Origin of the sequence: Bradyrhizobium sp. 21, assembly GCF_023073335.1 — a bacterium.
GTDB lineage: Bacteria > Pseudomonadota > Alphaproteobacteria > Rhizobiales > Xanthobacteraceae > Bradyrhizobium.
Window position 1 is genome coordinate 161955 of record NZ_JADPJG010000026.1, and the last position, 54980, is coordinate 216934.

A 54980-nucleotide genomic window follows, 5' to 3' on the forward strand; every position below is an offset into this window, starting at 1 on the left:
CTTCGCAGGGCGGGCAACCGTGAGCGAAAGACTTCGCGCACACGACCGGTGTGATCGGCGTACGGCAAAATCGTGTGGTCCTGGCGCCCGGGGTCTGTGCGCCAAGTCTTGTGGTGATGTGTGCTGTCCAACCGGACCGCGCGCATCAGTCATCGGCAAGGCGACGGGGGCAATAGTGCATCGCTCCCCGGGGAGAGCGCGACATAAGTCGTCAAACCGCTGCGCAGGGAAAGGCCGGATGTTTTGGCTTCACCTGTATGCCGCTGTGCAGATTTTCGTACCACAACTTCGCACAGTGGACCGTGGGTGCCAGCCGGCACCCGGCCTTCCCTGCGCCCTCTTTCATTCGAGGGTGACGCGACGAAGCAAAGCTCGGGCGAATTGCGCCGCGAGAATGCGAAGGTGTGTCCGCGGGGTCGTAGGATGGGTAGAGCACTTGCGAAACCCATCATGCTTCCGCGCAAACAAAAGCGTGATGGGTTTCGCTCCCGCTCTACCCATCCTACGAACTGCCGCTGAAATTTCGATCTCGTGCCGGGACGCTGCGCATTTGCACAACCGTCATAGTCTCTAATGTCCACTAACCAATGCCCGACTTAAAACCGTCACAATGACCCAATGGAACCCGCGCCCGCGCGCTCTTTACACGGCATTAAGCGCGGCTGCATTGGATGCGGCGGGAAAGTGCGTTGGGGACTGCCATGAGTGCCGTGAAGAAAGTGCCGGGAAAACCGGCCACCGAAATGTTTGACGACATCCCGGTGCTTCAGCGCAAATGGCGAGCCGCGTTGAAGCCGGGCGACCGGCTGCCGCGCTATGAGGACGTGATGCTTGGCAGCCTTGGACGGCTCGCCGACCACATCGCGCTGCTGAAGAACGATGGTGCGCTCGAGCTGTCGCGCAGCGGGCGTTACGTGCAGAAATGGCTCGGCGAGGAGCGCTGGGACATTCCCGTCTCCGAGCTCTCGCCCGATTGCGCCACGGCACTGTCGGAAGCGGTGGCGAGCGCGCTCCAGACCGGACGGCCGCACCAGGCGAGCGCGCATTGCGTGCGCGACGGCATGGTCAGGACCTACGATGTGCTGGCGCTGCCGACAGCCTCGCGCTGGGGCGCCACGCTGGTCGGCGCCTATATCAACGAACGCGGCGCGCAATACAATCTCCTGGACGCGATCTTCGCTTCGACCGACGACGCTGTGGTCTCGCTGGCGACGCTGCGCGACGCCGGTGGCAAGCCGTTCGATCTCCAGATCGTGCACCACAACAAGAGTGCGGGGCTGCTGCTGAAGGCGGAAGGCGCGGGCCTGTTGTGGCGCCGGATCGGCGAGGGAGACACGCTGCTGGCCTCGCTTGAGGTCATGGAATTCCTGCTCAAGGCCGTCGCCGGCGGTCGCGGCGAGCAGCTCGAGATCGAGAGCGACGGTCGGCATCTCCGGCTCAGCGCCACCGCGTTTGCCGATGTGGTCTCGCTGACGATCTCGGACGTCACCGTGTTGAAGCGGCGCGACGCCTCGTTCCGCCTGCTGTTCGACAACAACCCGATGCCGATGTGGGTGTTCGACGCCGAGACCAGGCAGTTTCTCAGCGTCAACGATGCCGCGGTCCAGCATTACGGCTACAGCCGCGCCACCTTCCTGCGCATGACGCTGCACGAGATCTGGCCGCAGGACGAGTGGGACAGCCATGCCGAGGCGCTCGAACGCGTTGGCGACACCTATCACTCCTCGCGCAACTGGCGGCATCTGCGCGCCGACGGCAGCGAGATCGAGGTGCTCACCTTCGGCCGCCGCGTCGCCTTCGACGACCGCGACGGCTATCTGGTCGCAGTTGTCGACATCACCGAGCGGCGCAAGGCCGAGGCGCGGATCGCCCACATGGCGCACCATGACGGGCTCACCGATCTGCCAAATCGCGAATATTTCCAGGAGCGCCTGAAGCAGGCGCTCGACCAGGCCGCTGGAAAACGGGTCGGCGTGCTCTACATCGATCTCGACCTGTTCAAGAACATCAACGATTCCTTCGGCCATCCGGCGGGCGACCGCCTGCTGAAGCAAGTTGCCGAACGTCTGACCATTGCGGTCCGCGGCGCCAATCTCGCGGCCCGGCTCGGCGGCGACGAGTTCGCGGTGATCCTGGCAGCCGACGTCTCGCCCAACGAGGCCAGCGCCTGCGCGAGCTTGCTGATCGACATGCTGAAGGCGCCCTATGAGATCGATGGGCAGGAGATGGTGATCGGCGCCAGCATCGGCATCGCGCTGTCGCCGGGCGACGGCACGACGTCGGAAGAGTTGATGCGCAACGCCGACATGGCGCTGTACCGGGCAAAGTCCGACGGTGGCGGCGTGCATCGTTTCTTCGAGCGCGAGATGGATCTGCAGGCGCAGAAGCGCCGCGGCATGGAGCTGGATCTGCGCCGCGCGTTCGCCAATGGCGAGTTCGAGCTGCACTACCAGCCGCTGGTGTCGATTGCCTCCGACCGCATCACCGGCTTCGAATCGCTGCTGCGCTGGCATCACCCCGACAAGGGCATGATCTCGCCGGCGGAATTCATTCCGGTCGCCGAGGACATCGGCCTGATCACCCAGCTCGGCGAGTGGGTGCTGCGCGAGGCCTGCGCCGAAGCCGTGAAATGGCCTGTCGACGTCAAGGTCGCGGTCAATCTGTCGCCGGCGCAATTCCGAAGCCGCAATCTGGTTCAGGTCGTGATCTCGGCGCTGGCGCAGTCCGGCCTGTCGCCGAAGCGGCTCGAGCTCGAGATCACCGAGTCGATTTTCCTGGCCGAGACCGACGCCAACCTCGCCATTCTGCATCAATTGCGCGAGCTCGGCGTCAGCATCTCGATGGATGATTTCGGCACCGGCTATTCCAGCCTCAGCTACTTGCGCAGCTTTCCCTTCGACAAGATCAAGATCGACCGCTCCTTCGTCAAGGATCTGGCGCTGCGGCCCGATTGCGACGCGATCGTGCGCGCGATCTCCGGCCTCGGCCGCAGTCTCAACATCACCACGACCGCAGAAGGCGTCGAAACGGAGGATCAGCTCGATTGGCTGCGCGCCGAAGGCTGCAATGAGGTGCAGGGCTTTCTGTTCAGCGCGGCGCGGCCCGCCGCCGAGATCGCAAAGCTGCTCGCCGATTTCGGCCAGCGCGCCTCACGGGCGGCGTAGCTCGGGCGGATAGCAGTCGTAGACCAGCGCTTTGAAGGCGGGGGTGATGCGGCTGCGCTCGTTCTGGGTCTGCTGCATCAGCAGGTAGACCATGTCGAGCTTGGGATCGACGCCGAAATAGGTGCCGCTGCCACTGTCCCATTTCAACTCGCCGAGCGAGCCCGGCGGCGGTGGTTTCGCGTTGCCGGGATCGGTGCGCACACCAATGCCGTAGCCATAGCCGAAGCCGTCGCCGGGGAAATAGAAGTAATCGCGCCCCACACCCGAGCCGGGGCCGACGTGGTCGGTCGTCATCGCCCTGAAGGCCGCCGGGCTCAGATAGCGCTTGCCCTCGAACTCGCCACCGTTGAGGAGCATCTGCGAAAAGCGCTGATAGTCGGTGATGGTCGAGAGCAGCCCGCCGCCGCCGGATTCCCATTCGGGATGGGCGAGACGGTCGCGCTCGCCGGCGAGCAGGACCGGGTCGTTCGGCAGCGGCCGCGCCATCCGCGCACGCTCTTCCGGGGTCTTCAGCACGAATTTCGTGCTGCTCATGCCGAGCGGATCGAGAATGCGTTGCTTGAGGAATTCGTACAGCGTCTGTCCCGAGATGATCTCGATCACGGCGCCGAGCACGTCGGTGGAATGGCCGTAGCGCCACAATGTCCCGGGCTGACGCGTCAGCGGCAACTCGGCGATGCGGTCGGCGAATTGTCTGTTGTTGAACGGGCCGTCGAAAATATTGGCGGCCGAGTAAACCTCCATCACCCATGGGGCGCCGATATAATCGTAGCTGATGCCCGAGGTGTGCCGCAGCAGATCCTCGATGTTGACGGGGCGGACCGGCGGCTCGAGCTCGACCGTCGTTGGGCCGCCGGGCTTGGTGGTCTCGATGCCCACCTTGGTGCCGGCAAAGAGCGGGATGTATTTCGAAACGGGGTCGGTGAGCGCGAGCTTGCCCTCGTCGATCAGCATCATCGCGCTAAGGCACGTGACCGGCTTGGTCATCGAGTGGATGGCGAAGATCGTATCGGGCGCCATCGCGAGGCCCGTCCTGGTGTCGCGCGCGCCAAACGTCTTCAGATAGACCGGTTGGCCGTGCTGCTGAATCAGGACCACGGCGCCCGGCAGCCGGCCGCTCGTCACCTCGTCGGTGAAATACGCGGTGATGCGATCGAGCCCACCCGGCGACGGGGCAGGGATGTCGGCGGCGCGGCTTCGCGCGATCGTGCCGGCCAGCAGCGCGGCTCCGACCAGAAATTCACGGCGCTTCATCCGGGCTTCCTCCCTGGCCGGGAACAAAGCCGCAAGACGTCCGAGGCGTCAACAAGACTTCGATTAAAATCGCGTCACGATGTCAGACAGCACCGGTCGCGGGCGGTCCTCGCTGGGTCTGGTCGGCGTGCCGATATGGACGAAGCCGGCCAGCTTCTCGTCCGGCTTGAGGCCGAGGCCATCGAGCACGTCGCGATCGAACGAGAACCAGCCGGTCAGCCAGCAGGCGCCGTAACCGAGCGCGGTCGCGGCCGTGACGATGTTCATGACGCTGGCGCCCGCCGACAATTCCTGCTCGAAGGCCGGCACCTTGGGGTGCGGCTTGGTGAAGCTGACGATGCCGATCACCAGCGGCGCATCGGTGAGACGCTTGCGCTCGGTCTCGACATCGGCCGCCGGAGCGCCCGGGTTCTTGCGGGCAAACACCTTCGCGATCACCTCGCCGGCGCGCTGACGCGCTTCGCCTTCGAAGATGATGAAGCGCCAGGGCGCAAGCTTGCCATGGTCGGGCACGCGCGCGCCGATGGTGAGGATGGTCTCGAGCTCGGCCGGGGAGGGGCCAGGGCCGGACATCTCGCGCGGCTTGACCGAGCGGCGGGTCTTCAGGAGTTCGATGGCGTCGGGCACGGGGAATTCCTTGTGAGCTATTGTCCTGTCGGAGATAGGGCTGGCCGAAGGTGATTGAAAGGGATTTTAGAGGGATTATGAGGACCGGTCCTGCGCCTGTCGGAAAGTTTGGTCCCAGGTTGGGACTATGTTAAGATGGCTTGAATGAGGATCATAGCGCTGAGCACTGTCAAAGCGTTTCTCAATCGGGGCGGCGATGTTTCCGATGCCCGTGAGCCCTTGATGGCCTGGTTCCGGCAGGTGAAGCGGGCTGATTGGGCGAGGCCCGCTGATGTCAAAAGAGACGTCCGCAGCGCCAGCATCCTCAGGGACGGTCGTGTCGTCTTCAATGTCGCCGGCAACAAATATCGCGTCGTGGTCTGGATCAACTATCCATACCGTGTGGTCTATATTCGCTTTGTCGGGACGCATCGGCAATACGACGTGATCGATGCGCAAACCGTTTAGAAGGTCGATGATGGAAATCGCGCCAATCAAGTCCAACCGTGACTATCGCCGCGTTCTCAAGGAGATCGAGACATTGATGAGCGCACGGCGTAACTCGCCTGAGGGCGATCGGCTAGACGTGCTCGTGACGCTGGTGGAGGCGTGGGAACGGAAGCACTACCGGCTGGATCTTCCGGACCCGGTCGAGGCGATCAAATATCATATGGAGCAGAGCGGCTTGCAGCCGAAGGACTTGATTCCCTTTATCGGCAGCCGCAACCGGGTTCACGAAGTGCTCAACGGTCGGCGCGAACTGACGCTGAGCATGATCAGACGGCTGCATGAGGGACTCGGCATTCCCGCCGAATCCCTCATCAAAATCGGGGCGGATAAGGCCGCCTGAACGTCCGTCAGACCGCATCACGAGCCCGCCGGACATCCGGCGGAGTCGCTTCATCGACGAGGGCGGCGAGCGCCTCCACCGTCGTCATCACCTTCTGGCCGTCGCTGCCGAGGCGGCGGACGGAGACCGACTGCGTCTCGGCCTCCTTCTTGCCGCATACGAGCAGCGCGGGGATCTTGGCCAGCGAATGCTCGCGGACCTTGTAGTTGATCTTCTCGTTGCGCAGGTCGATCTCGGCCCGGAGCCCCGCGCGCCGGACCTGCTCCAGCACCTGCTTGGCATATTCGTCGGCCTCCGACGTGATGGTGGTGACCACCACCTGCACCGGCGACAGCCAGAGCGGGAAGTTGCCGGCATAGTGCTCGATCAGGATGCCGATGAAACGCTCCATCGACCCGCAGATCGCGCGATGCACCATCACCGGCGGCTTCTTGCCGCTGTCATGGTCGATGTAGAACGCGCCGAACCGTTCCGGCAGGTTGAAGTCGACCTGCGTGGTGCCGCACTGCCAGTCGCGGCCGATGGCATCGCGCAGCACATATTCGAATTTCGGCCCGTAGAAGGCGCCTTCGCCGGGATTGATCTCGGTCTTGATGTGACTGTTCTGAGCCTGGATCTGGCTCAGCACAGTGGCCATCACGCGCTCGGCGTGATCCCACATCGCATCGGTGCCGACGCGTTTCTCCGGCCGGGTCGACAGCTTCACGGTGAGATCGCCGGTGAAGCCGAAATCGGCATAGGTCGACAGGATCAGCTCGTTGATCTTCAGGCATTCGTCGGCGAGCTGGTCCTCCATGCAGAAGATGTGCGCGTCGTCCTGGGTAAAGCCGCGCACGCGCATCAGGCCGTGCATGGCGCCTGATGGCTCGTAGCGATGCACCACGCCGAACTCGGCGAGGCGCAGCGGCAGGTCGCGGTAGCTCTTCAGGCCATGCTTGAAGATCTGCACGTGACCGGGGCAGTTCATCGGCTTGAGCGCAAACCAGCGCTTGTCCTCGGCTTCGTCGCCGGCCGACTGCGCCGCGAACATGTTCTCGCGATACCAGCCCCAATGTCCGGAGGTTTCCCACAGCGACTTGTCGAGGATCTGCGGCGCGTTGACCTCGCTGTAATCGCCGCTCAGGCGTCGCCGCATATAGGCGATGAGCTGCTGGAAGATGGTCCAGCCCTTGGCGTGCCAGAACACGACGCCCGGACCTTCCTCCTGGAAGTGGAAGAGGTCGAGCTCGCGCCCGAGCTTGCGATGATCGCGCTTTTCGGCTTCCTCGATCTGCTTGAGATAAGCATCGAGGTCCTCCTGCTTGGCGAAGGCCGTGCCGTAGATGCGGGTCAGCATCGGGTTGTTGCTGTCGCCGCGCCAATAGGCGCCGGCCACCTTCATCAGCTTGAAGGCATTGCCGACCTTGCCGGTCGAGGTCATGTGCGGGCCGCGGCAGAGATCGAACCAGTCACCCTGGTAGTAGATCTTGATCGGCTCGTTGCCGGGAATGGCGTCGACCAGCTCGACCTTGAACGCCTCGCCCTTGTCGCGGAACACCTGCTTGGTCTTCTCGCGGTCCCAGACTTCCTTCGTGAAAGGCTTGTCGCGCGCGATGAGCTCGCGCATCTTCTTCTCGATCGCGGCAAAGTCTTCCGGGGTGAACGGCTCATTGCGGAAGAAATCGTAGTAGAAGCCGTTCTCGATCACGGGACCGATGGTGACCTGGGTGCCCGGCCACAGCGATTGCACGGCTTCGGCCAGCACGTGGGCGCAGTCGTGGCGGATCAGCTCGAGCGCGCGCGGATCGTCGCGGTTGATCAGCTCGAGCTTGGCATCGGCTTCGATGGGGTCGTCGAGGTCGGCGACCACGCCGTCCAGCGCCATCGCGACCGTGCGCTTGGCCAGCGACGGCGAGATGCCCTTGGCGATCTCGAGGCCGGTGATGCTCTTGGGGTATTCGCGCCGGGCGCCGTCAGGAAAGGTGAGGGTGATTTTTTCCGGAGTGGTCGCAGGCTTCAGATTGCTGAGGCTGTATTGGAAGCCGGATTCGGACTTGCGGTCGTCGGTCATTGCTTTTCTCCTGAGGCTCACTCCTGCGAACGAGCGCAGGTAAGCGGGAACGAGCGATATATCAGGCGATTCGGCCTGCGCAATCGGGCATTTCCAAGAAAGTGGCGCGCAAAAGCCGCGACGCGGCACGAACTATTCCGGGCAACGCCCTTTAACTCGTGGCAAGTGGGCTCTACATGCGCTTGCATGGAAAATGCACGCGCAGGCCGTTTCGCGCCAACCGCCTTGATGCTCGGCAATCTCGTCACCGGCTGCTCGGTGCTGGCCCCGGCGGGCATGCTGCCGGAATTGGCGACGGGGCTCGACGTCAGCATTCACGCGGCCGCGCTCCTGATCACCTTCGGCGCCATCACCCTGTGCATCGGCTCGCCGCTGACGGCCTGGCTGACCAGCAGTATCGAGCGCCGCACGCTGCTGACCACCACGCTGGCGGTGCTCGCTCTTGGCGATCTCGCCTCGGCCTTTGCGCCCGGCTATGCGAGCCTCCTCTTCATCCGTCTGGTGATGCTCGCGGTCGGCGCGCTCTACACGCCTCAGGCCGCCGGCACGGCGGCGCTGATCGTGCCGGCCGAGCGACGCGGCAGCACGATCGCCTATATCTTTCTCGGCTGGTCGCTCGCTGCGGCCGTCGGCCTGCCGCTGATCACCTTCATCGCCAGCCGCTATGGCTGGCGCGCGGCCTATGGCGCCATCGGCGTGCTCGGCTGTGTCAGCTTCCTGTTGTTGCTGATGCGGCTGCCGACGGGCTTGAAAGGCACGCAGGTGGACCTGAAGACCTGGAGCGCGGTTGGCCGCAGCAGGGCTATCCTGCTGCTGCTCGCGATCACGATGCTGCAAATGTCCGGGCAGTTCATGGTGTTCACCTTCATGGGCCCGCTGCTGAAGAAGCTGACCGGCGCAGGTCCCGATGCGATCGGCATGGTGTTCGCTCTCTATGGCGTCTGCGGCTTCCTCGGCGTTGTCATCGCAACCCGCATCGTCGACACCTCGGGACCGTATCGCACCTCGCTGCTGTTCACCTGTCTGCTGCTGGCAGGGATGACGGGCTGGGCGCTCGGCGCCGGCACCCTCGTGTTGATGGCGGGTGCCGTCGCGATCTGGGGACTGGGCTTTGCCTCGACCAATTCGATGCAGCAGGTGCGGCTGGTCGCGGCCGCGCCACAACTTGCATCGGCGACCGTCGCCCTCAACACCTCCGTCCTCTATATCGGCCAGGCGGTCGGCTCCGCGATCGGCGGATTGCTGTTTGCCCGAGAGCTCCTGCATACGCTCGGCTTCGTCGCGGTCGGTTTCGTCGTGCTGGCGCTGATCCTGGTGGTCCTGACCCGGCCCCGGCCGGCAACTGCCGTCCCGGCCTGAGAGGAAGCGTTTTCCTGAGCGCAAGGCGCTTGGCAAACCGCGCGCCGGAGCGCTAGAAGGCGAGGCATGGGGACCAAAGAGAGTTGACTGAGATGAGGATGATTCTGGCGGTTGTCGCGGTGCTCTATTCAGCCTCCGCGTTTGCACAAGCCGACAAGCCACCACCGATGGTCGGGGACAAGCCGTTGGTGCAGGTCAAGCCCAAGGGGACCAAGGAGGGGACTAAAGCCGGTACCAAAGAGGCAGCGGCCAAGCCGGCCGCGGCGCCGAAAGGCAAGCCACAATCGATCGCGGCGCGGCTCCAGGCCTGCCTCGACCTCGATGACGGCACCAAGGACCGGCTCAATTGCTACGACGCCGTGATCGCGCCGACGCCGAAGCCGAAGCCGGCGAAGGCCAAGGGCTACGCCGATTGCCGTTTCTTCAAGGAAGAGGACGAGCGGCTGGCCTGCTTCAACGGCTTCGCCGAGAGCATTCCGAAGCTGCCCAAGAGCTGAGATCGCGACCTAAGCTCTAAAAGCCGGACGGGCTAGTCGCTGATCCGGCTCAGCACGGCCCGGAAGGCAACGCCTGGCACTTGCAGCGCGGTGCCTTCGAATTCCGCCGTGTCGCCGTCCTCACGGCCGGCGAGCGTCAGCGTGATCGGTCGAGGCAGGCAGCGCAGCCAAATGCCGGCCAACGCAATATCGGACCTTAGCGGCTTGATGCGGATGAAGCGGTGGCCGCCACGCGCGTCAGCGCGAGCGATGGCGTCGCTGACATCTTCACCAGCACGTCCTTGAGCGGGTCCCGCGTCCAGGCGCGGGTCACGTAGTCGCGATGGGTGATGCCGTCGCCCGTCTCGACGAACACCACGCTGCCGGGACGCAAGGGGCCGTCCATGTCTTCGGAGACGCTGATGCCCTTCTGCCGCAGCATGCTCATCAGCTCGCGGTCGCGTCGGGCGGTGTAGTGGGTGTAGGAGCTCACGAAGAAGCCGGAGCGGTGGCTTTCGATCCAGGACGCGAACTTGTCCATTTCGCCATAGACGGCGTCGAGCAGGACGACGCCGCGGACGCGGTCGCTGATGCCGCCGACCTCGAGGCTCCAGGCCGTCGGCAGGAAGCCGCCGCTATAGCCGACGATCACGATCGGCATGTTGGCGAAGGCGCGCGCGCTGTTGGGATCACCGGTGAGGCGGGCCAGATGGTTGGCCGATTCTTCCATGAAGCGCTTGAGGCCGCCCGCCTGCCAGAATTTTCCGGCGCTGGAATCGGCGGCGTCGACCGCCATCTGCGGTGCCAGCAGGATGGCGTTGGCGCCGGAATCGGTGACCTGCTGCGGCACCAGCTGCCGGTCGCGCACGTCGCGCTCGAGTGTGGCGCCATTGCCGTGGAAGAACACCACGATCACGCCTGGCTTGCGCAGGTCGAAATGCTCCGGCACGTGCATCAGCACGCGGTTGTCGTTGTACGTCTCGTCCTGCCAGAACACGCGCCCGGAATAGCTGCGGTGGCCGCGGCGGTCGCCCTTGGAGATATTGAGGAACGGCGCGTCGGAGGCGGGATTGTTACCGAAATAGGGGAAGGCTGACGACTTCATGCTGACGAGCGTCGTCATGTCTTCGCGCGGCGGACGCTGGTAGGGAGCCTGCGGGGCAAGCGAGGCGACCTTGTAGGGCGCCTGCTCAGGCTGTTGCTGCCCGGCGCGCTTGGGGGAGAAGTCCGACATCTGCCGTTGCAGGAAACCCTCGCTCGCGGACGGGAAGCGCTCCCCGAACTGCGGGGCAGGGAAGCGATCCTCGAACGTGTCGCCGCTTGTGACTTGCCGATTGGTCTTGGCGACGGTCTGATTGACCACCTGCACGTTGGCCTGTGAGTTCGCGGCGAGCGCCGCCGGATCGGGCGCCTTGCCGCATTGAACCAGCGTGAGCAACAGCGGCACCAAAGCCGAGATCAGGGCGAGACGGAGCGCACGACCGCGCAGACCGGACGTCGTCCGATCGGCACGAATGTCAGCTCTCAGTTTCGGAACGGCCCCGACCATCCACCCATGACCCCAAGTCATGACCACAAGCTCATCGGCAATCATTAAGGCAATTGAGCCGACGGGCATTTAGGTGACGTTAAGCGTCCGGAGAAACTTCCCCACATCCGGAACGCTTGAAAAGACCATGCAATCGTGTCGTGATTGTGGGGGAGGGAAGCGGGATTTCCCGGTGCTGACGCAGGTTTATTGCCCAGCACCGTGCATTAAAGGTGCCAAGCTACCTATTCCGCCCGCCTCATTTAACCCTTGTTAACCCTGCTTGAATTGACTGGACCAATCTGCACGATGCTTCCCACGAGGCGTGACGCCTGAGGTTAAGGACCCCGATGACGGCATCAGATGCGGGAACCGCGCCCTGGACTGGCCGGCTGATCGGCGGCGGGTCCGGGGTCTCCGTTCTGGTCGCGACCGCCATCGTCGTTGCCGACATGATCGGGGTCGGTGTCTTCACCAGCCTTGGCTTCCAGGTCAAGGACATCCCGTCCGGCTTCTCCATCCTCTTGCTGTGGACCATCGGCGGCATCGTCGCGCTGTGCGGGGTGTTCTCCTATAGCGAGTTAGGGGCGATGTTTCCGCGCTCCAGCGGCGAGTACAATTTCCTCAGTCGTGCCTATCATCCCGCCTTCGGCTTTCTCGCCGGCTGGGTGTCGGCGACGGTTGGTTTTGCAGCACCCGTCGCGCTCGCCGCGATGGCCTTCGGCGAATACGCCAAATCGGTCGTCCCCGATCTGCCTCCGATCCCGCTTGCCATCGCCGTGGTGTGGCTGGTCTCGCTCGTGCAACTGACCGGCGTCAGGCACTCCTCGACCTTCCAGTTGATCTCGACCATCCTGAAGGTCGTGCTGATCGTCGCCTTTCTGGTCGCCGGCTTCATCGTCGGCATGCCGCAAAAGGTCGCCTTCACGCCGCAGGCGGCCGATCTCGCGCATATCGTCAGCGCCCCCTTCGCGATCGGGCTGGTGTTCGTGATGTACTCGTTTTCGGGCTGGAATGCCGCGACCTACATCATCGGCGAGATGAACACGCCGCAGCAGAGCCTGCCGCGCGCGCTGCTTACGGGCACGCTGATCGTGCTGGTGCTGTACGTCGCGCTGAACGCGGTGTTTCTCTACTCGACCCCGGTCAGCGCGCTCGCCGGCCAGCTCGACGTCGCCAGCGTCGCCGGCAGCGCCATCTTCGGCAAGCTTGGCGGCCGGATCGTCGGCGCGATGATCTGCGTCGGCCTGATCTCCTCGATCAGCGCCATGATGTGGATCGGTCCGCGCGTGATGATGACGATGGGGGAGGACATTCCGGCCCTGCGCGTGTTCTCGCGCAAGTCGACGAGCGGCGCGCCGGCCTACGCCATCCTGTTTCAGCTCGCGGTCGCCAATCTGCTGCTGTTCACTCGCAGTTTCGAGGCGGTGCTCGACTTCATCCAGTTTGCGCTCTTGTTCTGCTCGTTCTTCACGGTCGCCGGCGTCATCAAGCTGCGCATCACCGATCCCGATCTGCCGCGGCCCTATCGCGCCTGGGGATACCCGTTCACGCCGCTCGTTTTCCTGCTCGTGACCGCGTTCATGATGTATTATTTGTTGACCGAGCGGCCCGTGCAGTCGCTGTCGGGGATGCTCGTCATGCTCTCGGGCCTGTTGATTTATGCTGTTTTCCGCAGGCGGCCGGTCGCCGCTGGCAATTCATCACATCGCGAATAGACATGTTTCGACCCATGAGAATTGCGGCCGTCGCTCTTGCCCTGCTGGCTGCGGCCATCTCGGCGGCGCGTGCCGCCGACGTCACTTTCGACGATACCGCGCGCTTCCTTGCGGGCATGCAGCCTTCGGCGGATTCGCCGCTGACGCCGCTGACAAAGGACCCCGGCTGGCAGCGCCACGCAAAATTCTTCGACGGCGCCTTCGCCCAGCTCGAGCAGCGGCAGCTTTCGAAGATCCGCAGTTGGGCCGACGTCAATCTGGCGGCGCCCAGGCCGACCATGTTCTATTTGTTCAGCGGCCCCGACTTCCTCTACGCCAATGCCTTTTATTCCAAGGCCAGCACCTACGTGCTCGGCGCGCTGGAGCCGGTCGGCGCCGTACCCGACCTGACACGGCTGCCGCGCGGTTCGGTCGGCGCCGCGCTCTACAATGTCGAGCGATCGCTCGGTTCGATCCTGAGTTTTTCCTTCTTCATCACCAAGCAAATGAAGGTCGACCTGCACACCAACCAGGTCAACGGCACCTTGCCGATCCTCTACGTCTTCCTCGTCCGCTCCGGCAAGATCATCCGCAATGTCGAGATGGTCGCACTCGACGACAAGGGCGGAATACATGTCGGCAACGACAATCCGGGACCGAACGCGACGCGTGGCACCCGCATCACCTTCGCCGGCAGCGACGGCGAAGCGCGCACGCTGTATTATTTCTCGACCGATCTCTCCAATTCAGGTGCGCGCGCGGCCGGATTCCTGAAGTTCTGCGAGACGCTCGGCCCCGGCAACAGCTTGATCAAGAGTGCGTCCTATCTCTTGCACTCCGGCAACTTCACCGTCGCGCGCGACTGGTTGCTCGCCAACAGCGCGACCATCGTTCAGGACGATTCCGGCATTCCGCTTGCGAACTACAATGCGCGGCAATGGCGGTTCTTCCCGTTCGGCCGCTATCTCGGGCCGATCGGTGAATTCCCCGGCCGCTATCAGGAGCGCTACGCCGCTCTGTTCACGCGCGCCCAGCCGATCGATTTCGGTGTCGGCTATCGCTGGCGGATGCACGAGTCGAACGTGCTGCTGTCGGTGAAGGTGCCGGGGACCGAGACGGCGCCGGTTGCGGAGACCACGTCGTCGGCCGAGCCGCCGCCAAAACCGCCGCGTCCGAAGCGGCCACGTCCGCCTGACCCGCCACCGCCCGGACGCTTTTTCTGGTCCCGCTAGGCCAAGGACTGAAGTCCGGCGTCACACCGGGCTCTGGGCCACAACCACCAGCACCTCGGCCTTCTGCCGGCCGAGGCTCCTGACCTCATGCGGGGTCTCACCTGAAAAATAAAGGCAGTCGCCCTTGCCAAGCGTCAGCTCCTCGCCGTCGAGCTTGATCGCGATCTTGCCGTTGATGACGAACAGCAACTCCTCGCCCGCGTGCGAGGCGCGCGTCGCCGCCTTGTGCGGCGGGCTCAGGAGGAAGGGCTCCATCATCTTGCGGGTGCGGCCGGTTGCCAGCGGCACCACGCCAAAGGTGTCCTGAAACAGCGGGACATTGCCGCCTTCGCGGCGAAACAGCGTGTAGCGCGGCGCGGGCTCGGCGTTCGGATCGAAGAAGTTCGCAACATTGACCTCGAGGGCCGCGGCCATCCGCAGCAGGGCGGCGAGCGAGGGGATCTTGAGGTTGCGCTCAACCAGCGAGATGTAGCCGCGCGTGAGGTCGCTCTGCCTGGCGAGTTGGTCCAGCGTCAGGCCCTTGGCAATCCGCGCCTGACGGATATTGGCTCCGACCGCGGTCGCTTTGCTGACGTCAAGCACGCATGAGTCTCCCGAACTGCTGATGCCCCTTGTGCAACAGATGCAGCCCGACTGCCAGTCCGGCGGGCGCGGGGTCCGTTCCGGCCGCTCTCAAATGTATTCTAAAGGAAAACTAGTGCGCAAAAATTTCGAGCAGAGCCGCAGATATTGTAAGCAGATGTGCTGGTATATCGATTAAAATAGCGGAAATATAGGGCATTTACAGCGTAATGCCGCGATCGGGGGCATTTGCCGCGTTCCGCGGCGTTGATTTCTGTTGGTAAACATGATCGATTTTTACCGTCGCGGCTGCCGATGGGCGCCACGGCCGGAACCAACTGCTTTTCCCAGGCGCCGGTACCTTTTGGAGAGATCGATGACCGTAGCGGACGACGTAGCCCTGAACGTAACGCCGGATGAAACGGCGAGCTTGCGACGGATCGTGTGGTCCAGTGTGATCGGCACCGCGGTCGAATGGTATGACTTCCTCATCTACGGCACGGCGACCGCGCTGGTGTTTAACAAGGTCTTCTTCGCCGCCGGCAATCCCACGCTCGCCACGATCGCCGCGTTCGGCACCTATGCAGTCGGATTTCTGGCGCGGCCGCTCGGCGCTGCGATCTTCGGTCATTACGGCGATCGGGTCGGCCGCAAGGCAATGCTTGCAATCACGATCATGGTGATGGGCATCGGCACCTTCCTGATCGGCCTGCTTCCGACCTACCAGCAGATCGGCATCGCCGCGCCTCTGCTGCTGATCGGCCTGCGCTTCCTCCAGGGCATCGGCCTCGGTGGCGAATGGGGCGGCGCGGTGCTGATGGTGGTGGAGAACTGTCCGACCCACCGCCGCGGCCTGCTCGGCAGCATGGTGCAGGTCGGCAATCCCATCGGCAATCTCGCCGCGATCGGCATGTTTGCGCTGGTGGCGAGCCTGCCGGAAAGCGACTTCATGGCCTATGGCTGGCGCATTCCCTTCCTGCTCTCCGTCCTCCTCGTCGGTGTCGGCCTCTACATCCGTCTCAACATGGAGGAGACCGCGGCCTTCCGTCAGGTCCAGGCCAAGAAGGACGTTGCGAAGCTGCCGCTGGTCGAGATCTTCAGACACCACCGCAGGCCGTTCTTCACCGCGGTCGGGCTCAAGATCTCCGAGATCGCCTATGCCAGCATCGGCGGGGTGTTCGTGATGTCCTACGCCACGGCCAATCTCGGCCTTTCGCGCACCGTGGTGCTGAACGGTGCCTTCGCCGCCTCGCTGGTTGCGCTGGTCGCCATTCCCTTGTTCGGCTGGCTGTCCGACATCGTCGGCCGCAAGCCGATGTTCTACGCGAGCTGCCTGTTCTCGGCGCTGTTTGCCTTCCCGCTGTTCTGGCTGCTCGACAGCCGCGATCCCACCATCGTCATCTGCACCATCGTGGTCGCGATCACCTTCGGCCAGATGGTGATGTTCGGCATCGGCGCGCCCTGGTACTCCGAGCTGTTCTCCGCACGGCTGCGCTATAGCGGTGCCTCGCTCGGGTTTCAGGTCGGTGCGGCGATCAGCGGCGGGTTGACGCCGCTGATCGCGGCGTCTCTGATGGCCTGGAGCGGCGGTGCCACCTGGCCGGTCTCGCTGCTGCTGATCGCCTGCGCTGCCGTCACCGCGACCGCGACCAGTTTCGCGCCGGAGATGGCGAACAAGGAACTGACCTGATGCCGCGGCGCGCCGCTGCTGGCGGCGCGCCCTCGCTTCTCAAGGGGAATTGTCATGCTCGATATCACCAGCGCCCACTCGGCGCAGAATGCAACGCAGCCCGGCTGGACCGGCGTGGTCCGGTTCCTTCATTTTACTCCGCGCGCGTTCCTGCCGATGCGCGGAGTGGAATCGCTGTCTCTCGTCGCCGGTCGGGGGATCGAAGGCGATCGCTACATGATCGGCAGCGAACAAGGCTTCTACTCGCACAAGCCGGAAGAGGGCCGTCAGGTCACTCTGTTCGAGCTCGAGACGCTGGTCGCGTTGAAGCGCGATGCCGGTATCGCGCTCGGCCCGGAAGAACACAGGCGCAACGTGACGGTCGAGGGCGTGCCGTTGAACCATTTGGTTGGCCGCCAATTCTGGCTGGGCGAGACTTTGCTGGAAGCCACCCGGCTGTCGGTGCCGTGCCGGCATATCGAGGAGATCACCGGCAAGGCGATCTTCGATCCCTTGATCAACCGCTCGGGCCTCAACTGCAAGATCCTGCAAGGCGGGGTGGTGAGGGTTGGCGACACGGTGCGGAACGCGGCATGAAGGCGCGCCCGATTACGACAGTCAGGACGATTGTCGCCGGCGTCGAAGAGGCTGGCGCGGGAACCAAGCTCTTTACGCTGGTCGATCCTGATCATTGGGCGCTGCCCCCGTTTCGGCCCGGCGCGCACATCGATCTGCACCTGCCGAACGGACTCGTCCGGACCTATTCCCTGTGCAACGAGCCCGCCGACAACGCGCGCTACGTCATCGCGGTCAAGCGCGAGGCGGAGGGGCGCGGCGGCTCGCGCGCACTTCACGATGATATCGAAATTGGCGACGTCATCGGCGTCTCGCTGCCGCGTGGCGGACTGGCGTCCGGCGCGGATATCGTGCGCTACGTATTCGTCGCGGGTGGCATCGGTGTGACGCCGTTCCTGTCGATGGCGCGGCATCTCGTGCAGACGAGCGATGCCGACTTTTTGCTGCATCTGATCGTGCGCGAGGAGGTGCCGTTAGCTGTGCGTCTCGCGCCGCTGATCGACGCTGGCCGTGTCGTCGTGCATCGCACGTCTCGCACGGGGCGTCCGGATCTCGCGTCACTGGTGGGGGAGGCCGGCGCGCAGACGATGGTTGCTTGCTGCGGGCCGGAGACCATGATCGGCGATTTCGAGCGGCTGACCGCCGCGTGGCCCGCAGCCAACGTCCACATCGAGCGCTTCGTCGCGCCACAGCCGGTCATCGATCCCGACGCTAAGCCGTTTACGCTGTTGCTAGCGCGCACGGGGACCGAAATCCAGGTCCGCGCCGGCCAGACCATGCTGGCCGCCTTGCAGGAAGGGGGTATCGAGATCGCGACCTCGTGCTGCGGCGGCATCTGCGGCGCCTGCAAGGTCGGCTGGATCGAGGGCAAGCCCGCCCACCGCGACCGGATTCTGTCGCCCTACGAACGCGAGCGTTATCTCATGGTTTGCGTCGCCGGATCCGACGCCGATCGGCTGGTGCTGGACCTCTAAACCGCGGTCTACCAGTGCACGCTCTGGCTCGGCACGATGAACGCTGTCGTGCTTGCAGGCGTGGCCAAGCTGGTCGCGAGATACCAGCCGGAGCCTACCACGAGCGCCAGCAGTGCGAGCATCGCGAGCACATCGATGGTTCTGGGGTCGTGGTGCCCCCTACGACTGAGAGTTGCCGGCCCAAGCCTGAAGTGAAAATGAGGGCTGATTTTCCAGCGCATTGTTGTTTCCTCCCGCGGGGAGCATCACATCAACGCGAAGGGAAAGTTCCGGTTCCGCTCAAGGCAGCGGTGCGCAAAGCACTGCAGCAATTTCAGGGCGCATTGACGCCGCGCCAGCGACCGTAGCGCCAGGGCAGATACCAGCGCGCGCGTCCTGGCGCGCTGAGGGGCACGTTGTCGATGCCCGCGGTGCCGAACGGGTTGCAGCGGAGCAGGCGTGCGAGCGTCATCCAGCCGCCGGCCCACAGTCCGAATCGTTCGATCGCCTCGTCGCCATAGAGCGAGCAGGTCGGCAGGTGCCGGCAATTGTAACCGACCAGCGGCGAGAGCGTGTGGCGGTAGAGCCAGATCAGGGCGCGACCGAATCTGCGCGGGAGCCGGAGCGTGCCCGCGACGGGATTGGAACAGTGCTCGCAGACTGAATGCTTCATAGGCGCTTTGCTGCGATCGTGGGCGAGGTTTTGCGCGGTTCCGGCGCAGGGAACTGTAAGCTGTTGTTTGCGCGCCATATTTTGCGTGCTTTTTGGGAGCAGTGCAGCAAGTACCTATGGACGATCTGTATTCCCCCGGATACCATTTTTGTGGCGTTCATGTGAGACTCATTGGAACGTCGGAACGTGGCTTGCCTGAATCGGCTTTGGCTTAATGGCTTGGGGCTTGGGGAAGGGACCAGTTTGAAATTTGTGAAGTCGCTCAATCTTCGCGGTTGGTTGCTGGTGGGAACCGCCGCGTGTGGAGTCGTGCTGGCTGGCGCCGTCGCGACTCTCGGGTCCTCGGCCCGAGCCGGCGCGGCCCTCGAAGAGCGCAAGCTGCCGATGAAGTTCGGCTGGGTCGCCTGCGAGCCCAACTGCCGCGGCTGGGTCAGCGCCATCGGCATCATCACCGCCGACACGCCCAAGGATTTCGAAGAGTTTTCCCGCGGGCGCCAGCTCGGCGGCGCCACCGTGGTGCTTGATTCCAGCGGCGGTTCCGTCAACGACGCGATCACGCTCGGCAGGCGCTTCCGCAATCTCGGACTTTTGACCACGGTCGGCATCAGCGTTCAGAACCGCGGCGGGCAGTTGGCCCGTCCGGCGGTCGCGCCGGAGGCCTATTGCGAATCCATGTGCGCGTTCCTGCTGCTGGCGGGCAAGAAGCGCTACGTGCCTGAAGCGGCCCACGTCCGCGTCCACCAGATCTGGATGGGCGATCGTGCCGACGATGCCAAGGCGGCGAGCTACAGCGCGCAGGACCTGATGATCGTGGAGCGCGACATCGGCCGGCTCGCCAAATACACCTTCGACATGGGCGGTGCCGGCGATCTGCTGTCGCTCGCGCTCAGCGTCCCGCCGTGGGAGGATTTGCACGAGCTGGATGCAGGCGAGCTCAAGCTCACCAATCTCGTGACGACCGATCTCGTGGCCGACGTGCTGCCGCATGTCGACATTTCCGCGCCTGATATGGCGGAGCTTAGACCGAAGACGCAGGCGAGGTTCGGCGCGGAACCGGAGCAGCCGGCCAAGTCGACCAAGACGGCGGAAGCCCTGGTGCCTACGGGCGGCGTGGCGACGCCAGGCACGGCGGCGCAGAAGTAGCCTGGAATTTCTGACCTCATTTTCGGGCCGCCGCCACTGCGTCCGGACCATTGGCCCAGCGACGTGCCCGGAATCAGCCTTGCGCCGTAGCCGGCTGCTTCGCTTTCGCCTCGATCTGACCGATGGCATCGACCACGGCATCGAAGGTCAGGAGCGTCGAGGCGTGGCGCGCCTTGTACTCACGGACCGGCTCGAGGAACTTGATCTCTTCCCATTTGCCTTCAGGAGGCGAGCCGTTCTCCTTCAGCATCTTGCGAACGGTTTCGCGTAACTCACGGAGTTCGCTCGCAGTCGAGCCGACCACGTGACTTGCCATGATGGATGAAGAGGCCTGTCCCAGCGCGCAGGCCTTCACGTCGTGGGCGAAGTCGGTGACCTTGTCGCCCTCCATCTTGAGGTCGATCTTCACCGTCGAGCCGCACAATTTGGAGTGGGCCGTCGCGGTGGCATCGGCGTCCGACAACCGCCCGAGGCGCGGAATATTCCCGGCCAGCTCGATGATCCGCTTGTTGTAGATGTCGTTCAGCATGTGATGGAGTCCAACACTTCCGCACCCGATCGGCCTTGGCGGGTGCCGTCCAGGGTCCTATATAGGGTTGGAACTGGTGGAAAAACAGTCCAGCGGTGCGGCGGCGGTGATCTCGAACCGTGCAGCCGGCGTTATTACGCAGGGGCCTTTTTCGCCAAACTGTTCTCTTCAGGCGCCCGGCGGCATGCCGCCCCGTCTGCCGGTGACACTCCGGCCACAAGGCCGTCGAACGGAGTAGACATGGACGCTGCAATCACATCCATCCGCCCCAACAAGCCTTCCGACCGCCAGCCCGAGAGCCGCCCGGCGGAGCTTGACCCTGCCGAATTCCTCGCCGCTGCCGTCCGCGCCGACCAGCCGCGCCCCGCGCGCGCCGAGGCGGAAGCCGCGGTGAAGACGCTGCTCGCCTATATCGGCGAGAACACCAACCGCGAGGGCCTGCTGGACACGCCGCGCCGCGTGGTCGAGGCCTTCGACGAGCTCTATCAGGGCTATCACCAGTGCCCGGCCGAGGTGCTCGACCGCACCTTCGGCGAGACCGCCGGTTATGACGATTTCGTGCTGGTGCGCGACATCGAGTTCACCTCGCAGTGCGAGCATCACATGATGCCGTTCTACGGCAAGGCGCACATCGCCTACACGCCGGTGGAACGTGTGGTCGGCCTGTCCAAGCTCGCCCGCCTGACCGATATCTTCGCCCGCAGGCTCCAGACCCAGGAGCATCTGACGGCGCAGATCGCGGCGGCGATCGACGAGGTCCTGAAGCCGCGCGGCGTTGCCGTGCTGATCGAGGCCGAGCATACCTGCATGTCGGTGCGCGGCGTCGCCAAGCATGGCGCCTCCACCTTCACCAGCCGCTTCACCGGCATGTTCCGCGACAATCCGGCGGAGCAGGCCCGCTTCCTGTCCCTGGTGCGAGGTCTGCGCTGATCTCGCGAAGGTTTATTGTTTGAGCATGACCTTTTCGGAAAACCGCTGCACACTTTTCCGGGTCATGCCCTAAGCGAGGACGCTGTGTCCACTCATTCCCACGACATCGAGGAAGGGCTGAGCTTTCGGCCCAGATTTGACGCGGCCGGGCTCGTGACTTGCGTCGCGACCGACGTCGCCACCGGCGACGTTCTGATGGTCGCCCACATGAACGACGAGGCGCTGCGCAAGACCATCGCGACCGGCGAGGCTTGGTACTTCAGCCGCTCGCGCAATGCCTTGTGGCGAAAAGGTGAGACCTCGGGTCAGACCCAGAGCGTGGTCGAGATGCGCACCGATTGCGACCAGGACGCGGTGTGGCTTCGCGTCGAGCAGATCGGGGCTGCCTGCCATACCGGCCGCAGATCGTGCTTCTACCGCAAGGTCGAACCCGAAGGCGGCATTGCGAGGCTCGTCTTCGTCGATGCCGGGCGGCTGTTCGATCCGAACGAGGTTTACAAGAAATAGCCCTCAGTGATTCCGGGTTCGCAGCTTCGGTGCGCCCCCAGAATGACGGTGATCGTCGAATTAACCCCGCATTAACCATACCTGTCTCACGGTGAGACGACAGGGCGTCCGAATTGCCGGCGCCGCTCAATGCCGCGCGGGGCGGGCACTTCATCATGTCGGTCGACAATTCCAGTGGCTCGCAGACGGCGGTTCTCGATCCGTCGAGGACGCGCGTCGCCGGTGCGATCAAGCAGGCCTCGAACGTCGCGGGCGTCAGCTTCCAATACATGCTGACCACCGCCAAGATGGAATCGGATTTCGATCCGACGGCCGGCGCCTCCACATCGTCGGCGCACGGGCTCTACCAGTTCATCGACCAGACCTGGCTCGGCACGGTGAAAGAGGCGGGCACCCAGCTCGGCTATGGCAATTATTCCGACGCCATCACCAAATCCTCGTCGGGCAGCTACACCGTCGATGATCCCGCGATGAAGCGGTCGATCATGAAACTGCGCGACGATCCGGAGGCCGCCTCCAGCATGGCGGCCGCGCTGACCCAATCGAACAGCTTCAAGCTCACGGGCCTGCTCGGCCGCAGGCCGAGCGACAGCGAACTCTACATGGCGCATTTCATGGGGGTCGGCGGTGCCGCCAAGCTGATCGCCAATGCCGAGGACAATCCGCAAGCGGTCGGCGCGCGGTTGTTTCCCAACGCGGCCTCCGCCAATCGCTCGATCTTCTACGCCAAGGACGGCCGCGCCCGCAGCGTCTCCGAGGTCTATTCGGTGCTGGACGCGCGCTACGCCAGTGCGGCGAATTCGAAAGTCACCCGCAGCGCGATAGCGATGTACGGCGGCACGCCGTCGACCACGCAGGTTGCGAGCGCCAACGGCGTGCAGCCGACCGCGCCCGTGATCGACAACGCCGCCTATCTCCAGACCTTTCCGAACACGCGCGCGGTCACGCAGGTCGGCGCGACAGCGCCAACGACGGTTGCGGACAATGCGCCGGGCACGCCGGTGTTTCGCTCGATCTATCAGCCCGGCGATGCCACCCAGCCGGTCTCGACCACCGTGCAGAAATTGTGGGGCAACAATGCCTCGCTGACATCGGTCGCCTCGGCGACGCCGGATGTGCGGCCGCCGCAACCGCTCGATCTCTTCAGCGATCGAAGCGGCACGTTCTCGAGCTAATACTCACTCCCGAGTCCCGGCCACGGCGCAGCGCATGAGCGATGCGCCGCAGAGCTGTCGCGTCAGGCTAGTGCCTTTGTTCCCTTAATAAATCATCAATAAAACCAGCCAGTTATGGTGAACGCTTTGTTAAGCGTCGTGGTTTATTTTGTGTTGAAGGTGACAAGCCGTCACCGCTTCGTCTTCGTTGCGTAAGCCGGAAGCACCATGATCGTTCGGCAGTTCATCAATTGGATCAGGACGGCCCCCGCCGGCGAGCGGGCCGAGGCAACGCGGGCGCTGGCCCGGGCCTGGCTGATCTCGGATCTTTCCCATGACGACCGGGTCGCCGCCGAAGGCGCGCTGCTGATGCTGCTCGACGATCCCTCACCGCTGGTGCGGCAGGCGATGGCCGAGGCGTTCGCACGCAGCATCGAGGCGCCGGCCGCAATCGTGCGGGCGCTGTCGGCGGACCAGCCGACCGTCGCGCTGCCCGTGCTCGAACATTCTCCGCTGCTGATCGACGCCGATCTCGTCGACATCGTCGCGACCGGCAACGACGAGGTGCAGTGCGCCGTCGCCCGCCGCATCGCGCTGCCGGTATCGGTCTGCGCCGCCATTGCCGAAGTCGGCTGCGCGGCGGCTGCGCTCGAGCTGATCGAAAATTCTCATGCCGAGCTTGCGCCGTTCTCCTGGGATCGCATCGTCGAGCGTCACGGCCATCTCGCCGCGATCCGCGAGGCAATGCTGGTGCTGGAGGATCTGCCCTCCGCCACGCGCGCCGCGCTGGTGGCAAAGCTCTCCGAGACGCTGGCGCAATTCGTCGTGGCCCGGAACTGGCTGAGCGCCGACCGCGCCGAGCGCATCGCGACCGAGGCGCGTGACCGCTCCACCATGAACATCGCGGCTCGCTCGCGCGGCGAGGACATGCAGGGTCTCGTCCGGCACCTGCGCATCACCGGCCAGCTCACCGCGGGTCTCATTCTGCGCGCGCTGCTGTCGAGCAATCTCGACCTGTTCGACGCGGCGCTGGCTGAACTTGCCGACCTGCCGCTGGCGCGCGTGTCCGCGCTGCTGCACGATCGCGGCGGCAATAGCCTGCACGCGCTGCTCCGCCGCGCCGGGCTTCCCGAGGCGACGTTTGCTGCCTTCCAGGTCGCGCTCGATGCCTGCCACGAGCAAGGCTTCGTCGACAGTGACGGCAGCGCGGCGCGGCTGCGGCGCCGCATGGTCGAGCGCGTGCTCACCCATTGCGAGACCGACCGTGGCGCGACCGAACCGCTGATGGTCCTGCTGCGCCGCTTCGCCACCGAATCCGCGCGCGAAGAGGCAAGGCTGTTCTGTGACGAGCTGATCGCCGACGATGCGGTTGATCCGGTCTACGACGACCTGATCGCGGCGTAGCGAGATGCCGTAGGGTGGGCAAAGGCGCTCCGAGCCGTGCCCACCATCGTGCCGCGATCAGAATTGGTGGGCACGCTCCGCTTTGCCCACCCTACCATTCTGATCGTGACGATGGGCCGGGCTCGAAGCCACAAACTCCGCAATGACGAGAGAACTACCCCGCCGGCACGACGCTCGGCGCCAGGATCACCTCGAGATGCTCGGGGCGGTCGCGGTTGACCTGGGCGAGATAGTCGTCGGCGACCTTGCGCAGTCGCCGGCTGAGCTCGGCGGAAACGCTGATGCTGTCGAGCTTCGTGTTCTCGTGCACGATGGCGAGAATGGCGTTGATGTGGTGCGTGAACAGCTCGGCCGGCACCTTTTCGAGATCGGGCGCGTGCTCGATGACGCGACACAGGCTTTCGGCGACTCCCCCCGCCGCCGGATAACCGAAGGTCGCGGCATCGCCCTTGATGTCGTGCGCGGCGCGAAACAGCTCGTCGCTTCTGTCCTTGGTGAAGCCGTCGTGCCGCATGGCGACGTAGGCGGCCGATAGCCGGTTGACCTCGGTCGCCATCCAGTCCTTGAACTCGCCGGCGAGGCCCTCGAGCGCCTGTTCGGCGCGGCCGACCGGATCGTCCATGTCCTTCTGTTCGACACGGCGCAGGACCGTCCGCAGCGGGTTGGGCTGCGTGATGATCTGATGCGTGGCGAAGGCCGTGATCTCGATGTCCCTTGCGCTGTTCTTCGCCATGATATCGGCCTCGATCGTGAGAGACGTTGCGCTAGATGGAGGAGCGGGCCTTGTCGAGCAGCGAGGGTTGCTGCAGCACCTCGTGCTTTTCGCCGACGCGGCGCTCGGGGCCCATATAGGCGGAGTTGGTGTTGCGACGCCGGTCCGGGCCGAAATAGGTCTTGGTCTTGATGAAGGGGCGGGGACTGGCGACGACGTTGAGGATGCGCTGGTAGAGCCCCTTGGCCGAGATCGGCTTGGCCAGGAATTCGGTGACGCCGGCATCGCGCGCCACGGTGACGCGGCGCTTCTCGGAATGGCCCGTCAGCATGATGATCGGCGCGTAAGGATTGCCCTTGGATTCCGGCTGCCGGATCATCTGCGCCAGCTCGAGCCCGTCGAAGATCGGCATTGCCCAGTCGGTGATGACGATGTCGGGCACGTAATGGCTGTACATTTCCAGCGCGGTGGCGCCGTCCTCGGCCTCGTAGACTTCACGCGCGCCAAAGGAATGCAGCAGCGTCCGCAGGATGCGGCGCATGTGCGGGTTGTCGTCGCAGACGAGGAAGCGCAGCTTGTTGAAATCGATGCGGAACATGGAGCCCGGGCCGAAGCGGTCAACTTTCGTTAACCATATCTCGCCGGGAGTTAACGAAGGGTTGCGATCGGCAGTCCGGCGAGGCGCTCAGGAGCCGAACTGCTCGCGCAGAATGCGCTCTTCCAGGCTGTGACCGGGGTCGAACAGCATGCGCATCGAGATGGTCCTGTCGGACAGGACCTCGACGCGGCGGACGTCGCGCACCTCGTCGTGATCGGCGACCGCCGCCACGGGGCGCTTGTCGCCCTCCAGCACCTCGATCACGACATAAGCCGTGTTCGGCAGCAGCGCGCCGCGCCAGCGGCGCGGGCGGAAGGCGCTGATCGGCGTCAGCGCCAGCAGCGCGGCGTTGATCGGCAGGATCGGGCCCTGGGCGGACAGATTGTAGGCGGTCGAGCCGGCCGGCGTTGCCACCATGATGCCGTCGGCAATCAGCTCGGTCATGCGTTCGCGCTCGTCGATCAGGATCCGCAGGCGCGCGGCCTGATAGGTCTGCCGGAACAGGGCGACTTCGTTGATGGCGTGGTGCAGGTGGACGCGGTCGCTGGCGTCGGTAGCCCGCATCAGCAGCGGGTTGATCTCGGACTCATGCGCCGCCTCGAGGCGCGCACGAAGATCGACCGTCGAGTACTCGTTCATCAGGAAGCCGACGGTGCCGCGGTGCATGCCGTAGATCGGCTTTCCGGTGTGCATGTGCTGGTGCAGCGTCTGGAGCATCAGCCCGTCGCCGCCGAGCGCCACCACAATATCGGCCTCGTTCGGATCGCAATTGCCATAGTCGCTGGTGAGCTGGCCGAAGGCCGCTTGCGCCTCGCTGCTCGGGCTGGCGACGAAGGCGATCCGGTCGTATCGCGCTGGTTTGGTCATGGCTTCCGGGGCAGGCCGCTGGCTGGAGAAAGTTCCGCCGGGCTCGTCTATACGACCTGGACCTCGATTGTCGAGGATGACCGCCCTTCGGGGCAAACCGCCGACTGTCGATCCCGATTTGGCGAGGGAAACCGGGTCGATTTTGCCCGTCCGGGCTCTTCAGGCTCCGCCCGCCCGTGATCCCCCAAACCGTCGCAATTCCTCGCTAACCTTTTGATACACCGGCTCGCGGAGCCGGGCCGGGAGAACGATCATGGTCATGAGTTTGCCGGCGCTCCGCCGCGCCACCCTGGTGCTGGCGGTGTCGGCTGTCGCGTTCGCGGGATTTGCGCGCGCGGACGATCCGCCGCAGCCGCGTGCCGAAACGGCGGCGCCAGCCGGACAGAAGGGCGGACGCGGCGGTGGCGCGCAAAACGCATCGCAGAATTCATCGTCGGCCGAGCTGCACCGTCTTCCGCTGGATTCCACAACGAAGCAGACGCTCGATCTTCCCGGCCGCACCCTCAACTTCACCGCGACCGCCGGCTCGATCCGCGTGTTCGACGGCAAGGGCGAGCCATTGGCCGACATCGCCTATACGTCCTATGAGCTCGACGGTGCCGACCGCGCGACGCGCCCCGTGACGGTCCTGTTCAACGGCGGGCCCGGCGCCTCCTCGGCATGGCTGCAGTTCGGCGCTGCGGGTCCGTGGCGGCTGCCGCTGGACGGCGAAGCTCTGTCGCCCTCCGCCTCGCCCGAGGTGAGGCCGAACGCGGAGACCTGGCTCGACTTCACCGATCTCGTCTTCATCGATCCCGTCAGCACCGGCTACAGCCGGTTCGTTGCGAGCAGCGAGGACGCGCGAAAATCCTTCTACTCCGTCGACGGCGACGTCAACTCGATCGCGCTGGTGATCCGCCGCTGGCTGGAGAAGCACGACCGGCTCACCTCGCCGAAATACGTCGCGGGCGAGAGCTATGGCGGCATTCGCGGCCCGAAAGTGGTGCGTCAGTTGCAGCTCCAGCATGGCGTCGGCGTCAGGGGATTGATCCTGGTGTCGCCGCTCCTGGATTTCCGCGAGTTCACCGGCACCAGCCTTCTGCAATATGTCGCGACGCTGCCGAGCTATGTCGCGGTGGCGCGCGAGGCCAGAGGCCCGGTCAAGCGCGCCGATCTCGCCGATGTCGAGGCTTACGCGCGCGGCGAATTCCTGGCCGATCTCGTCAAGGGCGAGGCGGACAAGGAGGCCACCAACCGTCTCGCCGACAAGGTCGCCGAGCTCATCGGCATCGATCAGGCGGTGAGCCGCAGGCTCGCGGGCCGCTTCGACGTCGGCGAATTTCGCCGCGAATTCGATCGCAGAGGCGGCAAGGTGACGGGACGTTACGATGGATCGGTGCGCGGCTTCGATCCCTACCCGGACTCGGGCAACTCCCGTTTCGGCGATGCCTCGGGCGATGCGCTGCAGGCGCCGCTGACGAGTGCCGCGGTCGACGTGCTCTCGCGAAAACTCAACTGGCGGCCGGACGGCTCCTACGAGGTTCTGAATGGCGCCGTCGAGGGCCAGTGGGATTTCGGCCGCGGCATCAATCCGCCGCAGTCGGTATCCGAGCTGCGCCAGATCCTCGCCACAGATGCGAAGCTGAACGTGCTGGTCGCGCACGGCCTGTTCGATCTCGCCACGCCCTATTTCGGATCGAAGCGGGTGCTCGACCAGTTGCCGCCCTTCGCGACGCAGCGGGTGAAATTCGTGGTCTATCCCGGCGGCCACATGTTCTATTCGCGCGACGGCTCGCGACAGGCCCTTCGGAGCGAGGTCGAAACTCTCATTCGGGAGTAGGCGGGCGTTTGCGCGGCTTATATCTCCGCGCAATCTCGCGCGCCACGACGCGCTCCGGCTTCACGTTGGCCCCCGCAATCCAGATGTCGCTGACCTTGCCGCGCTTGTCGCGAACGCGGCGGACCGGCTCGCCGTGGCTGGAATAGCCGGCGGCCCAGACGATCTTGCCGGTGTCGCGGCCGGTGACCTCGATCTCGGCGGCATCCATGAACGGGTTGTTGAACTGGGGATTGGCGACCAACACGCGGTTGCCGGCCGGCACGAGGTCGCTCGCGCCCCAGATTGTCCACCAGCGACCGGACCAGTCGCGCACGCGCCGGTCGGGTGCGCCGCGTGTCTTGAAGACGCGCAGGATCTGCATCGCACCGTCCATCCAGAACGGCGCCGCGCCGTCGATGGAGTTGCTGAGGATGCTGATCGCGAGCTCGCAAGCGGGGATGGAGCAGGTCCGGGAGATGTAACCCTGAAGGCCGCCGCCATGGCCGAACCAGTCCCAGCCGTCGGTCTTGCCGGCGTTGACGCCCAGGCCGTAATAGGCCTCGAAGCTTTGCGGAACGCGCCAATGGTTTCGCGTCATCTCGCGGCGGCCCGCGACCGACAGCACGCTCTTTTTCGCATTGGGCGCCAGCTGCGCGAAGAAGCGGGCCGTATCGGCGGCGGTCGCGACGAAGCCGGCGGCGGATGCCATGGCATGCGCGGGATTGTCGCCGGGGATCACGCATCGCTCTCCGTACGGCAGCTTGCGGGTGTGACCGCGCGCGAACGACGCGCCCTTGGGCAGCGGTGCGTCGGGCTCGGTCTCGCGCAGGCCCGCGGGCTCGACGATCTCGCGCTTGATCCAGACCGGGTAGGGCTCCTTGGTCACGGCCTCGATGGCGAGACCGATCAGGCCAAAGCCGTGATTGGAATATTTGAAGCGCGTGCCGGGCTCGATCGCGGTCGGCAGCTTCAACTCCGCACGCAGCTCCTTGGCGTTGAGATAGGGACGGCTGTCGATGAACTGACCGGAATCGGCGCCGTCGCGCGTCAGCCCGGCGCTGTGCGAGAGCACCTGCGCGATCGTCGTCTCGGCGACGCCAGGATGCAGGCCGCCGACATATTGGCCGATCGTGTCGTCGAGCCGGAGCTTGCGCTGCTCGCGCAGCTTCATGATGCCGGCCGCGGTGAAGCTCTTCGAATGCGAGGCGATGCGGAAGCGGTGGCGCGGGGTGAGCTTCTCACCGGTGTCGAGATTGGCGAGGCCGAACGCGTGCTCGGCGACGATCTCGCCGCGATGGGCGAATGCGACGATGACGCCGGGCTGTTGGAACGTCGTCTGCTGGAATTCGATCCAGGAGCCGATGTAGTCGATCGCGGATCGCAGCCAAATGTCCATTGCGCACCAATTTGGGGGGTAGAGTAGTGTCGCGAGGCTAGCCGAGAACGCAGAACGGGCACAACCCTGCGGTTGTGCCCGTTCGCTTCATTCGAAGATGCGATGTCTTCAGTACACGAGGGTCGCGCCGGTCGGCTTGTCGAGCGCCGCGGCAAGCGAGCGATACGCGGAGCTGTCGGTGCCGGCGAGCGAGGCGATCTTGTTCAAATGATATTGCGCCTGTTCGCGGTTGCCCTGCTCGAGTTGCCAGAGACCGTAATACTGCCAGGTGCGGACGTGGTTGGGATCGTCCTTCAGCGCCAGCTCGTAATAGACCTTCGACGACTGGTAGTCGCCGAGCTTGCGATAGGAGTAGCCGATCAAATTGGCGACGTCGGCGACGTCGTCGCGCTTGAGCGACTTCAGCTGGTCGATCGCGCCGGTGTAGTTGTTGTTGTCGTAGATCGTGGTGTAGGCGGTGCGATAAGCCGCGAGGAATTTCGGATCGCTGACGGAGGAGCTCTTCTTCTTGCCCTTTTTGGTCGAGGTGTCCGACTTTGGCGGTGACGAGGGCTCGTCGCTGCCAGCGGCATAGGCGCTGGTCAGCACCGGCCCGGCCGCCAGCGCCATGGAAACAAGTCCCGGCAGCAGAAGCATTGAGAGTTTGCGCATCTGAGTTCTCCCGTATGAAGCGTGGCGATCCTACACGATTGCCCAGAGACCGGAACACCCGGCGCACAAAAACATTCCCGGCCGGCCCGGTCTATTCGCCCTGCCGCACATGACAAACTTGTCATCGAGATGAACGGAAGCCCGTCGGGGGCTTCAGACTGGGTTCAGCGCGCAGCCCCTAGGCTCCCACCTACGATCGAAGGGTAGGCGAGAGGGTGCCGCCTCGAGATCCTTTCAAGAGGAGACCGACCATGTTGAAGACCATTTCCGCAGCCTTGCTCGCAGCTTCCGTGATCGCAGCCCCTGCCTTCGCCACCGATTCCGGCAAGACCACCACGACCACGCCGGTCATCAAGGCGGACCAGAGCCAGACCAAGGCGTCGGCCACCGCCGCGAAACCCGACGCCGGCCTCAAGGCGGATGCCAAGGCTTCTGATATCAAGGCTTCCGCTGCCAAGACTTCCGACCTCAAGACTTCCGACGCCAAGGCGGGCGCCAAGGTGGATACCAAGTCGAAGGCGATGAACGCCAACGCCGCGGTCACGCCGGACGAGCACAAGACCGTGCGCACGCATCGCCATCACCACAAGCATCTGTCGGCCCGGAAGTCGCTGAAGTCGCAGCCGGACATGACCAAGCCGGCGAGCATCGAGAAGCGCAGCTAACGACTGATCCCGCGCGGCGGCATCCAAGCATTGCCCCGCCGCCGCGTGAGGAGTTCAGGCCCGGCCCGTCGTCTTGGCGCCTGCGTGAAAGCGCAGGCTCCGGCGGCGGGCCGGTGCGTTGTCCGAAGGCTCGTTGTCCGCCAAGGCTCGTTGTCACATAAGGCTTGTTGTCCCAAGGCGTGCGCGCAGGACCGAATTCCCTTCGCGCAACCCAGGAGCTAGAACAGCTCTGGTCTGATTGAGCGGAGAGCGTGAGCTGTGGGGCGATTGGCGAAACAAGCGGTGCGCCTGGCATTGATCCTGGCTTTACCGTTGGCGCTCGCGGCATGTTTCGGCAGCGACGGCGACCGTCCAACCCTGATGGACGGGACCCAGGCCGGGGGACCGCAGCCGTTTCCCGACAGTTTTCGCAGCGATACGCTGGCCTTGATGCGCAGCTATCTGAACAACCCCGTCGGCGTGCGCGAGGCCAGCATGGCCGAGCCGGTGCAACGCGAGGTTGGCGGCCGGCAATTCTATGTCAGCTGCCTGCACTTCACCCCGCGCGAGACCGACGGCACCTACAAGGCCATGCGGGAACGCGCCGTCATCTTCGTCAACGGCCGGGCGGACCGCGTCGTCGATCGGACGAGCGAGCTCTGCGCGGGCGCGGTTTACGTACCCTTTCCGGAACTGGAAAAGATGACGCGGTAGCGCAAAGTCCGCCTTCATCGCCAAAGTGGTAGGACAGAGGCCGGCGGAGCTGCTGGATCACATTTCGGCGAGCGTTGAACGGGGTGGTTTCGCTTTGTGACGAATCATTACGGCAGGTCTTGCCGAACGACAAATCTGTCGGTCCGAGGCCACGGGACGGAACAAAATCGCGTTGTTGCCGCTCCGTCACAGTTACGAACGATCAACGTTCCGGCATCGCCGCGAAGCAACCCAATTCACGCCACGTTGTTTCCTGAGTGTCGTAAATGAAAGAACGGGGATGACCATGAAGACGATTTTGCTGGGCGCGGTCGCTCTGCTTGCGCTGGCGGCGCCAGCCGCCGCAGCCGACATGCAGCCGCGCACCTACACCAAGGCGCCGGCCTATACGCCGCCGCAGGTGATCTACAACTGGACCGGTTTCTACATCGGCGGCCATGTCGGCGGCGCGTTTGCCGGCGACAGCAGCTTCCAGTCGAGCGACGCGCGCTTCCTGGGCGGCGTGCAGGGCGGCTTCGACTACCAGTTCGCGCCCAATTGGGTGGTGGGCATCGAGGCCCAGTATTCCTGGCTGCCGACCAACAACAACGGTGTCACGTTCCCGCTGGGCACGCAGGTGACCTCCAACACCGACCAGATCGGGTCGGTGACCGGTCGCCTCGGCTACACCTGGGGACCGGCGCTGCTCTACGCCAAGGGCGGTTACGCCTGGCGCAATGGCGGCCTCGGCGTCAACGTCGCCGGCGTGCCGCAAGGCTTCACCACCACCGGGAACAGCAAGGACGGCTACACCGTCGGCGCCGGCCTCGAATACATGTTCGCGCCGAACTGGTCCGCCAAGGCCGAGTACCAGTACTACAACTTTGGCAGCACGACCTTCACCTCCGGGCCCGCCGATATCGTCGGCGTCCGCGGACGGGAAGACGAGCATACCGTCAAGGTCGGCGTGAACTATCGCTTCGGCTGGGGCGGACCGTCAGCCTCGCGCTACTGAGCCACCAGCGGCAACTCATGATCTGACAAAGGCCGGCTTCCCGCTGGCCTTCGTTTGCCAGCCCGGGTCTGCCAGCATCCGGTCTGCCAGCCTCCGATTGCCAGCGTCTGTTTGCAATGCGTGAACCATCTGGCGCGTCATTTGCAAGCAAACGATCCGGCGCGCGTCTTCTCACGCGCGTCATGGAGCCGGCGTAAAGCAAAAATAATTTTTGCGACTTACGGAACTCGTGCTCCGCAACGCGTTATATGAGAATTACCGGGCTGGTGGGACGACGGACATGCGTATCTTGGTGTCGGCAGTGGTGCTCTCGTTCTTCGCCTGTCTGCCGTGCTCTGCCCAAACAATCCTCAAATCCGAGCCTCTGATGTTGGCACCCTATGAGGTGGCCTTCGTCAAGGACGCTGCTTGCCCCTCCGGGAAGGTGCTGAAGGTCACCGGCGCGATCCGTGGGCTGCATCGCCGGAAGGCCTGCGTGGCCTTGGCGGGCGAGCAGGCCTCGCTCGCGACCGCGACGCCCTGAGGTTCCCGGCTCTCGCTTTGCCCGGCTTGCAGCCGGATCCTACGAATTCAGCTCAAGCTCCATCCTGGACTGTCGATCCGCCTCGGCCTTGTTCTTGGCGGGGTCCTCGCCCTTGGCCGCACGGCACGGCTTGATCTCGTAATCATTGTCGAGCACCCGGCGTGGCCCATGGCGATCGTCATCGGCACTGACATCCACGACCAGGCCGCTTAGCTGCGCGAGCTTCCAGACGTCGGACTCTTCAGGATAGGCCTTGCTGATCTGGGCGTCGTTGCAGAACAGGGCGTAGGGCATTCTTCCCGCTCCCGGAAAACGCGTTAACGACTTGCGGGGGGCAGCGGTTCCGGCCGGCGGGCCGATCACGCGGCCGTGATCAAGGTGCCGGGCCCTGAGTCCTTAACGAGTCCTGAATCCCGAAAAAAGAATCCTTGGGACTCGTTTGGCGGAATCAGCGGATGTTTTCGGCCATGAGGACCGACCTGAAAACCTCTTGCGGGCACATGCTGCTGCCCCTGACGCTGGCGCTTTTCGGCGCCTGCGCGGCCAATCTCTGGCTGGTGTGGTCCTGGCTCTAGGCCCGCGAGGAGAGACCCGGCTTTATTTTCCAGCCGGTGGACGGGGGGAGGCGTCGCGGATGGCGGCGCGCACCTTGGTCAGGGTGGCCGCGCAATATTCCTCGCGTTCGCGCTCGAACCGCTCCTGATGCTTGCGGAAATTGGCGATGCGGTCCTGGATCTCGGTGCGGACGTCGTAGCGCGGCGGCGGGACAGGTGAGGGCTGTGGCGGCGGAGCGGGCTGGAGCGGCTCGATCCCGACGACGGTCTTGACCGAGACGATCTCCACCGACGCGGCCGCCACTGCCATCGGGGTCTCCGGAGGATGGAGATCATCCTTTTTGCCGGTTACCGATTGGACGAAGGCCAATGTCTGCGCGATGAGCGCGTCGCGTTCCCTGATCCACTTCATGGGGCACCTTTGTTGTGGCTATTTCAGCAAAGCTGGCGGGCCGAATCAAGAAGGTGCCTGGAGGGGGATTGCATATTTTTCCCGACCGCCCGACAGTGAGGAATGGATGCCAAAGTCGACCATTCGGAGGAAGCGCAGGGCTTGAGGCTCGTCCGCGCGTTCCTGTCGCTGTCGCCCGAGCAACGGGCAGAGGTGATCACGTTCGTGGAGGAATTGGCGCGCGCCCAAGGCGGGTCCGAGGAGGGCGCGGAGGTCTCGCCGACGTGAGCGCGCTATCGCTCCCGCGGATTGAGGTTGGGCTCGAACGGCGCCCCGACCACCCGAACCGGTGCCGGAGCGGCCACGTCGATCGCCGCCCGTTCGGCCATCTGCTTTGCCGGAGCCGGCCCCGGTGTCAGTTCGAACAGCGCAACTGTGCCGGCCACGGCGCCACAGCACAGCGTCACTGTCGCCAGCAGAAACATGTTTCGGTTTTCTTCTCTGATCCGCATGGACTGACAACGGCTGACGCCGGCGAGCGGTTCCGCGCCGGCCCTGACCGGGATCGCCACCCGGCCGGGCCGAACCTTACGCCAGGCTTACGCCGGGGCGTCAGAAGGTTATTTTTCCGTAATACGACCCGGGACATTTGGTATCAAATCTTAACATCCGCCGGTTCCAATGCACGACGCTGGGATTATGCGTCGGCGAAAACCATTGGGACGGCTGCGATGAGCGTTTTGAACAATCTGAAAATCGTGTCGAAGGTCGCGCTGATCGTGGCCGTAATGGGCTGTGCGATGATCGCTGTCGCTACCTTCGGCGCGCACGAACTCTCCGCGACCGTGGACGGGTTCAGCGAGCTCGCCGCCTCGCAGTCCTCGGCGCTCAACCTGACGCGGGCCCAGCGCCGCGCCGAGACCTATCATGCGGCGCTCTATGCGGTGCTCACCGAGGCGACGGAGGCGGGCAACGCCAACCGCCTCAAGACGGCGACCCAGAACCGCGATGAAATCCGTCAATTCCTGGACGCGGCGGAGCAGGACGATCCGGCGCGCGCGAGCCAGATCAAGAGCATCGGCGATCAATTGAAGGCGGTGTTCGCCGGCTGTGATCCGGTACTGAAGGCGGGCTCGCAGGCAAGCACCCCGGAAGAGAATGCCAAGGCGGCCGATCGTGCGCACAAGGAGTGCGACCCGGTGATGGACGCGGCTCTCGCACGCATCGTCCAGTTCGTGACCGAGACGGCCCAGGCAGTTTCCAAGCGCAAGGACGCCATCAACCGCGACGCCAGATCCGCGACCTGGACCGTGATCGGCGTCAGCGCCGGCGGCCTGATCGTGGGCATCGCGATCGCGCTGTTCATCGGCCTCAATGCGATGTCTCGGCCGATTGCCCGCCTCAAGCTCGCCATGGAGGGCCTTGCCCGCAACGATCTCAAGACCGAGGTGCCCGAGAAGGACCGGCGCGACGAGATCGGCGACATGGCCAGGACGGTCGAAATCTTCAAGACCAACGGGCTCGAGGTCGAGCGCCTCAAGGTCGCCCAGGTCGAAGTCGAGCGTCAGGCCGCCGAGCAGCACAAGGCCGACATGGTCAAACTTGCCGATGGCTTCGAACGGGCGGTTGGCGAGATCATCGAGACGGTGGGTTCGGCGTCCACCGAGCTCGAAGCGTCGTCCTCGACGCTGGCCAGCACCGCGCAGCGCGCGCAGGAGCTGACCTCGGTCGTTGCCGTCGCCTCGGGTGAAGCCACCGGCAACGTGCAGTCGGTTGCCACCGCCACGGAGGAGCTGTCCTCCTCGGTCAACGAGATCAGCCGGCAGGTGCAGGAATCCGCGCGCATGGCGGGCGAAGCCGTCACCCAGGCCCGCACCACGACGGAGCGCGTCAGCGAGCTCTCGGTTGCGGCCACGCGCATCGGCGACGTCGTCGAGCTGATCAACACCATTGCGGGCCAGACCAATCTTCTGGCGCTCAACGCCACGATCGAGGCGGCACGTGCCGGCGAGGCAGGCCGCGGCTTCGCGGTCGTTGCGTCCGAGGTGAAGACGCTTGCCGAGCAGACCGCGAGAGCGACCGGCGAGATCAGCCAGCAGATTTCCGGCATCCAGACCGCGACCCAGGAATCCGTCAACGCGATCCGCGACATCTCCGCGACCATCGAGCGGCTGTCGGAGGTCTCCTCGACCATCGCAGCCGCCGTCGAGGAGCAGGGCGCCGCGACCCAGGAGATCTCGCGCAACGTGCAGCAGGCCGCGCGCGGTACCCAGCAGGTCTCCACCAACATCACCGACGTGCAGCGCGGCGCGGCCGAGACCGGCTCGGCCTCCTCGCAGGTGCTCTCCACCGCCAAGATGCTGGCGACCGACAGCAACCGGCTGAAGGACGAAGTCGGGAAATTCCTCCGCACCGTGCGCGCCGGTTAAGTCTGCGCGGCGGCGTCCGTCCGCCGCGCGCTATAGCGCTCGCAGCAAACCAAGCGCTCGCCATCGCTGAAGCCGAGGGTTTAGCCAGTTGCGGGCTTAGCTGCTCAGCAGCGGGCGCGGCGCCAGCCCCGGTGATCCGGGCTGACCGCGTCACGGATAGAAACAGGAGGGCGGCGGTAAAACTTTTTCCTACCGCCGCCGGACGTTCTTTGCCGCGTCAATATCCATACTGGCCGGGGCAGACCCAAGCGCCGTAGGAATTGTAATAGCAGCTATTGTTGTAATAGCCGTAGCTGCCATACGCGGCCGCGCCTACCGCGGCGGCTCCGACCGCCGCAGCGCCGTATCCACGATAGCCACGGTAGACACCGCCACGATAGGCAGCGCCGCGGTACACGCCTGCACGAGCGGCTGTGCGTGCGTATGGATGCCTCACCATTCGATTGGCCACGTGTGCACGGCCGCCGCCATAACGGCCAGCGTGCACCGCACCACCTCGGTGCCCACCAGCATGAAAGCCGCCACCGTGAAATCCTCCTCCGCCACCACGAAAGCCGCCACCTCCTCCACGTCCGCCACGGGCGAGCGCGTCATCGGGAACTAGGCTTGCGATGGAAAGAATGACTGCGGCGAGGCCAATGAGAGCATATCGAAACATAGGCTTTCTCCGATCATTGGGAGTGCCTGCTTCCGTAGGTGATGCCGCATCAGGAAACAGGCACCGCGCCATCATTTGGCGCTCGATGAGTTCCAGATTGACTTAAATCAATCAATCACCTTCGAGGGTCGTCTGCATCATAATTCTGCGGAGCCGTCGACGATCGTAAGGTCAATCCAAAGCGGAGACGCAGGGCCGTCCGGAACGTGACCTTGGCAGACGACGGGCAGATTGATTCTTTGCTCGTCGAAGGCTTCAGAACGAAGGATGAGCCGGAGTTCATCTCCCGAATTCCTTTCAACCGGGTGCTGCGCCCGCTTCCCGAAGGAGCTATCGTGGCCGACTTTTCCGATTTGAGGTCGCGAGAATACGGCCTCTTTGTTGACCCTGATCAGGCCCAAGCAGAGCCGCACGAATTCTCGGTCTCCAAGGTCATCGGAGATTATGCGCGGCTGCAGGCAGGCCAAGGCTATGGCTATGTCTCCGACCTCGTTTTCGACAGCGGCGGAAAGCTCGCGGCGGTTGTGATATCCCGCGAGGCGTCCGTTGGCGGGGGCACCTATGCCTTCCCTTACCCGGGCCAAACGGGGCGATGGAGCCCGAACCTAAGCTATTATGGTCTGCCTTACGTCACAGCAGAGCAAGCAAACAAAGCCGGTCTGCGGCTCGATATGAAGGAGTTTCAGAACTCGTGAACCACCAACGTCCGCCTGATGGTCCCCGGCGGTGTGCCTCACGGAGAGGCGCATGGCTTCACGAGCGAACTGGTGCAGTCACCTTTTTGAGCGCAGCGAAAGTTCTCCTCTCCCAAGCTTGCGTTCGAAGGTGGCTGCACCAGAGCGCTTCACTGCGTGCGGGGTAGCAGAAGGTACCCAAAAGTGAGTGCTCCCGTGCGTTAGATGCGTACGAGAACATCAGCGAAGGTCAATGCGAACATCGCGATCACGAAAACAAGCCCCGAGATCGCCGCGATCCGGATCAGCGGCTTCGCTGAGGCGAGTTGCATGAAGAGCAAGACGACGAGGGTCGATTTCACCCCCGCAATGATGATGCCGCTGGCTGTTGTCATTCGGCCCATGGGAACATAGGCGACGACGAGGCTGAGCAGGAGGAGTGCGAGGAGCGCTGCCCAGATCAAGAGGTTCCTCGCCCATAGGCGGCGCACAATACCGCCTGATTCACCTTGCCTGTTCATGATGCACGCCCCGGCAAATAGATCAGCGGATAGAGGAAGATCCAAACGATATCGACCAGATGCCAGTAGAGGGCTGTGACCTCGATCTCGGGATTGTCTTTCGCCGGGAGTTGGTGCCGGAGCAGCACCCAGAACAAGCGGCTCACGAGAGCAATCCCGATGGAAAGGTGGATCGCGTGGACGCCCGTGACCAGCCAATAAAATCCATAAAACAGCTGCGCTCCTGGCAGAGACAATGCAAACCCGGCTCCCGGTACGAGCTGCTTATCGATGTCCTCCTTGTACTCGAAGCCCTTGATCACGATGAACGCGAGCCCGAGCAACGCGGTGAGCATGAGGCACACGAGGACGAGCCGTCGCAGTCGCGCAGGCGTTTCGGACGCTTGCGAAGCCATGGCCATGGTGAGGCTGCTCGTCAACAGCACGGCGGTATTGATCGTGCCGTACCAGATATTTGTCTCCCTCCCGGCTGCAGCGAACGCCTCTGGATGCTCGATTCGACAAACCGTGTAAGTCAGCATCAGCGCCCCGAAGAACAGGGTCTCGCTGGCGAGGAAAACCCATATGCCGAACTTGCCTGCCTCGCGCTGCCGGCCGAAATCCAACCAGGGTTCTCTCAGCAGTGCGCTTTCGTCGCTCATCGCGTTTCTCTTGCGTTTTGCATTTCGGGAGGATCGGTTCCAGCCGACATGCCTTCGGCGTGGTAGTCATACGGGGCGCGATCTACTCGGGGCTGCCTGTCAAAATTCTTCGGGGGAGGCGGAGAACCCGTGGTCCACTCCAGCCCTGTCGCGCCCCAAGGGTTCTTCGCGGCCTTTCCGCCGTAGAACAGGGACCAGGTGAGATATCCCAGAGGCAACAAGTAGGCGATGGCGAGGACCGCCGCTCCCGCAGACGACATGACATTGTAGATCTGAAACTCCGCCGGATAGGTATGGTAGCGGCGCGGCATGCCGAGGTACCCGGCGAAGAATTGCGGCAGGAATGTCATGTTGAAGCCGGCATACATGAGGATGGCCGCGAACTTCGCCCAGCTCTCCGGATAGAGCTTGCCTGTGACCTTGGGCCACCAGAAGTGGAGCCCGGCAAAGAAGGCGGACACCGATCCGCCCACCATGATGTAGTGGAAGTGCGCGACGACGAAGTAGGTGTCGGTGACATGGATGTCCACCGGGATCGAGGCGAGGAACAGCCCGGAGAGCCCGCCGGTCGTAAACAGACCAACGAAGCCAAGCGCATACAGCATCGGCGATTCGAAGCTGATCTGACCGCGATACAGCGAAGCGGTCCAGTTGAAAACCTTGATTGCCGACGGCACGGCGATGATGAAGGAGAGGAAGGAGAACACGAGGCTGGCCAGGGCTGACTGTCCGGAGACGAACATGTGGTGGCCCCAGACGAAGAATCCGACGCCCGCAATCGCAAGCATGGCATAGACCATGAAGTCGTATCCGAAAATTCGCCGCCTCGCGAAGCATGGGATTATTTCGGACACGACGCCCATCGCCGGCAGGACCATGATGTAAACCGCCGGATGCGAGTAGAACCAGAACAGGTGCTGGAACAGGATCGGATCGCCGCCGCGAGCCGGATCGAAGATCGGCAAGCCCAGCACGCGCTCCGCGATCACGAGCAGGAGCGAGATGGCGAGCACCGGGGTGGCAAGCACCATGATCAGCGACGTCGCGTAGATCGCCCAGACGAACAGCGGCAGCCGGAACCAGGTCATGCCGGGAGCACGAAGCATGTGGGTGGTCGCGATGAAGTTCACTCCCGTGGCGATGCTGGCAAAGCCGACAACGAACACGCCCGCGGCCGCAGCGAAGACGTGGCTGTTGGAGAACATCGACGAATAAGGCGTATAGAACGTCCAGCCGGTGTCGACGCCTCCGGCGACGAGGGCATAAACGGTGAAAGCCCCGGCAGCGACGGTCAAATACCAGCTGAAAAGATTGAGGCGCGGAAACGCGACATCGGGCGCGCCGATCATCAGCGGCAGCAGGAAATTGCCGAAAGTATTCGGGATCGACGGCACCAGGAAGAACCAGACCATGATGATCCCGTGGAACGAGAACAGCTTGTTGTAAGTGTCCGACGTCAACAGCCATCCGTTCGGCTGGAACAGCTCGAGCCGAACGGCGGTGATTGCGGCTCCTCCCATGAAAAAGAAGAACGTAATGGTGATCGCATAGAGGATTGCGATGCGCTTGTGGTCGGTCGTGGCAAGCCAGGACGAGATCGTCGAGCCGTGGCGGAGATAATCGGGGCGTGGCGGAAGCGGCAGCTCCCCGGCGAGCAGGGCGTCAGTCATTTTGCTGCTCCTCCCTGAGCGAGCGGATGTAGGCGGTGAGGCTCTGGATCTCTCCGTCGTCGAGCAGCCCTTTGAAGCTCGGCATGATCGGCTCAAATCCGGCCACGACGTCGCGGTTCGGCTGCAGCATCGAATCGCGGATGTAGGCATCGTCCGCGGAAACGGTGCGTCCATCCGCCAGCTGCACCGCGCGGCCGTAGAGACCCGTCAGGCGCGGCGCGTGGACGTTCGAGGAGACGGCGTGGCAGCCCGAGCATCCCTGCGACACGAACAGCCTGGCGCCCTCATGGGCAAGATCGTCGCCCTCCGGCTGCTGGACCAGCCATTTGGCATAGTCATCCTGTCGCATGATCACGATCTTGCCGCGCATCATGGAATGGTTCGTGCCGCAATACTCAGCGCAGAGCAGTGGAAAGGTGCCGGTTTTGCTGGCCTGAAACCAGATGTCAGTGTCGCGGCCAGGCAGCACGTCCTTCTTGACCCGAAACGCGGGGACGAAGAAGGAATGGATCACGTCCTGCGAGCTCATCAGGAGATGGACGGGCTTATCCAGCGGCACGTGAAGGGCATTGATCTCACGCGCGCCGTTCGGATGTTGCGTCTTCCACATCCACTGCTTGGCGATGACGTGGATTTCAAGTGCGCCCGTGGGCGCGGCAAGGCTGCTGAGGTCAGCGGAAGATGCCCACCAGAATAGGAAGGCGAACGTCAGCAACGTCGCGACCGTCCAACCGATTTCGAACTCGCGGCTGAGAATCTCAGGCATCGGGCCGCGCTTGGCGGGAGATCCGCGCCGATATCGAACGGCAAACAGCAGGATGAGCCCGAAGACGAGGACCACGGTCGCCCCGGAAAGGAAGAGCAGAAGATAGAAGATGTGATCAACCGTGACGGCGTGTGTGCTCGCTTCCGGCAGCCTGAATAACGAATTCATGCCGAGGCTCCCCGACGCCTGCTGCGGACCAGCATCAGCCCGACGAGGGCGGCCATGATGGCAACCGTGGATGCTCCGAAAATCTGCAGGACCGTTGTGATCCTGCGGGTGTAGAGTCCGTGTACCGCGTCAAATCCATAGCAGAGCAGCGCGATGCGTCCGGAGAGTCCACCGATCCGCCCGTCACCGGCATCCAACAGAGCGAGGCGAAGGTCACCGGGCTGCAGCGCGAGGCTGGACAGCGCGCGGACGACCCGTCCGTCGGGCGCGAGCGTGACGAAGGCTGCCGGATGCGCAATCGCGTTATGCTTATCGTCGGTTTCGGTATGGTATCCGATTGCACCGAGCAGCGCGGCAACAGTCTCCTGCGATCCTGTCAGGACCGATGTTCCTGTGCCCCCGATCTGTCCCTGGGTAAAGCGGCGGGCGTCGTCAATGGTGTCGCGCGGATCGATGCCGACAACGACGAGGCTGTAGTCGCGTCCTGCGATAAACCCGGTCTGCTGCAGCGCCGAGCTTGCGATCGTCAGCGCAGGCCCGCAAATCTGCTTGCAGGTGAAGTCCGCTGGAAGGAGCAGGGTCGGACGTCCGTCGATCGCATCGCCAAGGGTGACGGTGTAACCGCCGACGGCCCTAAACTGCAGGGATAACGGAACGCGGGCGCCCTGAGGAGGATCGAACCCGACGCGCCCGATCTGCTCCTCGGTCAAACCGGCATGCGCGAGCCCCGGCCAGAGCGCAAGGGCCATGATGAAGATGGACCGCCTCATGGATTGCCTCCACTCGCACCTGGCGGAGGTGCGGGTGCGGGTCGAAGGGCGTCGTAGGCGTGCTGGCCCCGTCCTGCGACCAGCTGCATCGCCTGATCGATCGGGATGCGGGCGATGTTGTGGTCGCGATCGACCCAGGCATAAGTGGTGAGCCTCGCTCGCTGGGCGGCCTCGAACCGGGTCAGGTCGTCCTCCGGCGAGGTCTGGAGCTCGGGCGAGGGAAACCGGTTTTCTAGGCGGGGCGTGAATGCGCCCGGCGCCTCGCTATTCAGGAACAGCAGAATTCCCGCAATCGCGGCGCCCACGAAGAGCAAGAAGCTGCCGACGATGGCGAGAACGGCGCGGTTGTCTATGCCGGCCGTTTCTGGCAGCGCGCGGCTGCCCATCTCCTCATTCGGCATGGCGCACCTCTGCGGATGCGGTGCCCTGCCCAAAGAGGACCGAAGCCACGGTCAAGGTGAGGAGGGCGCCGAGAGCGGTGAGTGCAACATGAACTTGCGCGGAAAATGCCGGCACCAGGAGCCAAGCGAAGTGCATGACAGTGCCGAAGAACAGCAACAGGCCGACTATGCGCAAGCCTGCAGGGCTGCGGCGCACGTCCTCCAACAGCAACATCGCAAACGGAAGCACGGCTCCGGTGACGAATGCCACGAGGAGAATGTTGGTCCATACGTCCGTGCTGCGCCTCAGGAACCACTCGGCCTTGTGAGGTAGATCGCCGTACCAGGCCACCACATATGTCATGTATTCGAGGTAGACGACGCCCAGCAGCGTTGCGATCAAAAGGCTGCCGATATCGCTCAGCGCTTTGCCATCGACGTTCGACGTTGCAAGCACGGCGACAACGGCCAGCGCGGCGAGCAGCTGCTGTATTGCAATCATGGAGGCGAAGGCGGTGGAAACGTAATGCGGTTCGACGGAGAGGAACCAATCGACCGCAACCATGCTGATGGTAAGCCCGAAGAACGCAAGTCCGAGCGCGGCCAGTAGCCGTCCACCTAGTTTAAGACCGAAAGTCACTCCGAGCACGGACCATCCGATCAATGCGATCACGGCACGCAGGACAAACCACGGCTGGCCGAGGTACCAGCGCGCAATGTCGGGCCTGATCTGGCTGGCATCCGCGGCCCAGGGGTAGATGTCAGTCAGTCCGGCGAGAACGGGGACGAAGGCGATGGCGACGAGGGGCACCATAAGTGCGAGGGGTCGCAGCACCGGTCCGGCCGCAAAGCCCCAGCGGCCGCCGGTCAAGCGATGAATCAGCAGCAGCGTCATGCTGCCGATGGGGGCGCAGCTCCAGATCGCAAATCCCAAGAGCCAGCCCTGGAGCAGGCTCGGATAGGGGCCGAGTCTCCCGGCCGCGAGCACGAGGCCAGAAGCGAGCAAGATCACCACGAGGCCCGCTGCAATTCGCGGCGTCCAAATTGCTCTGAGGGCAGGGCGGCGGAGCACGGCGGTCACGGCAGCTTGCTCCTCAGCTCCGGGACGTCGGCGACGTCGGCGTGTTGCGACTGCTGCAGCGCGCGGATATAGGCGGTGATCGCCCAGCGGTCGCGCGGCTCGACGCGCGCAGCGTAGGAATACATCACGCCGTAGCCATGAGTGATCACGTCGAAGAAGTGTTGAGCATCGGCCGAGCGGAGGCGCGCGGAATGGTAGGACGGGGGTGCGGGAAAGCCACGCTGCACGATCATGCCATCGCCATGGCCGGACAACCCGTGACACGGGGAGCAATAGATATCGTAGCGCTCGCGGCCGCGGGCCAGCAGCGCCATGTCGACCGCGGGCGGCTTGGTGATCTGCTGCAAACGGTCGAGATCGCCCTGTGCAACGACCCCTTGCGGTAAGGTCTGGGCTTCGGTGCCATCCTTGAACAGCGCAGCCTTCGAGAACGTGCCGTAGCGATTCTGCTGAGACATGGAATGATCGCCACAGCCGGTGAGCGCCGATGATAGCAACAGCAGCCATGGCAGCGCGCGGGCGGTCATGGCGTGCGCAGCTCCGTGACCGCGACGGCGCCGGCGTCGCGGAGGACCGTCCTCAGCTCGTTCGGGTCGCCGTCAGAAGCGGCCAGCAGGAAGTAGCGATCCTGCGTTGCGCGTTCGAAGCTCGGAATCTCGAACATTGCATCGTGGAGACGAGGCAGGCGGCACGACCAAAAAAAGGTGATGGCGCCGGCGAGTGCGGCCGCGAGGACACCGACCTCAAACGGCACCAGCAGGAACACCTGCCAGGAGTTCAGTGGCCGGCCGCCGCTGTTGATGGGATAGTCGATCACCGCGCTGTACCATTGCAGTGCGAAAGCGAATGCTGCAGCTCCGAGGCCGCCGGCAAGCATCACACCGCGAATTGCGGATCGGCCCTGCCCAAGCTGTTCGGCGAGCCCTGCGATCGGATAAGGCGCGAATGCTTCGAGTGCGGCGTGTCCCGCCGTACGCACGCGCTCTAGCGCCGCCTTCAGCGCTTCACCGTCGAGGAATTCCGCCACAAGCTTAGCCGTCATGCCGCGGCCTCCTGATGGGCGAGCTCGCGCATGTCGAACATCGACACGCTCGGTATCAGCCTGATGAAGATCAGGAACAGAAAGGCGAAAAGCCCGACCGGCGCGATGAGGAAGCTCCAGTCCCAGAAAGTGAAGTGGAAACTGCGCCAGAGCGAGGGCATGTAACCGTGCGAAAGCGTGTTCCAGACGATGAGGATCCGCTCCAGCCACATCCCTATGTTGATCGCGATAGCAACAGGAATCAGAATGAAGAGCGACCGTCGTGCGACGGGCCACCACAGCAACTGCGGGATGAGGCAGTTGCAGGCAAGTAAGGCCCAGTACAGCGGCGCGTAGGTTCCAGTGAATTCGAAGCGAACCACCTCGCGGTCGGCATGCTCACCGCCGTACCAGCCCATGAACCACTCCGTCGCATAGGAATAGAACATGACGATGGAAGCCATCAGCAGGATGCGGGCCATCACTTCGAAGTGGCGGCGGGTGATAATAGCCTGAAGGCTGAGGCCCCAGCGGATCGCCGCCGCCAGCACCACGACCATCGCGAATCCGGAGTACATTGCGCCGACGACGAAGTAGGGTGGGAAGATGCTCTCCTGCCAACCGGGCATCAGGCTCGCCGCGAAGTCGAGACCGACGATCGAGTGCACCGAGCAGACCAAAGGCACGCCGAGGGCGGCCATCGTGGTATGCAGTGTCTGCAACCGCGACCACTCGCGCGACGAGCCGCGCCATCCCAGCGCAAATGCGCCGTAGAGTAGTTGGCCGGCACGGCGGGGCGTGCGGTCGCGCATGGTCGCAAGGTCGGGGATCAGGCTGACATACCAGAACAGAATGGAGAAGAGCAGGTAGCTGACGATGGCCCAGAAGTCCCACACGAGGGCGCTGCGCCATTGCGGCCAAAGCGCCATGGTGTTCGGATATGGCGCGAGCCAATAGGCGTAAAGTGGTCGACCGAGGTGAACGATGGGCATCAGCCCGGCGATCGCAACCGCAAACAGCGTCATGGCTTCCGCGAAGCGATTGATCGAGGCGCGCCATCTTTGTCGAGTGAGCAGCAGCATCGCCGAAATCAATGTGCCTGCATTGCCGATTCCGATCCACCAGACGTAGTTGGCGATCGCGACTCCCCAGACGATGGTGGAGTTGATGCCCCAGATGCCGATGCCCTGGTAGAACAGCCACGCGATTGCAACGAACAGCCAGAGCACGAACGGCAGGGTGATCAGGAGGGCCAGCCACCATGTTTTGCCGAACCCGGTGAAGAGCGGATCAGCCACCGCCTGGGTAACTGAGGCGTCGCCCGCCCGCGCGGCCGAGATCCAGCGGTGCGCCGGTGGATGCTGGGGAAGGAGAACTTCGCTCATGTCCGCCCCTCCGGGTTCAAAGGTGCGGGATTGCGCACATCGGCAAGATAAGTGGTGCGCGGCCGCGTGCCGAGGTGGCCGAGCAAGGCATAGTGGCGCGGGTCGGCCTTCTTGTGGTTGATCTCTGCGTCAGCCTGGTTCAGGTCTCCGAAGCTGATGGCGCGGGTCGGACACGCGTTCTGACAGGCTGTCTGCACCTCGTCTGGACCGAGCGGCCGGTTCTCGCGTTCCGCGGCGCGACGTGCGCCGCTGATGCGCTGGACACAGTAGGTGCATTTTTCCATGACGCCACGGGCGCGAACGGTCACCTCCGGGTTCTTCTGGCCGCGATAGGATTCCGCGCCAAGATTGCCGTATTCCTCGCCGTCGGCATAACCGAAGAAGTTGAAGCGGCGGACCTTGTAAGGGCAGTTCGCCTCGCAGAAGCGGGTGCCGATGCAGCGATTATAGACCTGCGCGTTGAGGCCCTCACCGTCGTGAACGGATGCGGCGACAGGGCAGACGGGCTCGCACGGGGCGTGCTCGCAATGCATGCAGGGTACGGGTTGAAAGCCGATCTGCGGACTGTCCGCCGAGCCATGATCATAGCCATCAACGCGCATCCAATGCATGTCGCGCCCCATCGCAACCTGCTCGGGACCTACCACAGGGACGTTGTTCTCCGCCTGGCAGGAGACCACGCAGGCATTGCAGCCGATGCAGACCGAAGTATCGATCACCATCGCCCAGGCATGCCCGTCGCCGGGCTTCACGCTCGGCGGCATCAGGCTGGGTGGATCCGGGTCGACTGGCCCTGGCAGCGGTTGGCCGAGCTGATACAACGGATAGAGTTCGCGCACATCTTCCGGCGTCCGGACGATGTTCTGAGTCGTAAGGATCGGCTCACGGCGCCCCGTCGGCTGGATCGAGACCTGCGGAAGGTGCCATCGGTTCCCGGACGTCCGGAGTGTATAGGCGTTGGCACCGACGCCACTGCCGATCGCGCCGGCCTTCTGCCGCCCCCCGCCGAGCGTGAGCGCGCCGGCGCCCATGGCGGTCCCGGGATCAGTCAGCACCGGCACCTCGATCGGTCGGCCGTTCGCGGCGACGGTGACGACGTCGCCGGGCGTGAGTCCGAGGCGGGTTGCCTCATCCGGATGCAGCGCGAGCGCATTGCCCCAGACCTGCTTGCTGAGCGGTTTCGGACACTCCTGGAGCCAGGCGTTGTTGGCGTATGAGCCATCCCAGAGGCAAGGATCAGGGCGCAAAACCAGGCTGATCTCGTCATCGCGCTTGTCGTGAGGCTCGGGATCCGCGAGTGGCGGCAGGAGCGGAGCAGCGAGGGAAACAGCAATGGCGCCGCTTCCTGCAATGATCCCGTCGTGCAGCACGCGCTGCCACCATGCCTCGAAATCCGCAGCGGCCGCGGTCCTCCAGGTCTGCCGCACCAATTCGTAAGCGCCCGCGTCTTCTGCGCCGCTCAGCCAGGCGAGAAGCTCGTGCTCGCTGAAGCTCTCGTAGAGCGGCTTGATCAGAGGCTGGATGATGCTGGCCGTCCCGTCACCAGCCCGCAGATCCGACCACGTTTCCAGCCGATGGCTTTGCGGGACATGCCAGTTGGCGATTGCCGCGGTTTCGTCCGCGTACTCGCCCATATGAAGGCGAAAGGCCGCTTTCTGCGCCCGGGCCCCGAAGTGCAGATCGGATGGTGCGTCATAAGCGGGATTGACGCCGATCATGACGAGCTGACGCACGCGGCCGGAGTCCAGATCGCCAGCGAGCTGTTCAAGCGTTCCCGCCTGCTTGCCGGATGGCGTGCGATCAATGGGATCGATGAGCCGAACGGGCGCATCGAGCTGGGCATTGATCCAATGCACCAATGCGTGGACTTCCCTGGACATTGCCGGGCCCGCGATGACGAGCGCCTCGCCCTTGTGGGAGTTCAAGTCGGCTGTGATCTTCCGAAGCAGCAGACGTTCGCGGTCGGCAAGTTCGGTGGCGCTTGCATTCGCGCCGAGCTCCCGCGCGAGGCTCGCCGCGAATCGTTCGATCGCCTCGGGACGAAGCGCCAGACGTTCGTCCGCCTTTGCTCCGGTGAGCGTGAGTGCGCTCTCAAGACAATAGAGACGCGAGAAGGCATTCGGCTCGCCGCGGCTAATTGCGTAGCCGCGGCCAATCCGTATCTGATCGGGGCCATGCCCGAGCGGATCGGCATCGAGCGCGACGATCACCCGGGCCTTTGCGAAATCGGCAATGCTGCGCACAGGCTGGCCATAAGCGAGCTGCCCACCTTCATGCGCGTTATCGTCGTCCGTTGGATCGTACGCGTGCCACGAAGCGGCCGGGAACGCCTGAAGCAGGCCATCGATCTGGCGCAGCAGAGTCGGGGAGGTGGTTCGCCCGGTCAACAAGCGCAGGCCTTTACCCTGGCTGCTGCGGGTCTCGGAGAGTTCGGTCACCAGCGCTCGGTTCAACGCTTCGCGGGGCGCAATCGCGCCATTGTGCAGGATCGTGCGCGAGCGGTCGGGATCATACAGCGAAAGAACGGCTGCTTCAGCGAAAACGTCCGTGGCACCCAGGCTGCCCGGATGACGCGGGTTGCCTTCCACTTTGATCGGCCTGCCGTCAATAGAAGTCACGATCACGCCGCGACCGATCCCCGCCAACGGAAGTGTCGTTGCGAATTTCAGCGGTTCCCCGGGAACGATGCGCTCTGGCATCCTGACATAGGGCAGGATCTGCTCGTCGGGTTTGCTGCAAGCCGCGAGCCCACCCGCCATGCCGGTCGCCAGCAAGCTGAGCGCCTGACGGCGATTGAGCTTGCTGCGCCCGGCAGGATTTGGCCGCGTCGGCAATTCCTTCAGCGGTGGCATATCGTGCAGTCCGTCAAATGCCTCGTGTTGATGTGATAGCGTGCGGCAAGCCTGGGCCCGACCTCGGCCTGGTTCTTCGGGGTCTGCCAGGTTGGATCGAAAACCGCTTCGCGTGGACGCAGGTAACGTTCAGGAGCGCGGTGACAATCGAGACACCATTGCATCGTCAGCGGCGCGGCTTGGCGCATCAGCCGCATCCCGCCCACGTCGCCGTGACAGGTGGTGCATCCAACCCCTTTTGCGACATGGACCGAATGATCAAAATAGACGTAGCCGGGGAGGCGGTGCACGCGCTCCCAGGCCATTGGCTGGTTCTTGCCAAGACTCTCGCGCACCGGCGCGAGCATCTGCGCGTTGGTCCATATCTGCGAATGGCAGGTCATGCAGGTCTCGGTCGGCGGGATGCCGGCAAAGCGCGCGTTCTCCACCGAGGTGTGGCAATACCGGCAGTCCAGGCCGAGACCGGAAACGTGATGCTCGTGACTGAACGGCACCGGCTGGTTCCGCGTGACGTTTTGGTTGGTGATGTAAGGGGATCGCATCACCTCATAGGACAGTCCCACTGCAAGCACCGGCATCGCTCCAATCGCTGCGATCACCACCGTCGCAATCGTGTTCGCGCCGGGACGAAAAAGCTGCATTCATCGACCCCCTGCCGCACGCCTTGCTCACGCGCGGATTCGGACCGGTACCGACTTTGCGGCCGGCGTCTTCGAATGGATGTCGTGGTGCGACAGCGGGATCAGGGGATTCATTTCCGGATAGTAGGCTCCAAGGCATCCATCCGGCAGCTTGAAGGGCGTCACTTTGAGTGGCCCAACCTCACGCGCGATGCCGTCTTCTGCGTCGCTGACGAGATAGACCATCTGGCCATCCTGGAGTCCGGCGCGTGCAATCTCTTCGGGGTTCATCAGCAGCACATCCCGTGTGCCCTCGATCCCCCGCAGGCGATCGCTGTAGCCGTAGATCGTGGTATTGAACTGGTCATTGCTGCGCATCGTGAGCAACCGGAATCGGCCGGGGGCGTCCGCGAAGCCGGTGGAGCTGAGAGTCTCCGGAGCAGTAAATTCCGCCTTGCCGGTTTCCGTCTTCCAGATCCGCTCGCGCGCGGAGTTGCCGCGATAAAAGCCGCCGGGCGTGAACATCCGGTCATTGAAAGCGTGGAATTGGTCCGGATAGGTCTCCGCGATCTCGTTGCGAATGAGATCGTAGTTGCCGACCCATTCGTCCCATTTCAGCTTCGGGTTCGTGGGCAAGGTCGCCGTGGCGAGACCTGCGACGATGGCCACTTCCGATTTCAGGTGCTCGCTCGCAGGCTTGCGCAACCCGATCGAGCCCTGGATGCAGCTGAAAGTATCCTCCATGCTGACGGCTTGCTGCCCGCTTGCCTGGATGTCTTCTTCGGTGCGGCCGAGGCACGGCAAAAGATAGGCGGCCTTGCCCTGCACGAGGTGGCTGCGGTTGAGCTTGGTGGCAATCTGGACCGTCAGCTCCAGTCCGCGCCAAGCTTGTTCCATCTTCGATCGCTCGGGAATGGCACGGACGAAATTACCGCCGAGCCCGATGAACGCCTTGACCTTGCCGGCGAGGACGCCTTCGCAGGTCTCAACGGTGTTCATGCCCTTGTCGCGTGGCGGCTCGAATCCGAATTGCTTGGCGTATTTGTCGAGAGGGACCAATTCAGGCTTCTCGGAGATGCCGACGGTACGCTGGCCCTGGACGTTCGAGTGTCCACGTACGGGCGAGATGCCGGTGCCATCTCGTCCGATGTTGCCCTTCAGGAGCAGCATGTTCACCAGCATCGCCACGTTCTCGAAACCGTGCACGTGCTGGGTCAGGCCCATGCCGTAGATCCCGATCACGCGATCAGCCTCGACATAGACCTGAGCTGCGCCTTCGATGGCCGACCGGCTAAGACCGGATGCGGTCTCGATCTCGCTCCAGTCCGTTGCCCGGACCTTGGCCTCGAACGCTTCGAAGCCGTGGGTGTGCTGTTCGATGAAGGGGGCGTCGAGAACTCTCTTGCCCTGCTGTTTGGCTGCGTCGTCCGCGGCGAAGACGTGCTTGCAAATTCCCATGATGACGGCAATGTCGCCGCCGGCCTTCACCTGGTGATACTGACTGCTGATCTGAGTCGCCTTGCCGGTCAGCATCTCCGTCGGATTCTGTGGATTGACGAAAGTTTCGAGGCCTTTCTCGCGGACCGGATTGAAGGTGATGATCTGGACGCCGCGCCTGGCTGCGTCCTGCAACGGATGCAAAAACCGCGGACTGTTCGACCCGGTATTCTGACCAAAAAAGAACATCGCGTCACAGTTGCTGAGATCGTCGAAGACCACAGTGCCTACGCCCGCGCCGATCAGCTTCTTGAGCGCGACGGACGTCGTCTCGTGACACATGTTGGAACTGTCAGGCAGATTGTTGTTGCCGTAGACCCGCGCGAACAGCGCGTACAGGTACGATGTCTCGAGGCTCGCCCGCCCGGACGAATAGAAAATTACGGATTTCGGATCGAGTGCCTTCAGCTGCGCGCCGATCGCTTGAAATGCTTCGTCCCAGCTACATGGCACATAACAGTCAGTAGCACCGTCATAGCGCAGTGGTTCGGTCAGGCGGCCCTGTTGTTCGAGATCGTAGTCGCTCCAGGAGCGCAGCTCGGTCAGTGTATGCTTGGCGAAGAAATCCGGCTTGCACCGACGCGTGGTCAGCTCCCAGAGAGTAGCCTTGGCGCCATTCTCGCAGAACTCGAAGGCGTGATAGTCGGCCGGCTTGGCCCACGAGCAGGAAACGCACATAAAGCCTTTCGGCTTGTTCTGGCGACGGAGCGTATTCAAGGCCGCCGGCGAGTCCCACTCCTTCCCGAAGATTTGGGCTATCCCTTTGAGGGACCCCCATCCGCCAGATGGACCGTCGTATTCAACCGTCTTTTCTGGGGTCTCGTCACCAGCTTCGTGTGGTCGTGCCATGATCTTGCTTCTCTTCGGGAACCGGCCAGCCTGTGCCTCGCCAACGTATGTTCGTCAGGGGGGTTCCTCGGTCCGAATTTTTGAAATCGGAGCAAAGCACAGCGACCGTCGAGCGAAAAACGCAAACTACTCAATGCGATGGAGCGGAAGCGGGCCTCTGTGTCTCCTCGCGCACGATAATTTGCGCGCTGCCGTACAAAGAAATCTCGAGCTGGAACTTGGCTCTCCGGAAGAGGTTGGCAGACGCCAATGGGAGTGGGACATGGGTGATCGCTGTACGCTCGACAAACCGGAGTTGGTGTGGCGAGGGAGCCGCCCAATCCCCTCCTCCCGCAGGGTCGCAGAGGAGCGGCCGATAGCGCTCACCTACAACGGCTCGACTTACGCTGTGATGATGGCTTCGCCCGCCGACCTCTGGGATTTTGGCGTCGGTTTTAGCTTGAGCGAGGGCATTGTCGAGCGGTGCGAGGACATCATCAGCATCGAAATCGTCGAGCTCGAGCGCGGTTGCGAAGTGCGGATCTGGCTCGACAACTCCCATGGTGATCTCCTTGCAAGCAGACGGAGGGCGATGGTCGGGCCGGTCGGCTGCGGCCTCTGCGGAATCGAAAGCCTGGAGCACGCTTGCCCGCGGCTGCCGCGCATCGTCAGCCGGGGCGGATTTCGCGCCTTCGACATCCTGACAGCGATGCGCTCGTTACGGCCGCTCCAGCATCACAACCACGCGACAGGGGCGATGCACGCTGCGGCGTTTTGGGACGGCAATGCCATTCGATTGATAAAGGAAGATGTCGGCCGCCATAACGCCTTGGACAAACTCGCGGGAGCGGTCGCCAGGGCCGGCCTGGAGACGTCATCGGGAGCTGTCCTCATCACCAGTCGGGTATCCGTCGAGCTGGTGCAAAAGACAGCAAGAATGGGCGCGCCGCTCCTCGTCGCCGTATCGGCGCCGACTTCGCTGGCGATCGAGACCGCTGAGAGGGCCGGCGTCACGCTCGTCGCGGTCGCGCGTGACGATGGTTACGAGATATTCAGCCACGCCAGCCGATTGGCGTTTGGAGAGGGAGAGTCCGCGCCCGAATTGCTTTCCGGCTGAATTGGCCGCAGGCCGGTTATCGGCAGAAGCTCGTCCTCCGCTTCGTTCGCTCTCGTACCGAGTTCGCGCGACCGCGACTGTTTCTGGCGGAACGTCTGGGGCCGGCCAGCGCTGTCGCGATATTGATCCGTCAAACTGTAGGAGACAGCGATGAAGACCACGCTTTTGGCAGCCTTCTTGCTCGCAGCCACGGCTTCCAGTCCGGTACTCGCGCAAGGTGGCGCCAATTCCACGGCACCCTCGCAAGCAGCCACCAGCTCGGGCCAGAATACGGCGGTGCAGAAAATCCAGGATGATCTGAAGAAGGCAGGTTTCACCGACATCAAGATCGTTGCGGAATCCTTCGTCGTCCAGGCCAAGACGAAGGACGGCAATCCGATGGTGATGACGATCGGTCCACATGGCATGTCCGTGTTCGAAGCCATGAACACGACCACGACCGGCTCCGCAACCAACTCTCAGGGCACGACCGCGTCCGGCTCTTCCAACAACAACGCCGGGTCGAAGTAGTCCTCCACCTTAGGCGAACATCGCCACTCGTCCATAGAGGGCCGCGATGTTCGTCTGCTGGCGCGGGATGGTGAGTGAATGAAGCCGTTGGAGACGTTGGCGCGGTTGGATTGCGAAGTTCGATGTCGAGACGCAGTGGCCTGAGGCTGTTAGGTGCTCGCTCTTGCGGGCTGAAGCGGAGAGAACCTTCGAGCACCTGTTGCATGCGCGAAATGAACTGGGGCTTCTAGCTGAGGAGTTCAACGTTCGTGATCGACGCCTTGCTGGCAACTTCCCTCAGGGATTGAGCCATCTCGCGCTGATCCGAGCCGCTCTTCGTTTCGAGGACAAGGCATCAAATCGAGGCGATCGACATGAAAAATAGTCTCATGCACGGCTAGGAACCGCAGACGGTCCCGACAGCTTTACCCTCCTTAGACCCGTGACGGGCTGATCGCCCACGGGATCGCGGGGAGTAGCGAAAATGCGCGACGGCCAAGCGACGGGCCCGGCTTTGAGGCCGATTGCGCCAAACGATCTTTCTCGACACTTGGCTGTACGAAACAAGCTGTTGCGCTGCATTCCAAAGCCGGAGCTGGCAGTGCTTCAGTCGATGGGGACGGATGTCGAGCTCAAGCCGCGTCAGGTCCTCCACCATTGGCGCTTGCCGATGGAGTACGTCTACTTTCTTGGCAGCGGCCTCGTATCCGTCTCAGCCAAGGTCGAGGCTGGGCGCTTCGTGGAGGCTTGGCTGGTCGGGTCCGAGGGAATGATTGGCTCTCCCTGCATATTAGCGCCGGACGATCCGATGCCGCCGCACCGTCGGGTCGTTCAGGTGGGCGGAACGGCCCTGCGAATTCCGGTGGTGGCCTTCCTTGCGGCGCTCGATGAATTGGTGGTCCTTCGCGAGCTGATCCTTCGTTACGTCAACCTTGTCTTGTTTCAGACTTCCCAGGTAGGAGCGTGCAATTCGCTCCATTCGGTCAAGCAGCGGCTTGCCCGCTGGCTGCTCGTGGCGGCGAACGCAACGGATACCAGCGAGTTGCCGATCACGCACGCCGTTTTGGCCCAGCTAATCGGGATCCGGCGGGCGAGCGTAAGCGAATGTCTTGAGACATTCGAGCAGGACGGAATAATCCGCAACGCTCGAGCCGCGATATCTCTGGTCGACCGGGCTCAGCTGGAGCATTTGGCCTGTTCGTGCTCTGGATTGATACAGCGCGAGTATGATCGGCAGATCGGCCGCCGTCTGCGGG

59 protein-coding genes (1 of these 59 only partly in view) are annotated in these 54980 nt (G+C 63.8%); 27 read left to right on the forward strand and 32 right to left on the reverse strand.

Features of this window, described 5'->3' with window-relative positions; translation table 11 throughout:
* Window positions 1-701 precede the first annotated feature (701 nt).
* Window positions 702-3164 carry an EAL domain-containing protein gene (locus IVB31_RS21985; protein WP_247327194.1) on the forward strand — a complete coding sequence of 821 codons (2463 nt, stop codon included), beginning with the start codon at window positions 702-704 and terminating at the stop codon, window positions 3162-3164.
* Here the strand turns inward: IVB31_RS21985 and IVB31_RS21990 are convergent.
* The gene (locus IVB31_RS21990) at window positions 3150-4418 is read right to left on the reverse strand and encodes a serine hydrolase domain-containing protein (protein ID WP_247327205.1); all 1269 of its coding nucleotides are present in this window, start codon (window positions 4416-4418) and stop codon (window positions 3150-3152) included. The genes IVB31_RS21985 and IVB31_RS21990 overlap by 15 nt on opposite strands.
* 63 nt (window positions 4419-4481) lie before the next feature.
* Window positions 4482-5045 (reverse strand): nitroreductase, encoded by a 564-nt coding sequence (locus tag IVB31_RS21995; RefSeq protein WP_247327209.1) that lies wholly within the window; start codon window positions 5043-5045, stop codon window positions 4482-4484.
* 144 nt (window positions 5046-5189) lie between these two features.
* Between IVB31_RS21995 and IVB31_RS22000 the strand changes: the two genes are divergently transcribed.
* Window positions 5190-5492 (forward strand): type II toxin-antitoxin system HigB family toxin, encoded by a 303-nt coding sequence (locus IVB31_RS22000; protein WP_247327212.1) that lies wholly within the window; start codon window positions 5190-5192, stop codon window positions 5490-5492.
* Between the two features lie 10 nt (window positions 5493-5502).
* Window positions 5503-5874 carry a transcriptional regulator gene (locus tag IVB31_RS22005; RefSeq protein ID WP_247327688.1) on the forward strand — a complete coding sequence of 124 codons (372 nt, stop codon included), beginning with the start codon at window positions 5503-5505 and terminating at the stop codon, window positions 5872-5874.
* A 7-nt stretch (window positions 5875-5881) separates the two neighbouring features.
* Here IVB31_RS22005 and thrS read toward each other — a convergent pair whose 3' ends face one another.
* The gene (thrS, locus tag IVB31_RS22010) at window positions 5882-7924 is read right to left on the reverse strand and encodes a threonine--tRNA ligase (RefSeq protein WP_247327218.1); all 2043 of its coding nucleotides are present in this window, start codon (window positions 7922-7924) and stop codon (window positions 5882-5884) included.
* A 186-nt stretch (window positions 7925-8110) separates the two neighbouring features.
* On the opposite strand from thrS, the gene IVB31_RS22015 reads away from it, so the two are divergent.
* Together IVB31_RS22015 and IVB31_RS22020 are read left to right on the forward strand one after the other, a co-directional pair.
* Complete coding sequence (locus IVB31_RS22015; protein WP_247327222.1) at window positions 8111-9283, forward strand: MFS transporter; 1173 nt, start codon at window positions 8111-8113, stop codon at window positions 9281-9283.
* Between the two features lie 92 nt (window positions 9284-9375).
* On the forward strand, window positions 9376-9780 hold the full coding sequence (locus IVB31_RS22020) for a hypothetical protein (RefSeq protein WP_247327225.1): 405 nt from the start codon (window positions 9376-9378) through the stop codon (window positions 9778-9780).
* A gap of 32 nt (window positions 9781-9812) precedes the next feature.
* Here the strand turns inward: IVB31_RS22020 and IVB31_RS22025 are convergent, their stop codons facing one another.
* Both IVB31_RS22025 and IVB31_RS22030 read right to left on the reverse strand, forming a co-directional pair.
* Window positions 9813-9962: a hypothetical protein gene (locus IVB31_RS22025; protein WP_247327229.1), complete on the reverse strand. Its 150-nt coding sequence runs from the start codon at window positions 9960-9962 to the stop codon at window positions 9813-9815.
* A gap of 14 nt (window positions 9963-9976) precedes the next feature.
* Complete coding sequence (locus IVB31_RS22030) at window positions 9977-11308, reverse strand: alpha/beta hydrolase (protein WP_247327692.1); 1332 nt, start codon at window positions 11306-11308, stop codon at window positions 9977-9979.
* Between the two features lie 329 nt (window positions 11309-11637).
* Between IVB31_RS22030 and IVB31_RS22035 the strand changes: the two genes are divergently transcribed.
* Window positions 11638-13005, forward strand: a complete 1368-nt coding sequence (locus IVB31_RS22035; protein ID WP_247327244.1) for an amino acid permease — start codon at window positions 11638-11640, stop codon at window positions 13003-13005.
* Window positions 13006-13007: 2 nt separating this feature from the next.
* Window positions 13008-14216 (forward strand): hypothetical protein, encoded by a 1209-nt coding sequence (locus tag IVB31_RS22040; protein WP_247327250.1) that lies wholly within the window; start codon window positions 13008-13010, stop codon window positions 14214-14216.
* Between the two features lie 21 nt (window positions 14217-14237).
* Here the strand turns inward: IVB31_RS22040 and IVB31_RS33670 are convergent, their stop codons facing one another.
* Complete coding sequence (locus IVB31_RS33670; RefSeq protein ID WP_247327252.1) at window positions 14238-14798, reverse strand: XRE family transcriptional regulator; 561 nt, start codon at window positions 14796-14798, stop codon at window positions 14238-14240.
* A 355-nt stretch (window positions 14799-15153) separates the two neighbouring features.
* Between IVB31_RS33670 and IVB31_RS22050 the strand changes: the two genes are divergently transcribed.
* The 3 genes from IVB31_RS22050 to IVB31_RS22060 are packed head-to-tail and all read left to right on the forward strand — an operon-like array spanning window position 15154 to window position 17996.
* On the forward strand, window positions 15154-16467 hold the full coding sequence (locus tag IVB31_RS22050; protein WP_247327256.1) for an MFS transporter: 1314 nt from the start codon (window positions 15154-15156) through the stop codon (window positions 16465-16467).
* A 54-nt stretch (window positions 16468-16521) separates the two neighbouring features.
* Window positions 16522-17043, forward strand: a complete 522-nt coding sequence (locus IVB31_RS22055) for an MOSC domain-containing protein (RefSeq protein ID WP_247327259.1) — start codon at window positions 16522-16524, stop codon at window positions 17041-17043.
* Window positions 17040-17996 (forward strand): PDR/VanB family oxidoreductase, encoded by a 957-nt coding sequence (locus tag IVB31_RS22060; RefSeq protein WP_247327262.1) that lies wholly within the window; start codon window positions 17040-17042, stop codon window positions 17994-17996. The genes IVB31_RS22055 and IVB31_RS22060 overlap by 4 nt, the downstream gene beginning before the upstream one ends.
* A gap of 8 nt (window positions 17997-18004) precedes the next feature.
* Here IVB31_RS22060 and IVB31_RS33675 read toward each other — a convergent pair whose 3' ends face one another.
* Entirely contained in the window at window positions 18005-18217 is a 213-nt protein-coding gene (locus IVB31_RS33675; RefSeq protein ID WP_346730886.1) for a hypothetical protein, read from the reverse strand.
* A 92-nt stretch (window positions 18218-18309) separates the two neighbouring features.
* Entirely contained in the window at window positions 18310-18648 is a 339-nt protein-coding gene (gene yidD, locus IVB31_RS22065; protein WP_247327287.1) for a membrane protein insertion efficiency factor YidD, read from the reverse strand.
* 243 nt (window positions 18649-18891) lie between these two features.
* Between yidD and IVB31_RS22070 the strand changes: the two genes are divergently transcribed.
* Entirely contained in the window at window positions 18892-19791 is a 900-nt protein-coding gene (locus IVB31_RS22070) for a hypothetical protein (protein WP_247327289.1), read from the forward strand.
* Between the two features lie 73 nt (window positions 19792-19864).
* On the opposite strand, the gene IVB31_RS22075 is transcribed toward IVB31_RS22070, so the two are convergent.
* The gene (locus IVB31_RS22075; protein WP_247327291.1) at window positions 19865-20320 is read right to left on the reverse strand and encodes an iron-sulfur cluster assembly scaffold protein; all 456 of its coding nucleotides are present in this window, start codon (window positions 20318-20320) and stop codon (window positions 19865-19867) included.
* A gap of 240 nt (window positions 20321-20560) precedes the next feature.
* On the opposite strand from IVB31_RS22075, the gene folE reads away from it, so the two are divergent.
* From folE to IVB31_RS22095, 4 genes are all read left to right on the forward strand, one after another.
* Window positions 20561-21250 carry a GTP cyclohydrolase I FolE gene (gene folE, locus IVB31_RS22080; protein WP_247327293.1) on the forward strand — a complete coding sequence of 230 codons (690 nt, stop codon included), beginning with the start codon at window positions 20561-20563 and terminating at the stop codon, window positions 21248-21250.
* An 84-nt stretch (window positions 21251-21334) separates the two neighbouring features.
* Window positions 21335-21757 (forward strand): phosphoribosyl-AMP cyclohydrolase, encoded by a 423-nt coding sequence (gene hisI / locus IVB31_RS22085; RefSeq protein WP_247327295.1) that lies wholly within the window; start codon window positions 21335-21337, stop codon window positions 21755-21757.
* A gap of 113 nt (window positions 21758-21870) precedes the next feature.
* Window positions 21871-22932: a lytic transglycosylase domain-containing protein gene (locus tag IVB31_RS22090; RefSeq protein WP_247327297.1), complete on the forward strand. Its 1062-nt coding sequence runs from the start codon at window positions 21871-21873 to the stop codon at window positions 22930-22932.
* A 207-nt stretch (window positions 22933-23139) separates the two neighbouring features.
* Window positions 23140-24315 carry a DUF2336 domain-containing protein gene (locus IVB31_RS22095; RefSeq protein WP_247327299.1) on the forward strand — a complete coding sequence of 392 codons (1176 nt, stop codon included), beginning with the start codon at window positions 23140-23142 and terminating at the stop codon, window positions 24313-24315.
* Window positions 24316-24469: 154 nt separating this feature from the next.
* Here IVB31_RS22095 and IVB31_RS22100 read toward each other — a convergent pair whose 3' ends face one another.
* The 3 genes from IVB31_RS22100 to IVB31_RS22110 all read right to left on the reverse strand — a co-directional run bounded on the left by IVB31_RS22100 (window position 24470) and on the right by IVB31_RS22110 (window position 26492).
* Complete coding sequence (locus IVB31_RS22100; protein WP_247327302.1) at window positions 24470-25048, reverse strand: Hpt domain-containing protein; 579 nt, start codon at window positions 25046-25048, stop codon at window positions 24470-24472.
* Between the two features lie 31 nt (window positions 25049-25079).
* Window positions 25080-25625, reverse strand: a complete 546-nt coding sequence (locus IVB31_RS22105) for a response regulator (protein ID WP_008133731.1) — start codon at window positions 25623-25625, stop codon at window positions 25080-25082.
* An 87-nt stretch (window positions 25626-25712) separates the two neighbouring features.
* A complete protein-coding gene (locus tag IVB31_RS22110; protein ID WP_247327305.1) occupies window positions 25713-26492 on the reverse strand; it encodes an NAD kinase in 780 nt (259 codons plus the stop codon).
* A 253-nt stretch (window positions 26493-26745) separates the two neighbouring features.
* Between IVB31_RS22110 and IVB31_RS22115 the strand changes: the two genes are divergently transcribed.
* Window positions 26746-28311 (forward strand): peptidase S10, encoded by a 1566-nt coding sequence (locus IVB31_RS22115; protein ID WP_247327308.1) that lies wholly within the window; start codon window positions 26746-26748, stop codon window positions 28309-28311.
* Here IVB31_RS22115 and IVB31_RS22120 read toward each other — a convergent pair.
* A complete protein-coding gene (locus IVB31_RS22120; protein WP_247327313.1) occupies window positions 28298-29686 on the reverse strand; it encodes a serine hydrolase domain-containing protein in 1389 nt (462 codons plus the stop codon). The two genes, IVB31_RS22115 and IVB31_RS22120, sit on opposite strands and share 14 nt — an antisense overlap.
* A 108-nt stretch (window positions 29687-29794) precedes the next feature.
* Window positions 29795-30337, reverse strand: coding sequence for a tetratricopeptide repeat protein (locus tag IVB31_RS22125; RefSeq protein ID WP_247327316.1), 543 nt, complete (start codon window positions 30335-30337; stop codon window positions 29795-29797).
* A 251-nt stretch (window positions 30338-30588) separates the two neighbouring features.
* On the opposite strand from IVB31_RS22125, the gene IVB31_RS22130 reads away from it, so the two are divergent.
* The 4 genes from IVB31_RS22130 to IVB31_RS22145 all read left to right on the forward strand — a co-directional run bounded on the left by IVB31_RS22130 (window position 30589) and on the right by IVB31_RS22145 (window position 33212).
* Entirely contained in the window at window positions 30589-31002 is a 414-nt protein-coding gene (locus IVB31_RS22130; protein ID WP_247327320.1) for a hypothetical protein, read from the forward strand.
* Window positions 31003-31299: 297 nt separating this feature from the next.
* Window positions 31300-31695, forward strand: a complete 396-nt coding sequence (locus tag IVB31_RS22135) for a hypothetical protein (RefSeq protein WP_247327695.1) — start codon at window positions 31300-31302, stop codon at window positions 31693-31695.
* Between the two features lie 286 nt (window positions 31696-31981).
* Window positions 31982-32689, forward strand: coding sequence for an outer membrane protein (locus tag IVB31_RS22140; RefSeq protein WP_247327322.1), 708 nt, complete (start codon window positions 31982-31984; stop codon window positions 32687-32689).
* 280 nt (window positions 32690-32969) lie between these two features.
* Window positions 32970-33212, forward strand: coding sequence for a DUF6719 family protein (locus IVB31_RS22145; RefSeq protein WP_247327326.1), 243 nt, complete (start codon window positions 32970-32972; stop codon window positions 33210-33212).
* Between the two features lie 39 nt (window positions 33213-33251).
* On the opposite strand, the gene IVB31_RS22150 is transcribed toward IVB31_RS22145, so the two are convergent.
* A complete protein-coding gene (locus IVB31_RS22150; protein ID WP_247327341.1) occupies window positions 33252-33506 on the reverse strand; it encodes a hypothetical protein in 255 nt (84 codons plus the stop codon).
* Between the two features lie 303 nt (window positions 33507-33809).
* The gene (locus IVB31_RS22155) at window positions 33810-34178 is read right to left on the reverse strand and encodes a hypothetical protein (protein ID WP_247327344.1); all 369 of its coding nucleotides are present in this window, start codon (window positions 34176-34178) and stop codon (window positions 33810-33812) included.
* Between the two features lie 102 nt (window positions 34179-34280).
* On the opposite strand from IVB31_RS22155, the gene IVB31_RS22160 reads away from it, so the two are divergent.
* Window positions 34281-34445, forward strand: a complete 165-nt coding sequence (locus tag IVB31_RS22160) for a hypothetical protein (RefSeq protein ID WP_247327346.1) — start codon at window positions 34281-34283, stop codon at window positions 34443-34445.
* 5 nt (window positions 34446-34450) lie between these two features.
* Here the strand turns inward: IVB31_RS22160 and IVB31_RS22165 are convergent, their stop codons facing one another.
* Window positions 34451-34642, reverse strand: a complete 192-nt coding sequence (locus tag IVB31_RS22165; protein WP_247327348.1) for a hypothetical protein — start codon at window positions 34640-34642, stop codon at window positions 34451-34453.
* Between the two features lie 246 nt (window positions 34643-34888).
* On the opposite strand from IVB31_RS22165, the gene IVB31_RS22170 reads away from it, so the two are divergent.
* The gene (locus tag IVB31_RS22170) at window positions 34889-36586 is read left to right on the forward strand and encodes a HAMP domain-containing methyl-accepting chemotaxis protein (RefSeq protein WP_247327350.1); all 1698 of its coding nucleotides are present in this window, start codon (window positions 34889-34891) and stop codon (window positions 36584-36586) included.
* A 217-nt stretch (window positions 36587-36803) separates the two neighbouring features.
* Here IVB31_RS22170 and IVB31_RS22175 read toward each other — a convergent pair whose 3' ends face one another.
* Both IVB31_RS22175 and IVB31_RS22180 read right to left on the reverse strand, forming a co-directional pair.
* Entirely contained in the window at window positions 36804-36983 is a 180-nt protein-coding gene (locus IVB31_RS22175) for a hypothetical protein (RefSeq protein ID WP_247327352.1), read from the reverse strand.
* Window positions 36984-37018: 35 nt separating this feature from the next.
* A complete protein-coding gene (locus tag IVB31_RS22180) occupies window positions 37019-37180 on the reverse strand; it encodes a hypothetical protein (RefSeq protein ID WP_247327353.1) in 162 nt (53 codons plus the stop codon).
* Between the two features lie 276 nt (window positions 37181-37456).
* On the opposite strand from IVB31_RS22180, the gene IVB31_RS22185 reads away from it, so the two are divergent.
* On the forward strand, window positions 37457-37939 hold the full coding sequence (locus IVB31_RS22185; protein ID WP_247327355.1) for a PRC-barrel domain-containing protein: 483 nt from the start codon (window positions 37457-37459) through the stop codon (window positions 37937-37939).
* 200 nt (window positions 37940-38139) lie between these two features.
* On the opposite strand, the gene IVB31_RS22190 is transcribed toward IVB31_RS22185, so the two are convergent.
* Genes IVB31_RS22190 through IVB31_RS22250 form a run of 13 tightly spaced genes read right to left on the reverse strand, consistent with a single transcriptional unit; the run spans window position 38140 to window position 52139 of the window.
* Complete coding sequence (locus IVB31_RS22190) at window positions 38140-38382, reverse strand: cytochrome C oxidase subunit IV family protein (RefSeq protein ID WP_247327365.1); 243 nt, start codon at window positions 38380-38382, stop codon at window positions 38140-38142.
* 53 nt (window positions 38383-38435) lie between these two features.
* A complete protein-coding gene (locus IVB31_RS22195) occupies window positions 38436-39080 on the reverse strand; it encodes a cytochrome c oxidase subunit 3 family protein (RefSeq protein WP_247327369.1) in 645 nt (214 codons plus the stop codon).
* On the reverse strand, window positions 39077-40750 hold the full coding sequence (locus tag IVB31_RS22200; RefSeq protein ID WP_247327372.1) for a cbb3-type cytochrome c oxidase subunit I: 1674 nt from the start codon (window positions 40748-40750) through the stop codon (window positions 39077-39079). Before IVB31_RS22200 ends, IVB31_RS22195 begins: the two co-directional genes overlap by 4 nt.
* Window positions 40743-41684, reverse strand: a complete 942-nt coding sequence (gene coxB / locus IVB31_RS22205) for a cytochrome c oxidase subunit II (RefSeq protein ID WP_247327375.1) — start codon at window positions 41682-41684, stop codon at window positions 40743-40745. Before coxB ends, IVB31_RS22200 begins: the two co-directional genes overlap by 8 nt.
* Window positions 41681-42454 carry an SCO family protein gene (locus IVB31_RS22210; protein WP_247327378.1) on the reverse strand — a complete coding sequence of 258 codons (774 nt, stop codon included), beginning with the start codon at window positions 42452-42454 and terminating at the stop codon, window positions 41681-41683. The genes coxB and IVB31_RS22210 overlap by 4 nt, the downstream gene beginning before the upstream one ends.
* A complete protein-coding gene (locus IVB31_RS22215) occupies window positions 42451-42855 on the reverse strand; it encodes a hypothetical protein (RefSeq protein ID WP_247327381.1) in 405 nt (134 codons plus the stop codon). Before IVB31_RS22215 ends, IVB31_RS22210 begins: the two co-directional genes overlap by 4 nt.
* Window positions 42845-43915, reverse strand: a complete 1071-nt coding sequence (locus IVB31_RS22220) for a hypothetical protein (RefSeq protein WP_247327384.1) — start codon at window positions 43913-43915, stop codon at window positions 42845-42847. Before IVB31_RS22220 ends, IVB31_RS22215 begins: the two co-directional genes overlap by 11 nt.
* Window positions 43912-44442 carry a cytochrome c gene (locus IVB31_RS22225; protein ID WP_247327393.1) on the reverse strand — a complete coding sequence of 177 codons (531 nt, stop codon included), beginning with the start codon at window positions 44440-44442 and terminating at the stop codon, window positions 43912-43914. Before IVB31_RS22225 ends, IVB31_RS22220 begins: the two co-directional genes overlap by 4 nt.
* A complete protein-coding gene (locus IVB31_RS22230) occupies window positions 44439-44957 on the reverse strand; it encodes a DUF3341 domain-containing protein (protein WP_247327395.1) in 519 nt (172 codons plus the stop codon). Before IVB31_RS22230 ends, IVB31_RS22225 begins: the two co-directional genes overlap by 4 nt.
* Window positions 44954-46321 carry an NrfD/PsrC family molybdoenzyme membrane anchor subunit gene (nrfD, locus tag IVB31_RS22235; protein WP_247327398.1) on the reverse strand — a complete coding sequence of 456 codons (1368 nt, stop codon included), beginning with the start codon at window positions 46319-46321 and terminating at the stop codon, window positions 44954-44956. Before nrfD ends, IVB31_RS22230 begins: the two co-directional genes overlap by 4 nt.
* Entirely contained in the window at window positions 46318-49173 is a 2856-nt protein-coding gene (locus IVB31_RS22240; protein ID WP_247327417.1) for a 4Fe-4S dicluster domain-containing protein, read from the reverse strand. The genes nrfD and IVB31_RS22240 overlap by 4 nt, the downstream gene beginning before the upstream one ends.
* Window positions 49161-49814 carry a cytochrome c3 family protein gene (locus IVB31_RS22245; protein ID WP_247327424.1) on the reverse strand — a complete coding sequence of 218 codons (654 nt, stop codon included), beginning with the start codon at window positions 49812-49814 and terminating at the stop codon, window positions 49161-49163. Before IVB31_RS22245 ends, IVB31_RS22240 begins: the two co-directional genes overlap by 13 nt.
* A 27-nt stretch (window positions 49815-49841) precedes the next feature.
* On the reverse strand, window positions 49842-52139 hold the full coding sequence (locus IVB31_RS22250; protein ID WP_247327427.1) for an FdhF/YdeP family oxidoreductase: 2298 nt from the start codon (window positions 52137-52139) through the stop codon (window positions 49842-49844).
* Window positions 52140-52401: 262 nt separating this feature from the next.
* On the opposite strand from IVB31_RS22250, the gene fdhD reads away from it, so the two are divergent.
* The 4 genes from fdhD to IVB31_RS22265 all read left to right on the forward strand — a co-directional run.
* Window positions 52402-53235: a formate dehydrogenase accessory sulfurtransferase FdhD gene (gene fdhD / locus IVB31_RS22255; protein WP_247327442.1), complete on the forward strand. Its 834-nt coding sequence runs from the start codon at window positions 52402-52404 to the stop codon at window positions 53233-53235.
* Between the two features lie 150 nt (window positions 53236-53385).
* Entirely contained in the window at window positions 53386-53745 is a 360-nt protein-coding gene (locus IVB31_RS22260; RefSeq protein WP_247327443.1) for a hypothetical protein, read from the forward strand.
* Between the two features lie 163 nt (window positions 53746-53908).
* Window positions 53909-54109 carry a glycoside hydrolase family 15 protein gene (locus IVB31_RS33680; RefSeq protein WP_346730887.1) on the forward strand — a complete coding sequence of 67 codons (201 nt, stop codon included), beginning with the start codon at window positions 53909-53911 and terminating at the stop codon, window positions 54107-54109.
* 99 nt (window positions 54110-54208) lie between these two features.
* Window positions 54209-54980: the 5' portion of a Crp/Fnr family transcriptional regulator gene (locus IVB31_RS22265; protein WP_247327456.1), read on the forward strand. 5 nt of this gene lie beyond the right edge of the window; only the first 772 of its 777 coding nucleotides appear in the window; the start codon lies at window positions 54209-54211; the stop codon falls past the right edge of the window.

Bases quoted from the DNA above. Each gene is read 5' to 3' on its own strand.
- IVB31_RS21985 (WP_247327194.1), top strand. From the start codon at position 702: ATGAGTGCCGTGAAGAAAGTGCCGGGAAAACCGGCCACCGAAATGTTT.
- IVB31_RS21990 (WP_247327205.1), bottom strand. From the start codon at position 4,418: ATGAAGCGCCGTGAATTTCTGGTCGGAGCCGCGCTGCTGGCCGGCACG.
- IVB31_RS22000 (WP_247327212.1), top strand. From the start codon at position 5,190: ATGAGGATCATAGCGCTGAGCACTGTCAAAGCGTTTCTCAATCGGGGC.
- IVB31_RS22005 (WP_247327688.1), top strand. From the start codon at position 5,503: ATGGAAATCGCGCCAATCAAGTCCAACCGTGACTATCGCCGCGTTCTC.
- thrS (WP_247327218.1), bottom strand. From the start codon at position 7,924: ATGACCGACGACCGCAAGTCCGAATCCGGCTTCCAATACAGCCTCAGC.
- IVB31_RS22015 (WP_247327222.1), top strand. From the start codon at position 8,111: ATGGAAAATGCACGCGCAGGCCGTTTCGCGCCAACCGCCTTGATGCTC.
- IVB31_RS22020 (WP_247327225.1), top strand. From the start codon at position 9,376: ATGAGGATGATTCTGGCGGTTGTCGCGGTGCTCTATTCAGCCTCCGCG.
- IVB31_RS22030 (WP_247327692.1), bottom strand. From the start codon at position 11,308: ATGGTCGGGGCCGTTCCGAAACTGAGAGCTGACATTCGTGCCGATCGG.
- IVB31_RS22035 (WP_247327244.1), top strand. From the start codon at position 11,638: ATGACGGCATCAGATGCGGGAACCGCGCCCTGGACTGGCCGGCTGATC.
- IVB31_RS22040 (WP_247327250.1), top strand. From the start codon at position 13,008: ATGTTTCGACCCATGAGAATTGCGGCCGTCGCTCTTGCCCTGCTGGCT.
- IVB31_RS22050 (WP_247327256.1), top strand. From the start codon at position 15,154: ATGACCGTAGCGGACGACGTAGCCCTGAACGTAACGCCGGATGAAACG.
- IVB31_RS22055 (WP_247327259.1), top strand. From the start codon at position 16,522: ATGCTCGATATCACCAGCGCCCACTCGGCGCAGAATGCAACGCAGCCC.
- IVB31_RS22060 (WP_247327262.1), top strand. From the start codon at position 17,040: ATGAAGGCGCGCCCGATTACGACAGTCAGGACGATTGTCGCCGGCGTC.
- IVB31_RS33675 (WP_346730886.1), bottom strand. From the start codon at position 18,217: ATGCGCTGGAAAATCAGCCCTCATTTTCACTTCAGGCTTGGGCCGGCA.
- yidD (WP_247327287.1), bottom strand. From the start codon at position 18,648: ATGAAGCATTCAGTCTGCGAGCACTGTTCCAATCCCGTCGCGGGCACG.
- IVB31_RS22075 (WP_247327291.1), bottom strand. From the start codon at position 20,320: ATGCTGAACGACATCTACAACAAGCGGATCATCGAGCTGGCCGGGAAT.
- folE (WP_247327293.1), top strand. From the start codon at position 20,561: ATGGACGCTGCAATCACATCCATCCGCCCCAACAAGCCTTCCGACCGC.
- IVB31_RS22095 (WP_247327299.1), top strand. From the start codon at position 23,140: ATGATCGTTCGGCAGTTCATCAATTGGATCAGGACGGCCCCCGCCGGC.
- IVB31_RS22100 (WP_247327302.1), bottom strand. From the start codon at position 25,048: ATGGCGAAGAACAGCGCAAGGGACATCGAGATCACGGCCTTCGCCACG.
- IVB31_RS22105 (WP_008133731.1), bottom strand. From the start codon at position 25,625: ATGTTCCGCATCGATTTCAACAAGCTGCGCTTCCTCGTCTGCGACGAC.
- IVB31_RS22110 (WP_247327305.1), bottom strand. From the start codon at position 26,492: ATGACCAAACCAGCGCGATACGACCGGATCGCCTTCGTCGCCAGCCCG.
- IVB31_RS22115 (WP_247327308.1), top strand. From the start codon at position 26,746: ATGGTCATGAGTTTGCCGGCGCTCCGCCGCGCCACCCTGGTGCTGGCG.
- IVB31_RS22120 (WP_247327313.1), bottom strand. From the start codon at position 29,686: ATGGACATTTGGCTGCGATCCGCGATCGACTACATCGGCTCCTGGATC.
- IVB31_RS22125 (WP_247327316.1), bottom strand. From the start codon at position 30,337: ATGCGCAAACTCTCAATGCTTCTGCTGCCGGGACTTGTTTCCATGGCG.
- IVB31_RS22130 (WP_247327320.1), top strand. From the start codon at position 30,589: ATGTTGAAGACCATTTCCGCAGCCTTGCTCGCAGCTTCCGTGATCGCA.
- IVB31_RS22140 (WP_247327322.1), top strand. From the start codon at position 31,982: ATGAAGACGATTTTGCTGGGCGCGGTCGCTCTGCTTGCGCTGGCGGCG.
- IVB31_RS22145 (WP_247327326.1), top strand. From the start codon at position 32,970: ATGCGTATCTTGGTGTCGGCAGTGGTGCTCTCGTTCTTCGCCTGTCTG.
- IVB31_RS22150 (WP_247327341.1), bottom strand. From the start codon at position 33,506: ATGCCCTACGCCCTGTTCTGCAACGACGCCCAGATCAGCAAGGCCTAT.
- IVB31_RS22155 (WP_247327344.1), bottom strand. From the start codon at position 34,178: ATGAAGTGGATCAGGGAACGCGACGCGCTCATCGCGCAGACATTGGCC.
- IVB31_RS22160 (WP_247327346.1), top strand. From the start codon at position 34,281: ATGGATGCCAAAGTCGACCATTCGGAGGAAGCGCAGGGCTTGAGGCTC.
- IVB31_RS22165 (WP_247327348.1), bottom strand. From the start codon at position 34,642: ATGTTTCTGCTGGCGACAGTGACGCTGTGCTGTGGCGCCGTGGCCGGC.
- IVB31_RS22170 (WP_247327350.1), top strand. From the start codon at position 34,889: ATGAGCGTTTTGAACAATCTGAAAATCGTGTCGAAGGTCGCGCTGATC.
- IVB31_RS22180 (WP_247327353.1), bottom strand. From the start codon at position 37,180: ATGACGCGCTCGCCCGTGGCGGACGTGGAGGAGGTGGCGGCTTTCGTG.
- IVB31_RS22195 (WP_247327369.1), bottom strand. From the start codon at position 39,080: ATGAGCGACGAAAGCGCACTGCTGAGAGAACCCTGGTTGGATTTCGGC.
- IVB31_RS22200 (WP_247327372.1), bottom strand. From the start codon at position 40,750: ATGACTGACGCCCTGCTCGCCGGGGAGCTGCCGCTTCCGCCACGCCCC.
- coxB (WP_247327375.1), bottom strand. From the start codon at position 41,684: ATGAATTCGTTATTCAGGCTGCCGGAAGCGAGCACACACGCCGTCACG.
- IVB31_RS22210 (WP_247327378.1), bottom strand. From the start codon at position 42,454: ATGAGGCGGTCCATCTTCATCATGGCCCTTGCGCTCTGGCCGGGGCTC.
- IVB31_RS22215 (WP_247327381.1), bottom strand. From the start codon at position 42,855: ATGCCGAATGAGGAGATGGGCAGCCGCGCGCTGCCAGAAACGGCCGGC.
- IVB31_RS22225 (WP_247327393.1), bottom strand. From the start codon at position 44,442: ATGACCGCCCGCGCGCTGCCATGGCTGCTGTTGCTATCATCGGCGCTC.
- IVB31_RS22230 (WP_247327395.1), bottom strand. From the start codon at position 44,957: ATGACGGCTAAGCTTGTGGCGGAATTCCTCGACGGTGAAGCGCTGAAG.
- nrfD (WP_247327398.1), bottom strand. From the start codon at position 46,321: ATGAGCGAAGTTCTCCTTCCCCAGCATCCACCGGCGCACCGCTGGATC.
- IVB31_RS22240 (WP_247327417.1), bottom strand. From the start codon at position 49,173: ATGCCACCGCTGAAGGAATTGCCGACGCGGCCAAATCCTGCCGGGCGC.
- IVB31_RS22245 (WP_247327424.1), bottom strand. From the start codon at position 49,814: ATGCAGCTTTTTCGTCCCGGCGCGAACACGATTGCGACGGTGGTGATC.
- IVB31_RS22250 (WP_247327427.1), bottom strand. From the start codon at position 52,139: ATGGCACGACCACACGAAGCTGGTGACGAGACCCCAGAAAAGACGGTT.
- fdhD (WP_247327442.1), top strand. From the start codon at position 52,402: ATGGGTGATCGCTGTACGCTCGACAAACCGGAGTTGGTGTGGCGAGGG.
- IVB31_RS22260 (WP_247327443.1), top strand. From the start codon at position 53,386: ATGAAGACCACGCTTTTGGCAGCCTTCTTGCTCGCAGCCACGGCTTCC.